Genomic DNA, 57,671 nt, shown 5'->3' on the forward strand with positions numbered 1-57,671 from the left:
CCTCGTCGATGGTGCCCTCGACATCGGCGGTCAGCTGGGAGACGGCACTCGCCAGCTCGCGCAGATCGCTGCCGATGGAATCCACGAGCGCCTGGCACGCCTCGGGGGTCGCGGAGCGCCCGAGCGTCCGGAATTCCGACCTGACGAAGGAGAGCCGCTCCGCCGGCTTGGTCGTCTTCGGGCAGGCGACCTCACGCGCCCCCGCCTTCCGGACGGCGTCCAGCAGGCCCTTGCCCTTGGCCCCGCCGGCGTGGAGGAGCACGAGGGTGATCTCCTCGGCCGGTGCGGCGAGGTACGCCTTGACGTCCTTGACCGTGTCTGCGGAGAGGTCGTGTGCGTTGCGCACGATCACGACCTTGCGCTCGGCGAAGAGTGACGGGCTGGTCAGTTCGGCGAGCGTGCCGGGCTGCAGCTGGTCCGAGGAGAGGTCGCGGACGTCCGTGTCGGCGTCGGAGGCACGGGCCGCTGCCACCACGTGCTGCACGGCGCGGTCCAGGAGCAGGTCCTCCTGGCCCACGGCAAGTGTCACGGGGGCGAGCGGATTGTCGGTGGAACTACTTCTGGTGGCCATCGCGGTCCAGCATCCCACGCCCCTGTGACAGGGCGCCGGAGCTGCCCGCCCGGACGTACCGGAGAATGACGGGGTGAGCGATGTGAGACATGTACTGGTGCTGCCCGACCGCGACGCGGCCCAGGACGCGGCCGAGGAACTCGCCGACCGGTTCGGCGTCACGGAGGAGCCACAGCTCGTACGGGACGCCTTGGCGGGCGAGGACGACGCCGAGGACGCCCAGTGGCTCGTGGTCGTGGAGGATCCGGCCGGGCGGCTGGAGGCCTCCGCCCTCGACGCCTTCGCCGCGGAGTACGAAGGGTGGCTGGAGGCCCCGTAAGGGGGGGTGGGCGCACGAGGCCGGTTCCCGGGCGGCCGGATCCGGGCACCGTCGCCGCCCGGTTCGGCCTGCGCGGACGGGCGGGGAGCCGGCCTGCGGATTCAGCCTCGGGGTCGGCCTCCGGACCCCGCACCCGGGCTCAGCCCCTGGGTCCGGCTCCCCGGGCTGAACTCTTGGGTTCAGCCCGGTTCAGCCCTTGGGAACGATCTGGATGTCCATGTCGATCTCGATGCTGGAGCCGACCACCGCGATACCGCGGGCCAGCATCGTCTGCCAGGTGAGGGTGAAGTCCTGGCGGTGCAGCTCGGTGGTGGCCCGGCAGGCGGCGCGGGTCTCACCTTCCAGGCCGTTGCCCAGACCGAGGTACTGGGTGTCGAGCATGACGGTGCGGCTCACACCGTGCAGGGTGAGCGCACCACTGACGCCCCAGCGGCTGCCCCCTCGGTGGACGAAGCGCTCGCTGTAGAACTCGAGGGTGGGGTAGCGGTCGACGTCGAGGAAGTCTCCGGAGCGCAGGTGGTCGTCGCGCATCCGGACGTTCGTGTCGATCGACGAGGCGTCGATGATGACGTGCATGGCGGAGTCCTCCATGCGGTCGGCGATCCGGACGGCGCCGGCGAAGCTGTTGAACCGGCCGTGGATGCGGGCCATACCGATATGCCGTGCCGTGAAGCCGATCTGAGAGTGCATCGGCTCGATCTCCCAGTCCCCCGGATCGGGGAGCTGCGGAGGCTGCACCACCTGGAGCACCACGTCGCCGAGGCTCGCGTGACCGCTTTCCGCGACGGCGACCGGGCCGTGGAACGGCGTGAATCCCTCGGCTGTGACGGCCACTCGGTAGTCGCCTGCCGGGACAGTGGCGACGAGGCTTCCGAAGAGGTCCGTCTCCCCGCCGACGACCTTGCGTCCGGCAGTGTCGGTCACGACGAACTCGGCCTGCCGCACCGGTTCACTGAGGGGATTCACCACTCGGCAGCTGACCAGGCCGGCGGTACGCGGTACCAGTAGCCCCGCGACAGCACTGCTGGGTTCGATGCCGGACTTCGCCTTGTTGCCTAGCCAACGGCCGAACATGCGCACGCACTCCCAGGGGTGGTTCTCATCTCGGACCCCTGACAGCTGAACGTCATTGTCGGAGCAGTGGTCCGCCGACGAGTACACATTCGATCACCATTGCAACGTTCGAGGCAAACACAGCAGATCGGCAGGGGTTGCCCCGGGGAGCTACCGAAGGTCCGAATTAGTGGTTCCGCGGGTGCGTGCCGCGTGTGACTCCTTCCGGGATCCGCCGTACCTCGGGCAGCTCGTCGAGGCGCAGCCCGAAGTGGTCCCGGTAGGCGGCGAGGACCTCGGCGTCGGTACCGATCTCCGCCTTCTGCCGCTCGCCCCGCACTGTCGTGACCAGGGTGCGGCCACTGAGCGTCACACGCCCCGTCGCGGTGCGCCGTGAACAGACGAGGGACTGCGTGAAGTGGGAATCCGGCGATGTCCGGTGGTACCAGGAACCGGCCCGGAAGTCCGCGAGCACCCGTGGCCGCAGGTCGAGGCGGAACTGCCGGGACCCGCCGCGCAGCAGATCCAGGTCCCCCTGCGGCGCCCCCCGGAAGCGGAACACGCCGCACGGGTCGTCCTGCTCGGTACGGTCGTCCAGCGCGAGCGGGTGGAGGGCATGGTCGCCGAACCCGACATCGGCCAGCCACGGCCCCGTACCGTCGTCCGTCTCCACGCGCAGTGCCACGTGGTCGTACGGGATACCGAGCCGTCCGCCGTCGCCGAAGGCCCGTGCCTGAAGCAGGGTGACGCGGAAACCGAGCTCTCGCAGCAGTGCGGCGAAGGCACCGTTGAGTTCGTAGCAGAAGCCGCCCCGGCGAGCTGTCACGATCTTGTCGAGGAGCTTTTCCTCTTCCAGGACGATGTCCTCGCCGAGGTGGACCGAGAGGTTCTCGAAAGGCACCGCCATCAGGTGCCGGAGCTGGAGTTCGCGCAGGGCCGCCGCATCGGCACGCGCGGGCCGGGCGGCACCGATTCGCTCCAGATAGGCGTCCGCCACGCCCCGGCGGCCCTCTGCGCCCTGCGCGCGCGACCCGCCCTTCCCGTGCATGCTCCCGGTCTCTTCCACACCGTCCATACCGTCCACGCCGTTCGTCGGGTTCATGGCGGAAGTCTGTCCCGGCACGGCGCGCTGCGCCATGAGCCGCAGGTCCCAGGTCCAGGTCCGCCGATGGGGGCCCGGGAAGGCGCGAGTGCGCAGCCACCGGGCCATGACGGAACACGACCCGGCACGCGGCCCGGAACAGCGCAGACAGGACGTCACAGACCGATTCGAGCAGGAGCACGATGCCTGGGTGACCACCGCCTCCGCCGACGACCTCCCGCGCCTGGCGCCGTTGTCGTTCGTCCGGGGCCGGGGCCGGGGCCGGGACACGCTGCTGCCGGCCACCCGGCGCACCAACCCGACCGCGGTCGACGTGACACCGTCCGGGCAGGTCCGGGTCGCCCTTGGTCACACTCGTGATGTGGTGCTGGTCGAGGCAACGGCCGAGATCGTGGAAGGGGCGGGACCGCCCGCCGATTCGGGGGACGCCCTCGCCGTGAAGCTCGGCCGGGACCCGCGCGACCGTCCCGCACGGGTGTACCTCGGGATCGCTCCGTCCGCGGTCGGGGCGTGGCGGGAGGAGAACGAGCTCGCCGGCCGTGAGGTGATGGTCGACGGCACCTGGCCGGTCCGACGGCCGACTCCCGCGCCGCACCGCCGCCCGGCCGCTCATGAGCGGCCTTCCGCACGCAGTCCCGCACCGGCGCCCGTCACTGCGATGGCACCGTCGGTGTCCGTACGGAGAACCTCGGCGCCCCCTGCCCTGAGCGTCTCGAGGGTTGTGGCCGCCGGATGCCCGTAGGGGTTGTCCGTGCCACAGCTGACGAGCGCCAGCCGTGGGCGAACACTGCGCAGGAGAGCGGCGTCCTGGTACGCGGATCCGTGGTGCGCCACCTTGAGCACGTCCACCCGAGGCAGCGCCGGATAGCTGCGCAGCATCCCCCGCTGGGCCGGTGGTTCGAGATCGCCGAGGAGCAGCAGGGTCAACCCGCCCGATCGCACGAAGAGGGTGACGCTGGAATCGTTCGGCTCCTCCGTCACGAAGGCCGGCACCGCACCTCCCGTACCGGCCGTCGGCCAGAGGACCCGCCAGTCGAGGGGGCCGATCCGCCGGCGCTCCCCCGGGACGGCCGGGACCACCGGGACGTGCGCCGTCGCCGCCGTTCTCCTCACGAAGGCCGCCTGGTCGGCGGGTTCGCCGAGGCTCGTCGTCTGGATCGTGGCAACGTCCCTGCCCCGCAGCGCACCCGGCAGACCACGCACATGATCGGCGTGGAAGTGGGTGAGCAGCAGGAGCGGTACCCGGGTGATGCCCAGCTCTCGCAGGCACCCGTCGATGAGACGCGGGTCGGGTCCGGTGTCGACGACCACGCCTGTGCCCTCCCCCGCGGCGAGCACCATGGCATCGCCCTGGCCCACGTCGCACAGGGCGAACGCCCAGTCCGGCGGCGGCCATCCGGTCATGATCCTGGTGAGCGGCACCGGTCTCAGCACCGCGAGCACCAGCAGGAGCGCGGCTGCGGAACAGACCCAGGGGTGTCGGGCGAGACGGCGCGCGGACAGCACGAGCACAGTCGTGAGGACGGCCAACAGGGCCGCGCCCTCCCAGCCACCGGGCCAGTCGGCCTCCGCTCCGGGGAGGGCAGCTCCGGTGCGTGCCACGGACGCGATCCACCCGACCGGCCAGCCGGCGACCAGGGCCAGGGCTTCGGCCGCCGGCATCGACACCGGAGCCACGGCGAGTGCCGCGAATCCCAGCACCGTGGCAGGCGCCACCGCGAATTCGGCCAGCAGATTGCAGGGGATCGCCACCAGGCTGACCCGCGAGGCGAGGACCACGACGATCGGCGCGCAGACCGCCTGCGCGGCACCCGCCGCGGCCAGCACCTCGGCGAGCCTCGGCGGCACCCGGTGCCGCTGCAGTGCGCCGGCCCACCGTGGCGCGAGAGTCAGCAGCGCCCCGGTGGCCAGCACGGACAGCAGGAAGCCGTAACTGCGGGCCAGCCACGGGTCGTACAGCACCAGCAGCAGGACGGCAGCGGCGAGTGCCGGGATCAGCGATCTGCGCCGGCCCGTGCCGATGGCGAGAAGCGTGATCAGGCCGCAGGCAGCCGCTCGCAGAACACTTGGTTCCGGGCGGCAGACGATCACGAAGGCGAGCGCGATCCCGCCGCCGATCAGTGCGGTCATGCGCAGGGAGATGCCCAGCCGTGGTGCCAGGCCCCGGCGTTCGCTGCGCAGGGCCGTTCCCGGTGGCCCGATGAGGAGGAAGAGAAGGATCGACAGGTTGGCACCTGAAACGGCCAGCAAATGAGTGAGGTCGGTGGCTTTGAAGGCGTCGTGCAGTTCGGGTGTGACCCTGGAGGTGTCGCCGACCACCAGCCCCGGCAGGAGCGCCCGGGCGTCCGGGTCAAGCCCGTCGGTGGCCTTCCGCAGTCCGGAGCGCAGGTCTCCCGCGGTCCGCTGGAGGAGGGTCGGCGCAGCGATGACCTGCGGCGGACCGTCCGCGTCCGTGCCGAGGACGGCGGCGATGCGCTCCCCCTCATGACGCGGTGGTGACAGCCGGCCGCTGACCCGCAGCCCGGTCGAGGGCAGCAGCCGCTGCCACTCCGCTGCGGCGGCGCCCGGCGAGACCATGACGAGGACCGGGGTGCGCAGCCTGCTGACCGTACCGTCGGGGCCGGTCAGCCGGTCGACCTCGGCGTCCAGCAGCAGGGACACGGGGGTGCTGTGGTCGCCCCGCACTCGCGGCCTGGTCTTCCGGGGGTCGGACGTGACGGTCACCTCCGCCTCGACCCGGGTGTATTCCTCAGCCAGTCCGGGGACGGGTCCGCTCCGGGTATCCGCGCCGTGGAGCCCGGCGACGGTGGCCCCGGCCGCCGCGCAGAGCAGCACACCGGCGGCGGCGGTGGTGCGCAGCCGGGCGTGCGGCTGCCCTCCGGGGGCGCGCCCGGCAACCCCTGTACGTCTCGCGCGGGCCGCTGCCACCACGCGGGGTCCTGCGAGGAGCGCCAGGGCTGCGCACGCGCAGAGCACCGCTCCTGCTGCCGCCCACCGGCCGGACACGCCCAGCGTGAGCCCGGCGGCGGCCCACGTCGCGAGGGCGGGCGGCACGAGCCGGAGGTCGACCGGGCCCTCCTGCCGGGGATCGGCCGAGCCGAGCCGCCGTCCCGAGGCCGCGTGGACGTCGGGGCCCGTCACGGCCGGACCAGTGGCCGGAGGTCCGCGAACCGCCTGTCGCCGATCCCGTCGACCTCACGAAGTTCGTCGACGGACCGGTAACCCCCGTGCTCGGTGCGGTAGTCGATGATGTGCTGGGCAAGGACCGGTCCGACTCCGGGCAGGGTGTCGAGCTGTTCAACGGTGGCCGTGCTGAGACTCACCGGGGCTGCGGGGCCGGCCTGGGCAGTGCCGGAGCCGCCGTTTCCCTCCGCGCCTGCTGCGGCGGACTGGGCGGCGGGCAGGCCCACCAGGACCTGTTCGCCGTCGGTCAGCACACGCGCCTGGTTGAGCCCGGTGACATCCGCGCCCTCACGCGCTCCCCCCGCGGCGCGCAGGGCGTCGGCGACGCGCGAACCGGACGGCAGATGCTGGATTCCCGGCCGGCGCACCTTGCCGCTCACGTCGACGACGATCCGCCCCGTGGATGCGAGGGAGGCCGGAGATCCGGCGGACGCGCCGGGAAAGAGATCCGGACCCTGAGTACCTGAGGACGCCGGTGCTGCCGGGTGAGCGGCTGCCGCCTCCTTCACCTGCTCGGGGGCCGGTACCGGCTGGGGGCGGCCCGACCAATAGTGTGTCGCGGCGAGGACGGCTGCCCCAACCAGGACGACAGCGAGCGCGGCAAGCGATTTCGGCGCCAGCCCGCATCTCAGGTGCACCCACAGCGGTAACCGCTCCCGCAGAGCCGGGCCGGCCGTACGCCACCACGGCAAGCGCACAGCGGGAGCCTGCGAAGCCACGGTGGCCGCGGGCGCAGTGGGGGCCGGTACAGGAGCACCGGCCGCGGAGCAGCCGCGTGGCGAGCCGTTTCCATCCGGGTCCTCCCGGGCCGAGCTGCCCCGCTCCGGAGCGTCGGACCCGCGGGCCGAGGCCCAGGAGGGTGTCTCACGGGTACGTCCCGCCCGCGGCCCCGGTGCGGGACGGCCGCCGGCCAGCAGCGCATCCGCCCTGAGCCGCGAAGCCGCGGCGGCCTCGGCGTCGCGCCCACGCACATCCCGTCGTCGGCGCCCGCGGCGGGCGCCCGGGCCGGTGCCCGCCGCTCCCCCGGGCCCGACCCCGGCTCCGGGACCGGCTCCGGGACCCGGCCCGTGGCGGAGACCCGGCTCCGCGCGGTCGGTCGGTCCACCGCGCGCGGCGCGCCGGACAGCACGGTGGGATGCGGCGCGGTGCGTGGAGCAGCCGCTCGGCCGCACGGTGGCGCGGACCGGTGCACGAGGTGATCGGAAGGTCATGCCTCACGACGCTAGACACTTCAGCGAAAACCCGCTGAGCAGCCCCGATTACGGTGGATAACTTGCCAGTTGTGGATATCTTGGCCACCCGCGGGAGTGAACTTCAGCGCGGCGAGACCACCGCGCCCAACAGCCCTGGGCCGGTGTGCGCCCCGATCACCGCGCCCACTTCACTCACGTGCAGTTCGACGAGCCCGGGAACCCGCTCGCGCAGCCGCTCAGCCAGTCGCTCCGCGCGGTCCGGCGCGGCCAGATGATGCACGGCGATGTCCACCGCCCCCGATCCGGCCTGCCCGGCGACGATCTCCTCGAGCCGTGCGATCGCCTTCGACGCCGTCCGCACCTTCTCCAGCAGTTCGATGCGTCCGCCGTCCAGTTGAAGCAGGGGCTTGACCGCGAGGGCGGACCCGAGCAGCGCCTGGGCGGCACCTATGCGCCCGCCGCGGCGCAGATAGTCCAGGGTGTCGACGTAGAAGTACGCGGAGGTGCCCGAGGCCCGCTTCTCCGCCGCGGCCACCGCATCGTCCGGTCCGCCGCCCGCCTCTACGGCCTCGGCGGCGGCCAGTGCGCAGAATCCCAGGGCCATGGCGACCATGCCGGTGTCGACCACGTGCACCGGCACCGGCGCGTCCTTCGCGGCGAGCAGTGCGGCGTCGTACGTGCCCGAGAATTCGGCCGAAAGGTGCAGCGAGACGATGCCCGTGGCCCCATTCCGGGCGGCGGCACGATACGCGGCCGCGAAGACTTCGGGGCTGGGGCGGGACGTGGTCACGGAGCGGCGCTTCTGCAGCGCCACGGCCAGCGACCGGGCCGAGATCTCCGTGCCCTCCTCCAGTGCCTGATCACCCAGGACGACGGTCAGCGGCACCGCGGTGATGCCGTGCCGTTCCATCGTCTGGCGCGGCAGGTAGGCCGTTGAATCGGTGACGATAGCGACATGGCGGGACATGAGCCGGAGGTTACCTTCCGGCGCGGGAACACGGCAGCCCGGCCCCGGCCTGCTGATCATTTCTGATCGGTGCGAGACGCATCCTGCCGGTCTCGCACACAGCCGTTCGGAGTCAGTTCGTGGTCTCGGGCCGCGCGGCCTTCTGCCACGGGTAGCCGGTCTGCAGCCGGGGATCCGGAGGGGTCAGCGCCTGCGGAGCCTCGTCGCCGGCCGGTCCGCTCCGGCTCCGCTCCTCAGCGGCGCCCCGGTCCGACGGCTCTTCCGTCGTCCAGTGGCGCAGGGCACCGGCCTCGACGTCGATCTGCGCGTTCAGTGCCGCCAGATCGTCGTCGGCGAACTGCTGTGCCCTGTCGCGCGCCGCCCAGCGCAGCGACTCGGCCGAGTGCGTGATGCGTTCCGTGCGCTCCTTCAGAGCGGGCAGCAGTGTGGCGACCGTGGCCCGGTCCGGCTCGCGCTCCAGCCGCTTGAGGTCGTTGTCGAGCTCACGCCCGTGCACGCTCAGCCGCTGGAAGAGCCCCAGGGACTCCGACAGCGAGGCGTCGTCCGCCGCTCCGGCCTCCAACGCGTCCTGAGTGGCCCGCATCGAGGTGCGCAGGGCCAGCCGCAGCTGTGCGAGCTCCCCCGGTACACCCGCCTGGCCGTAGCTCTTGGCCCGCAGCGTGGTGTCCTCCACGGAGCGGCGAGCCTGCGTGATCGTCCGGTCCACACCGCGCTTGGCCGCGCGTACGGCCTTGACACCGGCGTACACCCCGAGCGCCATGAACGCGACGAACAGCAGCGTCAGGATCAGGATGACGGCTTCCATGAACGCCCCTCGATGATCGAATCGGCCCCGGGTGTGGGTGCCCCCTCCTACCGTAAACGGAACAGGCAGGCCAGGGGTTCCACCGGAACCCCCAACCTGCCCTTAGGGGAAAGCCCTGGCCTCGGCCGGCCTGCCGTCGCTCGACCGGCCTGCCACCCTCAACCGGGCCGTGCCACTCGGCCGGCCCGCATCACTCGGCCGGCCCGCGCGACTCGGCCCGACCCGCGGCCCGGCATCGTCCCGCGCCCCCGGCCGTTACGCGGGGACGATGTTGACCAGCTTCGGCGCCCGCACGATGACCTTGCGGATGCCGGCCCCGCCCAGCGCGGCGACGACGCCCTCGTCGGCCAGTGCCAGCGCCTCCAGCTCCTCGTCCGTGATGGACGGGGAGATCTCCAGACGCGCCCTGACCTTGCCCTTGACCTGCACCACGCAGGTCACGGTCTCGTCCACGAGGTACGCCGGATCGGCGACCGGGAAGTCCTGGTGGACGACGGACTCGGTGTGGCCCAGGCGGCGCCACAGCTCCTCCGCCACGTGCGGCGCCAGCGGCGCGATCAGCAGCACCAGCTGCTCGGCGACCGACCGCGCCAGCGGGCCGCCCGCCTTCGTCAGGTGGTTGTTCAGCTCGGTGACCTTGGCGATGGCGGTGTTGAAGCGCATCCCGGCCATGTCCTGGCCGACACCGTCGATGGCCTTGTGCAGTGCCCGCAGCGTGTCCACGCCGGGCTCCGCGTCGGCGACGGTGACCTCACCGGTCTCCTCGTCGACGACGTTGCGCCACAGCCGCTGCAGCAGCCTGTACTGGCCCACCACGGCCCGGGTGTCCCAGGGCCGCGACACGTCCAGCGGGCCCATGGCCATCTCGTACAGCCGCAGCGTGTCGGCTCCGTACTCACCGCAGATCTCGTCCGGCGTCACGGCGTTCTTCAGGGACTTGCCCATCTTGCCCAGGACCCGGCTGACCTTCTCGCCCTGGTGGTAGTACCCGCCGTCGCGCTCCTCGACCTCGGTGGCCGGGACCGCGATCCCGCGGTTGTCCCGGTACACGAAGGCCTGGATCATGCCCTGGTTGTACAGCTTGTGGAACGGCTCGGCGGAGGAGATGTGCCCCAGGTCGTGCAGCACCTTGGACCAGAAGCGCGCGTACAGCAGGTGCAGCACGGCGTGCTCGGCGCCGCCGACGTACAGGTCGACGCCACCGGTGGGCTGCCCCTCGCGCGGCCCCATCCAGTACTGCTCGACCGCCGGGTCGACCAACCGCTGGTCGTTGTTCGGGTCCAGGTAGCGCAGCTCGTACCAGCAGGAACCGGCCCAGTTGGGCATGGTGTTGGTCTCGCGGCGGTACTTCTTCGGTCCGTCGCCCAGGTCCAGGGTGACGTTGACCCAGTCGGCGTTCCGGGACAGCGGGGTCTCGGGCTGCGTGTCGGCGTCCTCCGGGTCGAAGGTGCGAGGTGAGTAGTCCTCGACCTCCGGCAGCTCCAACGGCAGCATCGACTCGGGCAGCGGGTGGGCGATGCCCTCCTCGTCGTACACGATCGGGAAGGGTTCGCCCCAGTAGCGCTGCCGGCTGAACAGCCAGTCGCGCAGTCGGAAGTTGACCGTGCCCTCGCCGACTCCGTGCGCCTTCAGCCACTCGGTGATCTTCACCTTGGCGTCGGCGACGCCCAAGCCGTCCAGCGAGATCTCGTCGTTCGCGGAGTTGACCAGCTTCGCGTCGTACGAGCCGAAGGCGTCCTCCCAGGTGGAGGCGTCCGTGCCGCGGTCGTCCGAGGGCTCGACGACGCAGCGCACCGGCAGCTCGAAGGCGCGCGCGAAGGCGAAGTCGCGCGGGTCGTGCGCCGGAACGGCCATGATCGCGCCGGTCCCGTAGCCCATCAGGACGTAGTCGGCGATGAAGACCGGGACCTTCTCGCCGCTGACCGGGTTGGTCGCGTACGCGCCGGTGAAGACACCCGTCTTGTCCTTGGCCTCGGCCTGCCGCTCCACGTCGGACTTGGCCGCGGCCTGCTTGCGGTAGGCGGTGACGGCCTCGGCCGGGCTCGCGTGCCCGCCGGTCCATACGGGGTGGGTGCCCTCCGGCCAGGCGGCCGGGATGATCCGCTCGACCAGGTCGTGCTCGGGCGCCAGCACCATGTACGTGGCGCCGAACAGGGTGTCCTGGCGGGTCGTGAAGACGGTGACGGCACCGGCGCCGTCGACCGGGAAGTCGACGCGCGCGCCCTCGGAGCGGCCGATCCAGTTGCGCTGCTGCAGCTTGATGGCCTCGGGCCAGTCCAGACCGTCCAAGTCGTTCAGCAGCCGGTCGGCGTAAGCGGTGATGCGCATGTTCCACTGGCGCAGCTTGGCCTTGAAAACGGGGAAGTTACCCCGCTCGGAGCGGCCGTCGGCCGTCACCTCTTCGTTCGCCAGCACGGTGCCCAGCCCGGGCGACCAGTTGACGGGTGCTTCGGAGGCGTACGCCAGGCGGTACTGCCCCAGGACGTCGGCGCGTTCGGCGGCGTTCAGCGCACCCCACTCGCGGCCGTCGGGGGTGCGGCGCTCACCGCCCTCGAACAGGGCGACCAGTTCGGCGATCGGCCGGGCCCTGTCGGCCTCGGTGTCGTACCAGGAATTGAAGATCTGCAGGAAGATCCACTGGGTCCACTTGTAGTAGTCCGCGTCGATCGTCGCGAAGGAGCGGCGCTTGTCGTGCCCCAGGCCCAGCCGGCGCAGCTGGACCTTCATGTTCTCCATGTTGGCCTCGGTGGAGGCCCGCGGGTGGGTACCCGTCTGCACGGCGTACTGCTCGGCCGGCAGGCCGAAGGCGTCGAAGCCCAGGGTGTGCAGGACGTTGTGTCCGGTCATCCGCTGGTGGCGGGCGTACACGTCGGTGGCGATGTAGCCCAGCGGGTGGCCGACGTGCAGGCCCGACCCGGAGGGGTAGGGAAACATGTCCATGATGAACTTCTTGGGCTTGGCGGCCAGTTCGGGGTCGCCCGCCAGGTCACCGGTCGGGTTGGGCGCCTCGTACGTCCCTTCGGCGTCCCAGAAGTCCTGCCAGCGTGCCTCGATGTCGGCGGCCATCGCCGCCGTGTAGCGGTGCGGCGCGGCCGCCTCGGCCGCGGTGTTCGTCTCGCTCATGATCCTCAAAGCTCCATCGATCGTCATCTGCCGGGCGCCCACGTCCACGGACACACGTCTACGGACATACGTCTACGGAAACGAAAAATCCCCTCGCACAGGAGGGGACGCCGCGCCGAGTCCGACCAGGCGTTCTCACCGGTCGGGAGTGATCAGCGCGGCTCGCTAAGCAGAAGGCCTACGGCACGCATGGCGCCAGGGTACCGCACGGGCCCTGGGCCCCATCCGGGACGTACCCGCGGAGCCGTCCCGGCGGACCCTCCACGCATGGACCCGGAAGCCCACCACATCGACACGAGCTCTGCGCAGGACCCACACACTCCGGGGGTTACTCCGCGTACTGCCCTCTATCGGGGCAACAACTCAAACCTCGTACCGGCCGGTATGCGGCGACCTAGCATGCGGCAACGGGACCGCTTTGCCGAACCATTCGGAGTCGCCCCCATGAAGCCTCATCGCAGGATCCGCTCGTCCCCCTCCATGAGCCGCAGTCCAGGAATGAGCCGCCCGGTGCAGGGCGGACTGACCGTGGCCGTGCTGGTCCTCATACCTCTGCTCGCCGTCGCAGGGAGCGACGGCTTGCGCGCGGCACTGGACTTCACGACCGGCGTCCTCACGCTGGTATCGCTCACCGCAGCGGTCGCCTGGGGCCTGCTGGCCACCGACCGCCTGTTCCTCTCGACCCGCCATCGTCTGATCGCCCAGGGGATCCACCGAGCCGCCGCCGTCACCTCGCTCGGCTTCCTCCTGCTGCACGGCACCGTGAAGGTCGCACTCGGGCACGTCGAACTGCTCGGCGCCCTGGTGCCGTTCGGCCTGGGGATGAGCGGCACCTCCGGCCTCATCGGCTTCGGCTCGCTCGCCGGGCTGCTGATGATCGTCACCGCGGCGACGGGCGCCCTGCGCAGCGCCTTCGCCGCCCCGGGCAAGATCGCCGGCCGCTGGCGTGCGCTGCACGCGCTGGCCTACCCGGCCTGGTGCTCCGCACTGGTGCACGGCCTGTACGCCGGCCGGCAGCCCGCGACCTGGGTCGTCGTGATGTACATCCTCTGCCTGCTCGCCGTCGCGGCTGCGCTGAGCCTCCGGTTGCTCCCGCAGCCGACCAAGCGCCTGATCACCGATCTGGTCACCACCCTGATCAGCCCCGACGCACCACCGGCCGATTCGGCCCAGGTGCTCCGCACGTCCCCGCTTCCCGGCGCGGAGAACGTGCCCCCGCAGCCGCGCCAGGGCCTGCCCCCGGAGGCACCGGGCTGGGGGGACGGCGGCCGTGACCTGCGCGGCACCCCGGTCCGCCCCCGGACGCTCGCCGCCCCCTCACCCCCCTTGTACGAGGCGCCGCCGTTCGGAGCGTCACTGTCCGGATCCCCGCAGTACGAAGCACCGCGGTACGAACCCCCGCCCTCCGGGCCCCCGCTGTACGAACCCCCACCGCGGAGCTCCGAGCGCCTGGGCCCGGACCAGGTTGCGGCCGCTGCTCCGGTCACAGGGCCGGGGCAGGGCATCTCGGCGGCCTACCGGGCCGTCTCGCGTCCCCCTACCCGGCCGCCCGAGCAGACGGAGGACCTCTGGCCCTCACCCACTCCTGCGCCCCCTGGGCAGGCGTACAGGCCCGCGTACGACCCGGACCCGCTGTACGACCCCGAGCACGCGTACGCACGCCCCCAGGAGCCGTCCGCGTACGGGGCACCCGGGAGTGCGTCCTCCCCATACGCACCCCCCGCCCCCGCGGCCGACCGGACCGGATACAGGGGCGGTACCGCCAGGGGCGACGCGGAGACCGAACAGATGCCGGGGCCGCTCTACCCGCCCCCCGCCGGAGAACCCTGGCACGCACCCGCAGGAGAACGACCTTGAACGTCCCCCTCCCCGATGTACCCGAGGTCCGCGTCGTCGGCCTTCCCCAGCTGACCACCGGATTCGACCTGGTGGAGCGCCTCGACCTCGCCATGCATCTGAAGGTGCACGGCCCGCTCGAACCCATGACCGGCGAGCGCCTCGCCGAACTGGCCGAGGCCATCTCACTGCGCGGCCGCGGCGGCGCGGGTTTCCCGTTCGGGAAGAAGCTGCGCGCGGTCGCGAAGGCCTCCATACGCCGTGGGGTGCGGCCCGTCGTCGTGATCAACGGCAGTGAGGGCGAGCCCGCCTGCCGCAAGGACACCGTGCTGCTCAACCGCGCCCCGCACCTGATTCTCGACGGCGCGCTGCTCGCGGCGGAAGCGCTCGGCGCACGCACCCTCGTCGTCGCCGTCACCCGCAACTCCACGGAGATATCCGTCCGCAACGCCCTGGCGGAGCGTGGGCTGTCCGACCGGCGCGGACAACACCTGCGCGCCCGGGTGGTGCGCACCCCCGAGCGCATGGTCTCCGGGGAGGCCTCGGCGGTCATCCGGGCGGTGAACGGCGGCCCCGCCCTGCCGCCGGGCCGCCGGGAGCGGGCGGCGGAGTCCGGCGTGGGCGGCGCCCCGACGCTCCTGTCGAACGCGGAGACGTACGCCCAGCTCGCGGTCGCCGCGCGGATCGGATCCCGTCGCTACGGGCACACCGGCCTGCCCGACGAGCCCGGCACGGTCCTCCTCACCGTCTCCGGCGCTGTGGCGCGTCCCATGGTCGTCGAAGTACCCACGGGGGTTCCCCTCCGGTACGTCCTGCAGCTGGCCGGTGCCCCGCCGTTGCCCCAGGGCGTACTCACCGGCGGCTACCACGGCAACTGGATCGATGCGATCGCCGCGCACGACGCCGTGGTCTCCAGGGCCTCCCTGGCTGCAGCCGGGGGTGCGCTCGGTGCGGGCGCCATCCTGCCGATCGGGCCGGAGACCTGCCCGATCGGGGAGTCGCTGAGGATCGCCAACTGGCTGGCCGCGGAGACCGCGGGCCAGTGCGGTCCGTGCAAGCTGGGGCTGCCCGCAGCGGCGGGCGGGCTGTCCGACGTACTGAACGGCGGCGGGCCGGCCGCTCTGGAGGCGCTGCGCGAGGTGACCCAGGCCGTCAAGGGCCGGGGGGCGTGCAAGCATCCGGACGGCTCGGCGCGTTTCCTGGCGTCCACGCTGTCCGCGTTCACGGACGACCTCGCCGCGCATGTCCTGGACGGCGGCTGCGGCCGGGAGACCCTCGGCGTACTGCCGCTGCCCTCCCCGGGCTACGAGGATCTGGAGGAGTCCATCCCGAGTGGCGAGAAGCTGGCGGTGGACTGGACGCTGTGCCAGGGCCACGGCCTGTGCGCGGACCTCGTTCCCGAGCTGATCAGGCTGGGTCCGGACGGTTACCCGGCGCTCGCGGACGCCGCCGTGCCCATGCATCTGCGCGGCCGTGCCCAGCGTGCCGTACGGCGGTGCCCGGCGCTGGCACTCCGTATCGAGCAGGCTCCCGCCGAGCGCCCGGCGCTCCCGACCGCCCAGCGCAAGGCCTTGGGCAGCGGACGCGGTTGACCCTCGCCCACCGGGCACAACGAGAAGCGGGCCATCCGATTCGGATGGCCCGCTTCTTCACTGTGGAGCTAAGGAGAATTGAACTCCTGACCTCCTGCATGCCATGCAGGCGCTCTACCAACTGAGCTATAGCCCCTCGTTGCTCACCGCCCGGTTTCCCCGGCGACATCGAGAACATTACACGGTCCCCCCGGCCCATCAAAAATCGTTTCCACTCCCACCCGACCTGCCCGCCCCGCAAGGCCCTGACCAGCGAGGGGTCCGGCCGCCCGACGTCTCTCAGGCGGTGGCGAAGGAGTAGAACCGCTTGAGGGTGCAGTGCTCCTCCAGGAGCCTTCCGTAGATGGGTTCCCCCTCCAGCTCGCGGTACGTCTCGATGGGGTCGCCTTTTATGATCAGCGCCCGCGCGCACTCCTCGCACCAGTACTGGAAATCCGCGTTGACCGGGTCCATGTCCCTGACGATGGGCGTACCGCTGCCGCACCAGTCGCACTTCCGCCTGTGTGCACCCATCCGGTCAGCTCCGACTGCGGCCGCAGGCCATGCACACGAAGGAGTCCTCTTGCGGGGTGGCGGAGCCGGCGTTCGTGGTGGGGGTAAGGAGCAGGTCCGGGACCTGTACGCGGCTCGCAGGCATCGCGCTCCCTCCCGATCGGTACGTCGCCCCCTCCGGCGGTCCGATTCTGCCATGACCCCGCAAGGGGGGAAGCCCGCCGACGGTCCGGCCGTCCGCCTTTGACGCAAAGGGGCCGCACGGGGCCGGCAGCGGGACCGGCACGGAAGGCGCCCGAGCACCCCGCCGGCCCTTGTCCCCGGCGGGCCGGGGCAGTTGGGCGGGCGGTGAAAGCCGATGTGCCGGCTCCGGGCCGACCCGCGAAAAAAGATCCCGCCCCCTGCCGGGGACGGGATCTTTACTGTGGAGCTAAGGAGAATTGAACTCCTGACCTCCTGCATGCCATGCAGGCGCTCTACCAACTGAGCTATAGCCCCGCTGTTCGCTGTGTTTCCCTGCGTTTCCGCGCTGCGAACAAGAAGAACTTTAGCCTGCGACCGGCCGGAAAGTGAAATCCGGCCCCCGCCGCCCGGAGACGCCCTCCGGGCACCCGCTAATCGTCGTCCCCGAGGACCGGCTCGGGGAGTGTCCCGGCGTTGTGCTCCAGCAGGCGCCAGCCGCGCGCGCCCTCGCCCAGGACGGACCAGCAGCAGTTGGAGAGCCCACCGAGTCCCTCCCAGTGGTGTGATTCCAGCCCGAGCAGACGGCCGATGGTCGTCCGGATCGTGCCGCCGTGGCTCACCACGACGAGCGTGCCCGCGTCGGGAAGTCCGGCGGCGTGCTCCAGGACCACCGGGGCCGCCCGGTCGGCGACCTCGGTCTCCAGCTCGCCGCCGCCCCTGCGTACGGGCTCGCCACGCTTCCACGAGGCGTACTGGTCGCCGTACTGCTCGACGATCTCCTCGTGCGTGAGCCCTTGCCAGGCACCCGCGTACGTCTCCCGCAGTGCGGGATCGTGTGCGACGTCGAGGCCGGTGACCGCGGCGAGCTCACCGGCCGTGGCCGCCGCCCGCCGCAGGTCGGAGGCGACGATCGCGTCCGGCTTCAGCGAGGCGAGCAGCCGGGCGGCCCTGTGGGCCTGCCCGACGCCGGTCTCGGTCAGCTCGATGTCCGTGGACCCCTGGAAACGGCGCTCCAGATTCCACGCCGTCTGGCCGTGCCGCCAGAGGACGATCCTGCGGCCTCTGCCGCTGCTGCTGCCGTTCAGCTCTGCTCACCTTCCGTGACACCGTGGAGCTGTGCGTGCTCCTCGGCCTTGCCCCGGGTCTTGAGGGCGTCCTCGGGAAGCGCGATCTCCGGGCAGTCCTTCCACAGGCGCTCGAGCGCGTAGAAGACACGCTCCTCGCTGTGCTGGACGTGGATCACGATGTCGACGTAGTCGAGGAGGATCCAGCGGGCGTCCCGGTCGCCCTCGCGGCGTACCGGCTTGGCGCCGAGCTCCTTCTGGAGCCGCTCCTCGATCTCGTCGACGATCGACTTGACCTGGCGGTCGTTGGGAGCCGAGGCCAGCAGGAAGGCGTCGGTGATCGACAGCACATCGCTGACGTCGTAGGCGATGATGTCGTGCGCGAGCCGGTCGGCTGCCGCCTGGGCGGCAGCGTTGATGAGCTCGATGGAGCGGTCCGTGGCGGTCACATGCAGGCTTTCGTCGGCGGTCAGATCAACCTCTAGGGTCTCACGGACCGCCGACAGCCCTTACGACGTCTGTTCCGGCATCTTGTAGTTCTGTCCCAGGAGGACGGACACGTCGGCGTTCGCGGCGGGCTCGCCCTTCTTCACCGCACCCTCGGGCAGGCCCAGGGTCTTGGCGACCTCGACCGCCTTCGCCTTGTCCTCAGCGGTCCTGTAGAGCACCTCGGACGATGCCGCGGGGTCCGCCTTGCCACTGTCGACGAAGGCGTAGCCACCGTTGACCAGCTGGACCCTGGCGTACTCCGACCCCTTCGTGTCGCCCGTGGCGTTCTTGATGCCGACACGCACGGCCGCGTCCGGGTCCGGGGCCTTCACCGCGCCGCCCAGGACGTCCTTGACGACGCTCGCGGTGGCTTCCTCGGTGAGTGTTCCGTCGTCCTGGACCGGAAGCAGCGCCGTCTCGTAGTCGCCGACCTTGGCGTGCCCGGCGAGTTTCGCCAGGGAAGCCCCCAGGTCCTGCTCGGGCAGCGACGGGTCGAGGATCTGCGCCAGCGTCTCGATGGTGACCGTCGCGGCCTTGGGGTCCTCGGACATCTTGCGCAGCGTGCTGCGCAGGACCTGGCCGAAGCGCAGCAGCTGCTTGGCCTGCGGCTCGCCCGGGGCCTGGTAGGTGGCGTACGCGACGGCCATCTGGCCGCTCAGCGTCTGCGCCTCCCCCTTGTCCACGAGCGGCGACGCGCCCTTCTTGGTGTCGGGCACCTCGGTGTCGGTGTCGACCTCGATGTTGCCCACGAGCTCGACGAGGTTCTCCAGGTACGGGGTGTCGAGCCGCCAGGTGCCGCTGATCCTGGTGCCGAGCAGCGTGTCGACGGCCTCGCGCGTGCCGGTGGACCCGTCGTCGTCGACGGACTTGCCGAGCGTGGTGGTGGAGCCGTCGTCGGTGGCCACGGCGAGTGAGTTGGGGAGCAGGACGGTGGTGCCCTGTCCGGTCGTCACGTTGTCGACGAGCAGCGCCGTGGAGGTGCCGCCCTTCTTGGTGTTGTGCAGGTGGACGACGATCATGTCCCGCTTCTGCGGGCCCGTCGCCGCGGCCTCCTGCCCGTCCTGGCCCGAGACACCGGGGATCTTGCCGGCGAACCAGAGGTAGCCCGCGCCGCCGACCACGACGAGGGCCACCACGACTATCAGCGCGACCATCCGGTTGCGCCCGCGGCGTCGTGCCTCCTCGCGCCGCTCGCTGCGGCTCTCGGTGAATTTCAGCCAGTCGATGACGTCTTCGGAGTCCTCGTCGGGCTCCTCGATGAACGAGAACTGCTCGGTGCGGTAGTCGCGGTCGGCGCGGCGCTGCTCGGGGACGACGGCGTCGGGCCCGGGTTCGGGTTCCCTCTGCGGGTCCGGCTCCGGCGGGGCGTCCACCTGGTTCTGCGGGGTGTTCCACTGCTGCGTCGAGTCGTCCACGGCCGGCTGCGCGCCCGTGTCGTGCCCGTACGTGCCGTAGGAGCTGTCGTACCCGTAGTCCTGCTGGGCGGACTGCGCCTGCTGGGGCTGCTGGGGCTGCTGTTGAGCGGCGTACGGGTCGTACTGCTGCTGCGTGCCGGCGTACGGGTCGTAGGCGTACCCCTGGTCCGCGTAGCCCGACTGCGTCTGCCCGTCCTGCTGGAAGTACTGCTGCTGCGACTGCTGCTGCGACTGCTGCTGCTGCGCGTACGGGTCGTACTCCTGTTGCCCCTGCTGCTGATAGACCGGCTGCCCGTACTCGTCGTAGCCGATGATCTGCGGCTGCTGCTGGTAGTACGGGTCGTACGGGTTCTGTCGGTCGTTCACCGGTGCCCCTCTACGTGGCTCATTCGCCGCGGTACAGCTGGCGCTTGTCGATGTAGCGGACCACACCGTCCGGCACCAGGTACCAGACCGGCTCCCCCTGGGCGACCCTCGCACGGCAGTCCGTGGACGAGATCGCCAGCGCGGGGACCTCGACGAGCGAGACGCCGCCTTCGGGCAGCCCGTCGTCCGTCAGTACGTGACCCGGCCGGGTCACACCGATGAAGTGGGAGAGCGAGAAGAGCTCCTCGGCGTCCCGCCAGGTGAGGATCTGGGACAGCGCGTCGGCGCCGGTGATGAAGAAGAGGTCCGCGTCGCCGTGGACCGTACGCAGATCCCGCAGCGTATCGATGGTGTACGTCGGTCCGCCGCGGTCGATGTCGCTGCGGCTGACCGAGAACTGCGGGTTGGACGCCGTGGCGATGACCGTCATCAGATAGCGGTCCTCGGCGGGCGACACCTGCTTGTGGCTCTTCTGCCACGGCTGCCCGGTCGGGACGAAGACGACCTCGTCGAGGTGGAAGTGGGCGGCCACTTCGCTGGCCGCCACCAGGTGTCCGTGGTGGATGGGGTCGAACGTCCCGCCCATCACGCCGAGTCGGCGCTTGCCGCGTCCGGTAGGCACTTCCTGCTCTCCCATGCGTGCAGACCCTACTGGCACAACTGTTCGCCTGCGCCTCAGCGGTCTCGGTTGAAGCGGGTGGTGATCCACAGCAGAATCAGCAGCACGACGAGCGCGCCGCCACCGGTGAGGTACGGGCTGAGGCTTTCGTGGTTGCCGCTGTGCTCGCCGCCCTCGGAGGCGAGGGTGACCATCTGGTGCGCGGTGCTCGTGAGGCTCATCTTCTGCAGGACCTATCGATCGGGAGTCGGAAGGAAGACGTCGCGCACATCGTATGCGGGCGTCACGGGCACGCTCACGCCGACTCAGTCGTTGTTGTCATCGTTGCGGTATCCGCGCAGCAGGAACCAGGCGAGCAGGACGGCTCCGAGGAGCGACACGACGAGCACGACGCGGAGCGTACTGCCAGGCCCCTGATCCTCGGACACGGCGGCGAGCAGTGCGGCGGTGTGCGGCATTTCGGGCGCTCCTCAAAGTTATCCACAGCCCCCCGCACACCGTAGCGCCAGCACCTACGCTGGCATGTGTCAGGGGGACGAGCTACGTCTCGTACGAACAGGGGGCCATCCATGACCGACAGCAGTCACGAGAACGTGCCGAGCAGGCAGCGCATGCGATTCCCGGGCATCTCCTCGCGTGCCTACGAGCATCCGGCGGACCGCTCCGCCTTGGTGGCCCTGCGCAAGCTGAGCGGTTTCGACACCGTGTTCAAGGCGCTCAGCGGGCTGCTCCCCGAGCGCAGTCTGCGGCTGCTCTTCCTGTCCGACTCCGTCCGGGTGAGCGACGCCCAGTTCGCGCACCTCAACGACATGCTGAGGGACGCGTGTTACATCCTGGACCTCAAGAAGGTCCCGCCGATGTACGTCACCCAGGACCCGAAGCCCAACGCCATGTGCATCGGTATCGACGAGCCGATCATCGTGGTGACGACCGGGCTGGTCGAGCTGCTCGACGAGGAGGAGATGCGCGCCGTCGTCGGTCACGAGGTCGGACACGCGCTCTCCGGTCACGCGGTGTACCGCACGATATTGCTCTTCCTCACCGGCCTCGCGGTCAAGGTGGCGTGGATCCCGCTCGGCAACGTCGCGATCATGGCCATCGTGACCGCGCTGCGCGAGTGGTTCCGCAAGTCGGAGCTGTCCGCAGACCGGGCCGGGCTGCTGGTCGGGCAGGACCTGCAGGCCTCGATGCGCGGTCTGATGAAGATCGCGGGCGGCAATCACCTCCACGAGATGAACGTGGACGCCTTCCTCGCCCAGGCGGACGAGTACGAGAAGGGCGGCGACCTCCGCGACTCCGTTCTCAAGATCCTCAACGTGCTGCCGAGGTCGCACCCCTTCACCACGGTGCGTGCCGCTGAGCTGAAGAAGTGGTCGGAGACCCGGGACTACCAGCGCGTCATGGACGGCCACTACCCCCGGCGCGACGAGGACAAGGACACGTCGGTGACGGACTCCTTCCGGGAGTCCGCTTCGCACTACGCGGACACGGTGCGCACCAGCAAGGACCCGCTGATGAAGCTCGTGGGTGACATCGCGGGCGGTGCGGGCGACCTGGGCGGGAAGCTCCGCGACAGGTTCACCGGCGGGAGCGGCGCGGCCGGTGGGAGCGCCGGAAAGGGCGACGCCCCGGCCGGGGACGCTACGGGCGGCTCCGAGGGGACTTGGCGGCGTCCGGACCCGGAGGAGGGCCCGGGGACGGGGAGCTGACTTCCAGCGTCCCGCAAAGGGCCACCATGGGCAGGCCCCTGGTGTACGGGTCGGTGCCGGCCGGCCCCCGTAGGTCCGCCTGCTCGCCGGCGAGCAGCGGACGCAGGGCGCCTGCCGCGTCGGCCGAGCAGGACTGCGGTCCGGCCTGGACCTGGGCGCTGCGCATCTCCAGTCGGCGCAGCCGGAGATCCTCGCGGTCGACGAGGAAGTGCAGCACGCGCCGCACGGTGAACAGTGAGGCGTCGTCCGTCCGGTGAGGGCCCGGTACGGCGGACCGCAGCGTGTACGTGAAGGTGTGGTCGGACACCACCTCCAAGGTGTCGGATCCCGCCTCCGCGTAGGCGAGGGTCCCCTGCACCCGGATCTCGGGGTCGGCCAGTTCGACTTCGGCCGGGTCGAAGCGCACCAGCCAGCCCGTGGCCATGTGCTCGCCGTCGTCGGCCGGTGCGTTCACACTCCGGTCGAACTGGGCCGTCTGCTCCGGGTCGAGCAGTCTCCCCACCGGCCGGACGACCCCGCCGGTGAGCACGTCGGGGTCGAGGGATGACTCCACCAGGTAGTCCTTCACCGTGGTCAGGGCAATGGTCACCTGAGTGTCCGAGAAGTTCTTGGTCCGCCGGACGGCCGGCAGGTTGATTCCCGCGGCGCCCGTCCGGAATTCCGCCGCCGGGCCTTCGTCGAGCAGGACGTCAGGTGTTCCGCCGGGCACCTCGCCCCGCGGAGCGAGGGGGATCACGGTCGTCCGCAGCGGCTCGGCGTGCCGGCCGACGGGCGTGGGATAGGGGTTGCGGAAGCCGATGTACACGGCGGTGGCGAACGCCAGCGCGATCAGCACGACGAGGGCGATGGCGGCCCGGGAACGCCGACGGGGGCCACCGCGGGGCAGGGAGCGTACGGCGCGTGCGGGTTCACCCATTCGTTCCCGTGCGGAGAATTCCTGCAGCCGTGCGGCACGGACGAACGATTCGTCGAAGACGAGGGAGCGGTACTCGTCCTCGCCGCCCGAGGGGTTCTCGGGCGGACCTTCCGGCGGTTCTCCGCGGCCTGTCATGACGTCTCCCGATCTCCGCGCCGCCGACGAGGGCGGGCGCCGGGGTCCGCCTCGGCTGACGCTTCGGGCGGACCTGTCCGTCACGGGTTCGATGGACACAGGAACAGATGAGTGGCCCTCTCCCCGGGGACGGGGGCGGGAGGAGGGACCGGGGTCCTACCTTCAGATTGGGTCGATCGTCATCAAGGTAAACGCGCCGCAGGTGGGAGCGCAGGCGGGAATGCGGGACAGGAGCGTGAGCGGGAGCGCCGGAGACGCCGTGGTCACTCGCGCCGGTGGAGGCACCGTCGGTCGCACGAGAGGTCAGGGCGCCTGATCGCGCGGGCACACCTGCCCCCTGGGGACGGTCATCGGCGACGGCGCCGCGCCGCCCGACGTCTCCGTACGGCCCGCATGGGGGCGGTGGGCCATCCGTGTGGGCCGCGGGGCCACACGGGCAGGAGCCGGAGCCGGCCGAGGGCTGTCCCGGGGCCTTCCGTCCGGCCTGATTCTCCGCCCCACCTGGAGCCTCCGCCCCGCCCGCGGCGGCCCTGAGCCGCGCGGGAGACGCAGCACGCCGAGGCGCCGGACCCAGCGCCCGGCTGCGCGCACCGCCCTCCGCGCCCCGGAGCCCTCCGCACCCGCCTCCCGTGCCCCGGAGCCCGCCGCAGTGCCGCCTGCCGCCCTGCCGCGCGCCTGACGCTTCGTGCCGGCCGACCGACCGGGCACCCGTCCCGTTACGTGCACCGCCCCGTCCGGTACACCAGCCCTGCCGCGCTCCTGCGCCCCGCGCGGCGGTCGGAGCTCACGGCGTGCGCGGGACCGCGGAGACCGCCGGGCGTGAGTAGTCGGCCGATGCGGACGGGGCCGCGCCCGGTGCGTCGACGCCGCTCGTGGCCGGGGGTGGCACCTGCTCCTGGCGGCTGCCCCCGGACCCTCGGTAGACGGCGCTGAAGGCCAGCGCGACCATGCCGATCCCCATCAGCAGGGCGAGCAGCCAGGCGACCGGCCGGTGCCAGCGTGCGGAGCCCCGGTAGGGGCGCAGTGCGCCGCCGTGGCGCCCGTACGGGCCTCGGTCGCCCTCGTCGTCGTAATAGGACCCGTCGGGGTCACAGGCATCCCCGAAGGGCCTCTCGCGGCCGTACACGGCATCCGGCCCGTAGCCGTCGTAGAGGTCGTCGTCCTTCGCGCCGCCGCCGGCGCGTGCCCGGCCGGCCTCGGCCTCGGCGCGGGCCTGCGCGGCGGCGAGCAGACGCTCCACCGCGGTGGGTTCGTGCATCTCGGCCGACTGTACGAAGTCCTCGTCGAACACCACGGCGGCGAAGTCCTCGTCCGCGCCCCCGCGGTCGTCGTCGGGCTCCCCGCCGTCCGGGAACGGCCTGCCCCCCACGTCGTCCGGCACGGCTTCAGCGTAGCCCCGGCGGGGCGATTTGGGCAGAGAGCCCGCAGACTCCCCGCCGTGGCCGCACCGGCGCACCGGGCCCACCCTGCTAGCGGATGTGACCGTCGCCCGTGACGATGTACTTCGTCGACGTGAGCTCCGGCAGCCCCATCGGGCCGCGGGCGTGCAGCTTCTGCGTGGAGATGCCGATCTCGGCGCCGAATCCGAACTGCCCGCCGTCCGTGAAGCGCGTGGACGCGTTCACGGCGACGGTCGTGGAATCGACCAACTGGGTGAACCGGCGGGCCGCGGCCTGCGAGGTGGTGACGATCGCTTCGGTGTGGCCGGACGACCAGAGGCGGATGTGCGCCACGGCGGCCTCGAGCGACTCGACGACCGCGGCCGCGATGTCGTACGAGAGGTACTCGGTCTCCCAGTCCTCCGCCGTCGCCGCGACGACGGTGGCCTCGGAGTCCTCGGCGTACTCCAGCACCCGCTCGTCACCGTGCACGGTCACCCCGGCACCGGCCAGTGCCTCCAGGGCCCGCGGCAGGAAGTCCGCGGCGACGTCCTTGTGCACCAGGAGCGTCTCGGCGGCGTTGCAGACGCTCGGGCGCTGCGCCTTGGAGTTGATCAGGATGTCGACGGCCATGTCGAGGTCGGTCTGCGCGTCCACGTACACGTGGCAGTTGCCGGTCCCGGTCTCGATGACCGGGACCGTGGACTCCTCCACGACCGTGCGGATCAGGGAGGCGCCGCCGCGCGGGATCAGTACGTCGACCAGGCCGCGGGCGCGCATCAGTTCGCGGACCGAGTCGCGGTTCTCCCCCGGGACGAGCTGCACCGCGTCGGCCGGGAGACCTGACCCGCCCACCGCGTCGCGGAGCACCCGTACGAGGGCGCTGTTGGAGGCGTACGCCGATGAGGATCCGCGCAGCAGTACGGCGTTGCCGGACTTCAGGCAGAGGGCGGCGGCGTCCACCGTCACGTTGGGCCGGGCCTCGTAGATGATGCCGACCACCCCGAGCGGCACCCGCACCTGGCGCAGGTCGATGCCGTTGGGGAGGGTGGAACCGCGGACCACTTCGCCGACCGGGTCGGGCAGCGCCGCCACCTCGCGCACATCGGCGGCGATCGCGCGGATCCGCTCGGGGGTGAGCGTGAGGCGGTCGACGACCGACTCGCTCGTCCCGGCCTCGCGGGCGCGCGCCACGTCCTCGGCGTTGGCCTCGATGATCTCGCCGGTGCGCACTTCGAGCGCGTCCGCGATCGCCAGAAGCGCGTCGTCCTTCGCCGCGCGCGGGAGTGGCGCGATGTCGGCGGCGGCTGCACGTGCCCGGTAGGCGGCCTGGACGACCGGGGACATGTTGTCGTACGGCGAGAGCGTGGTCATGTGCGCAGGGTAGTGCGCACACTGCGGGCATCCGTCACGTATCCCGTGATGCGAGACGGGCGTCGCCGTCAGTACGGGTGCACACCGATCGGGGCCGCCGGCGGCGGACCGTAGCCCTCGGCGACGCGCTGATGGTAGGTCTCGCGGTCGATGACCTCCAGGCCGACGATCTCCCAGGGCGGAAGTCCGGCGCTGGAGCGGTGCTCCCCCCACAGCCGCAGCGCCACGGCCGCCGCGTCGTGGAGGTCCCGCGCCTCTTCCCAGTAGCGGACCTCCGCGTGGTCGTTGGCATACCGACTGGTCAGCAGGAACGGGTGGTCGTGCGCCAGCTGTTCGAGCCCGCGCCTGACCTCCTTCAGCGGGGTTTCGCCGCCGGAGACGCTGAGGGTGATGTGCCACAGCTTGGACCGGGTCCGTTCCTCGCTCGTCACCACCGGCTCCTGCTCGAGGTTCCGGTCGGTGGACGGGCCGCCGAAGTCGGCCCCTGCCCCGACACTGGTCAGGGCACGGCTGCCCGTGCCGCGGGGCGGCGCCCCCGGGCGCGCTCGTCTCACCGGCGGCCTCCTGTGAATGCGTAGCTGTGCTGACCCGTGTGTCCCCGTGACAAAGTTGACCAGCCCGGGGCGGGGCTTGGGGCGGTTTTGGTGAAGGTCTCCGCCCGAAGGCTGGACTTTCAGCCGATTCAGGGGGCCGGGCGGGGCACGAGGACGACGAGATCGTCCCTGTGTACGACCTCGCGCTCGTAGGCGGGGCCCAGTTCGCGTGCCAGGTCACGGGTGGAGCGGCCCAGCAGCTGGGGGATCTCCTTGGCGTCGAAGTTGACGAGTCCGCGGGCGACGGCCCGCCCCGCGGGGTCACGCAGTTCCACCGGGTCGCCCGCGGAGAATTCGCCCTCGACCGCGCTGATCCCGGCCGGGAGCAGCGAGGTGCGGCGCTCGACGACGGCCTTCACGGCCCCGTCGTCGAGCGTGAGCGCGCCCTGCGGGGTCGAGGCGTGGGCCAGCCAGAGCAGCCGGTCCGCCGAGCGGCGTCCGGTGCGGTGGAAGTACGTACCGGTGTCACGGCCCGCGAGGGCGTCGGCGACCCGGCCGGCGGAGGTGAGGACGACCGGGACTCCGGCCGCGGTGGCAATCCGCGCGGCCTCGACCTTGGTGACCATGCCTCCGGTGCCCACGCCCGCCTTGCCTGTGCTGCCGATCGTGACGCCCTCCAGGTCCGCCGGTCCGCCCACCTCGGCGATGCGGGAGGTACCGGGCGTGCTGGGGTCGCCGTCGTAGAGGCCGTCGACGTCGGAGAGGAGGACGAGGAGGTCGGCGTGGACGAGATGGGCGACGAGCGCGGCAAGCCGGTCGTTGTCGCCGAACCGGATCTCGTCCGTGGCCACGGTGTCGTTCTCGTTGACGACGGGGACCGCGCCCATCTCCAGGAGCTGGTCGAGGGTGCTGTACGCGTTGCGGTAGTGGGCTCGCCGACTGGTGTCGTCGGCGGTGAGGAGCACCTGGCCGACACGTACGCCGTAACGGGCGAAGGAGGCGGTGTACCGGGCGACGAGCAGTCCCTGGCCGACGCTGGCCGCGGCCTGCTGGCGGGCCAGGTCCTTGGGCCTGCGGACGAGCCCGAGCGGGGCGAGGCCGGCCGCGATGGCGCCGCTGGAGACGAGGACGATCTCGCACTCACCGCCGCTCCTGGCCTTGGCGAGCACGTCGACGAGGGCGTCGACACGGTCGGCGTCCAGGCCTCCGGACGCTGTGGTGAGCGAGGAGGATCCGACCTTGACCACGATCCTGCGGGCGTCGGTCACGCCCGGCCTCCGCGCCGCCCCCTCCGTGGAGGAGGTGCCGAGTACGCCTTCGGTTTCCCTTGCCCCTGACACGTACGCCCGTCCCCATCACGTCGTCCTGCTCGGTTGCCCCAATCTACGCGAGGCGACGACGCACCCGCCGAACCGTCTCAGCGCCCGAACGGGCCCGGGTCACGGCGTCCGCCCCGCCCGGCTTCCACCCCTGTCCCTACCCGGTTTCCGCCCCGCCTGCGGCACACCGTCCTGCACTTACCGCACCGCGCGCCTCGGGAGCGACTCGGGGCATGCCGCAGAAATGAGCCATTTACGTAATCTCCACCGGTCATTCATCGGGCTACGCTTTACGCGTGACTGATGAACCTACCCGCAAAAAGCGCATTCTTCTCAGATCGGGCAAGAGCCCCTTCGATGTGGACTCACTCGAACAATCCCTCCACAGAGACGTCTTCGCGACGAACGCGGGCAACCTGATCTTCAGCGACGCGGCGCACAAGCTTCTGATGACTCCGCGGGCAGAGGTCTCCTCCAACGGCATCCGCACGGTCGCGTCCGAGGCCGCGCGGATCAACGAGGAGTACGACGCGTTCGTCGTGCCCCTGGCGAACGCCTTCCGTCCGACGTTCGAGCGTCCACTGCAGCGGATGACGCAGCTGATCAAGAAGCTGCGCATCCCGGTGGTGGTCCTGGGGGTCGGCGCTCAGGCCGACCTGCAGTACAACGCGTCGCGGCTGAAGCCGATGGAGCCGACCGTCAGGGAATTCGTCACGGAGGTGCTCAACCGCAGCGCGTCCATCGGCGTACGGGGCGAATTCACGGAGCAGTACCTCAAGGACATGGGCTTCCGGGACGTCGAGGTCATCGGCTGCCCCTCCATGTTCATGAACGGTGACACGTTCCAAATCGAGAAGGGGGCCGAGGCGCTCACCGCCGAGTCCCGCATCTCGGTGAACGGCTCGCACAGCGCCGTCCGTTCGCACGGCCTCGACGCCATCATCCGGCAGGCCCACGAGCGCTATCCGCATCTGCGGTTCGTCGGGCAGAACCTCCTCGAGGCCGAGCTGCTGCACTGGCGGGAGACGTCGAACCCGATCGGCGCACTGACCTCGATGCCCACCCACCCGTCCCACCCCATGTACCGCGAGGGCAAGGTCCGGATCTACGTCGACCCGGCCACCTGGATCAGCGACCTGCGGGAATTCGACTTCTCGTTCGGCTCGCGCATCCACGGCAACATCGCGGCACTGCTGGCCGGCGTTCCGAGCACCGTGCTCTGCAGCGACTCCCGGACCCTGGAGCTGTGCCGGTACTTCGGCATCCCCCACCGCAAGATCTCCGAGACCCCCAAGAACATCGACCCCGCGGAGCTGTACGCGGCGGCCGACTTCGGCGACCTCGTGAACGGTCACAAGGAACGCTTCCTCCGCTTCACCGGCTTCATGGAGCGGAACGGCCTGGAGAACACCTTCACCCACGGGGACGGCGGCGCCGCCTTCGACGCGCAGCTGAGCAAGCTCACCCTTCCGCCGGCCGTCAGCCCGTGGATCGACAGCGACCCCGCGTCGCTGGCCGGCCGCTTCAGCTGGATGCGGGGCCGGATGGAGGAACTGACCGAGCAGAACAGCAAGTTGCGGAGCCAGCTCGCCAAGAAGGCCTCCCCGGTCAGCATCAAGGTGCAGGCGGGCGACGGAGCCGCCGCGTGGCCGTCGGCCTACCGGCGTGCCCGGCGTGTGGTGGGTCGCCCCGTCCGGAGGCTCCTGCGCCCCGAACAGTGAGGAAGCACGTCCACTGCCGCCGCCCCGCGCGGGGTCTCAGACCTTGTGCGCCCTCCGCGGCACGTGCAGGACCGCCCGGGCCGTCCTGCGCACCTTGCGTGCCAGGCGCCGCAGGAAGGCGGCAGTGGACTGACGCTCCGGCACATCGATCCTCCGGCCGCCGATCCGTTCGGTGACGGTCACCTCGTAGGCGGCGTCGGGAAGGACGGTCCCCTCGCCGAAGTGCGGGTAGGCCAGGTACAGCCGGCCCCGGGCGCCCTTGCGGACGGCCTTGGGTTCCTCCTTGTCCCGCATGAACTGCAGGACGTCCAGGAGCAGGTCGAGCCGGCCCTTCGACACACAGGCGAGCCGCAGCCGCTCGTGGACCTTCAGCCGGCGGGCCAGGCCCGCCGACCAGTAGGCGTCCAGCAGCGGTGCGGCCAGCTGCATCTTCTTCTCCCGTACGGCCTCGGACTGCCTCAGCAGGGCCGGCCCGAACTGCGGGAGCAGTGTGATGACGAACGGCCGCACCATCAGCGCGTCCCGCCGGGGCCCCGGCGGGACATGGGCGGCGATGAGCCCCATGAGCGCCCGGGCCGAGTCGAAGCGCAGCAGATAGCTGCCGCTCTTCGTCACGTGTTTGCCGTCGTCGCGGCCCACCAGGTAGTAGCAGGTGTAGTCGGCGACGACGGAGACCCCGCTGCCCCGCAGATACGCCTCCATGGTGAAGAGGGCGTCCTCGCCCGTCTTCAGCCCTTCGTCGAAGGTCATCCCGAGCCGCACGAGGAGTTCCCGCCGGAACAGCTTCTGGGCGCTCAGCGTGAATTTGATGTTGGAGGAATAGAGGTCCGCCCGTTCGACGGTCTCCTTCCACATCGACTTGGCCGCGCCGCGGTTGACGCCGACGACCTTTCCGAGCACCACGTCCGTGCCGGCCCGGTCGCCCATGGAGACCATGCGCTCCAGGGCCTCCTCACCGAAGTAGTCGTCCGCGTCGAGGAAGAAGACATACCTGCCCCGGGCGAGGCCGAGACCGACGTTGCGGGGGCCGCTGGGCCCGCCCGAGTTCTCCTGGCGGACGACGCGCATCGGGACGGCGGTCCGGGCGGCGAATTCCTCGAGGTACTCCCCGGTTCCGTCCGTCGAACCGTCGTCCACGGCGATGATCTCCATGCGCCCGGCGGGAAGCGTCTGCGCCTCGACCGACTCCAGGCATCGGATCAGATAGGGCATCGCCTCGTAGGCCCCTATGACGATGCTGACATCTGGCTTGCTGGTGGTCATCGCTCCCCGGTTCGCACATATCCGTATCAATCAGGAGAAACGATAGAACGATGCCTCATCGTGCGCTCTGTCCCCAGACACGCCGAACGGCCCGTACGTTCCCCTCCCGCAGGAGGAGACGGACGGGCCGTCGAGAAGGTTGCGTCGCGATCCGGACGTCTTTCGAACATCTGGATGACGGCTGGATCACCCCTGAGGGTCAGTGAGCCACCGTGGGCCCGGCGCCGACTCCCGCGTCGGCATCCGGATCGGCCGCGGCCTCGGCCTCGGCGACCGCCTCCGCCCTTCCGTCCCCCGCACCGCTGGACGCGGCCTCCGGGTCGGGCAGGGGTGCCGCCTGCACACCGATCCGCTGGGCGACGCCCGCGTTGCGCGCCTCGGCCTTGGCGGCCAGCGCCCGCACAGCGGCGTTGAACTGTTCCATCGACGTCGGCTCGTCCGGGCCCAGCAGGTAGCTCTTGAGCTCGTGGCGGGCTTCCTTCAGCGGGTCCGCCGACGCGTCGGAGACGGCGTCCAGCAGCCCGTCGATCTCCTCGGCGCTGTTGGAGAGGATCACGGCGGCCCGTACGGCGGTGTTCTGACGCTTGAACTCCTCCTCGCCGAGCTCGCCCGAGTCCGTCACCGCGTACGGCTTGCCGCTCGCGATGAAGTCGGAGACCACGCTGGAGATGTCCGAGACCATGGCGTCGGACTGGTTGAAGCAGTCGTACAGCTTCGGCTGCGCGCCGGACACCGTCCGGTGCTCCCACCAGCCGAAGGAGCGCCAGTAGGCGTCGTTCCATTCGGCCCGCAGCGTGGCGATCTCGGCTTGGCGCGCGGGGTCGGCGAGCGAGACCCGCGACTCCTCCGACTCGTCGCCGCCGGACCGGCCGGGCTGCGCCAACGCGGCCAGCCCGGACTCGATCCGGGCGAGCTCGGCCCGGGCCGCGCTCTGTCCGGCCGCGGCCGCGGAGGCCTCCTTCGCCCAGCGCGGGTCGGCGGCGCGTTCCTGGGCAGCCCTGGCGATGCGGGCCTTGATCCGGCCGTGGACGGCCTTGGCCTTGGCACTGCGGATACCGGTGAAGGGGTGCGGCTTGTAGATGACCCGGACGGGCTTGTCCGCCTCCAGCAGGCGGCGGACGATGTTCTCACCGGCGAGCAGCAGCGAGGTGTTGCCCGGGTTGTCGTCCCAGCCCTCCCAGGTGGGGGCGTACAGCACCGTGGGGATGGGGTTCCTCGCCGCGCCGGTCCAGGTCTCGATGGGCGCCAGCTGCGGGCGTCCGACCTCGACGATGTCCTCGTCCCGGATGCCCACGTCGGCCAGCGCGTACCGGTCGCGGCCCGCACGGCCGGCCGTCCACACCTCGTCGTACACCTTGGAGTAGGGGTTGACGCTGGCCAGCTTGTCGCTGTCGCCGTGCCCGATGAAGACGTGCTTCATCGTCGGGACGCGCAGCATGTGGATGTTCTTGCCGACGTTGGCGGGGTACAGGCAGACCCGGACGGTGGACAGGTCCAGGTTCATCAGGTGCGTCCCGGCGGGGACGCAGAGCACGGGGACCGCGGTGTCGGCGAGCTGGGAGACCAGGTTGCGCTCGCGCATGACGATGAGCGGGCGTCCCTCGACGGCGGCCATCGTGTCCAGCCACATGTTGCCCTGGTACGCGGACTCGTTGGAACCGGAGAAGTAGAGCACGACGGTCGGCTGGTACTCGCCGAGCCAGGTGTCCAGGGCCTTGAGCACGGCGGGGGCCGCCGGCACCCGGCGGGACCGGCGCAGGTACGGGACGAGCAGGGCGGTGTAGACGACGGCCAGCAGCACGGTGACCCCGGCGCCGATGTACCCCAGGAGATACTCGCCCGTGCCGGCGGCGACCACGATGCCGGCCACGGCCGGGACGTCGAGGTGGAGCATCTTCTCGGCGGAGCGGTGCAGAAGGGTGCGCGGCGGCGCGTCGGGGATGCGGACGGCGTGCAGGTCGATGTTGCGGGTGACGATCGGCATCGTGCGGCGCAGCCGGATCAGGGTCGTCAGCGCACCCTGCGGGGCCTGCAGGCCGTAGAAGACGAGGAAACCGGCGACCGCCACGAAGAACAGCGGTTCCTCAGCGAGGTCCAGGCGGGCCAGCAGCAGGATGATCATCAGCTGACGGAGCAGGAAGCGGATGGAGAGCCCCGCCCGCACCTTTCCGAGCCTGTTGATCAGGTAGCTGCCCCGGTGGTGCAGGTACCAGTCCGCGGCGTACGTGACAGCCGCGGCCGCCGCGAAGAACCAGATATCGGGGAGAAGCGCGGCGATCATGACGCAGGGGTAACCCAGCGTCATCAGTATCGCTGCCGCCAGTTCTGACCGGCTGCCCACACGGGCCAGACGAATGGCTGTCGAAATCACGAAGGACCTGCTCCAGGGGTGCCGGTTGTTTCACGTATTGAGGGAAATGTGAAGATGCGGCTTCACGCACTCGGGCCTCTGTGATCGCATCCTTGCGATCACAGAGGCCCGAAAAAGTACATTTGTCAAGAATTATTACACATCTTCTTGACGGTCCAACACCGAAGCCAGCGCCTGCTCGAACCCGGAGGATCCTGCGGCGTCACGCGTCGGGTCCTGCTGTCGTACGTCGATGACGTGGCCGGTCATCGCGGAGAGGAGCACGTCGAGCGAGGTGCGCGCGACGGCCTCGGACGAGAGCAGCGAGCCGTCCGGCTCCTGGCCGAAGGCCTTGGTGCGCATGGGGGTCGCGGTGCGCTCGGGGTTCACGCAGTTGACCCGGATCCCCTCGCCCGCCCACTCGTCCGCCAGTGCCTGCGTGAGGTTCACCATGGCGGCCTTGGTGGAGGAGTAGAGGCTGTACTCGGCGCGGCCCCGGGTGTAGCTGCTGGAGGTGTAGAGCAGCAACTGGCCCTGGGTCTCCGCCAGGTACTTGTAGGAGGCGCGGGCGATCTGGACGGGCGCCAGGTAGTTGACGTTCAGCGCTTCCTGGATCGTCGTGTTGTCCGTCTCGGCCAGCTTGCCGATGCGCAGCACACCCGCCGTGTTGATGACGTAGTCGATGCGACCGGTCTCGGCGTACGCCTTGGACAGTGCGTCGTCGACGTGCTCCGGGTTCTCGACGTGCGTTCCGGTCGTGGAGCGGCCCAGGGCGTACACGCTGGCGCCGTACTGCTCGGCCAGCGTGGCGATGTCGGCACCGATGCCGTACGAACCCCCGAAGACGACCAGGGTCTTGCCCGAGAGCAGCTCGCGGTAGGCGGCCTCGTCGGCCTGGCGGGGGGCCGCCGTGGAAGCCAGCTGGAAGAGCTTGTCGGTGATGAAGACGTCGACCGGCTGGGTCACCTTCATGTTGTACTCGTCGCCCGCGACCACGTAGATCGGTACGTCGGGGAGGTATCGCAGCACGACCGAACAGTCGTCGGTCGCCTGGAAGTTGGGGTCGCCGCCCGCGATCGCGTACGCCTTGCGGATCGTGGAGAGCTTGAACGCCTGCGGGGTCTGGCCGCGGCGCAGCCGGGACCTGTCCGGGACCTCGGTGATGAATTCGCCGTCCTCGCCGTGGGTGCGGGTCACGATGATCGTGTCCGCGGACGGGATGGCCACATCCACCGCCTGGTAGCGGTCGAGGGCGTCGACGCAGTCCTTGATGACCCGCTGCGACAGGAGAGGACGGACCGCGTCGTGGAAGAGGACGTTGCGGTCCTCGCCCTCCGCGAGACCTTCGCCGAGGGCCTCGATGGCGCGCTCGGTGGTCTCGTTGCGCGTACTGCCGCCTTCGATGATCCTGGCGACCTTGGTCAGGCCGGCCTTGGCGACGATCTTCTCGACGTCGGGTACGAAGCCGGGCGCCATCAGGACGATGACGTCGTCGATGTCCTCGGCGTTCTCGAAGATGGTCAGCGTGTGCTCGATGACTGCCTTACCGGCGATCTTCAGCAGCTGCTTGGGGATCGACAGGCCCACGCGCTGACCGGTACCACCGGCGAGCACGACCGCTGTGGTCCGGGGCTTGGCTTCATGCGGCACAGACACAGACGACCTACCTTGCGACGACAGGGGGAGACAGTGTGATGGTCGCACTCTCCGTGACCGTCCCGCAAGGCGGACGTTTACCAATGCTTCCCTTGGGGAAACCCGCAGTTCACTGCCTGGCCAGGCAGGTTGGGCCCGGCGGGCCCGCAACTGGAGTGACGGACTCCACAGACGTGTTACGCAATTCGCACATCGTCGCCCCCGCACCGCCCCTACCTGGCAGTTCCCTGTGAATCCGGGTGCCCCGCGGCGGGGGCACCCGGCACCTCGTCTAGAAGGGGTCGAACTCGTCGTACTCGCGCTGCGAGTCGTCGCGCTCGGACTCCTTGTCGCGACGGCGCTGCGCGGCGGGGCGGGGAGCCTCGAGGCGGTGGTCCTCGCCTCGCCGGCCCAGCATCTCCGCACCGGCGGCCATGGTCGGCTCCCAGTCGAAGACGACCGCGTTCTCCTCGGCACCGATGGCCACGCCGTCGCCGGCCTGGGCACCCGCCTTGCGGAGCGCGTCCTCGACACCGAGCCGGTTGAGCCGGTCCGCGAGGTAGCCGACGGCCTCGTCGTTGTTGAAGTCGGTCTGGCGGATCCAGCGCTCGGGCTTCTCGCCGCGCACGCGATAGATGCCGTCCTCCTCCAGGGTCACGGCGAAGCCGGTGTCGTCGACGGCCTTGGGGCGGATGACGACACGGGTCGACTCCTCCTTCGGCTTGCTGGCACGCGCCTCGGCGATGATCCCGGCGAGGGCGTACGAGAGGTCGTTGAGGCCCTTGTGCGCGATGGCCGAGACCTCGAAGACGCGGTAGCCGCGTGCCTCCAGGTCGGGGCGGATCATGTCGGCGAGGTCCTGGCCGTCCGGGATGTCGACCTTGTTGAGGGCGACGATGCGCGGCCGGTTCTCGAGGCCGCCGTACAGCCGCAGCTCCTCCTCGATCATGTCGAGGTCGGAGACCGGGTCACGGTCCGACTCCAGCGTCGCGGTGTCCAGGACGTGCACGAGGACGGAGCAGCGCTCGACGTGCCGCAGGAACTCCAGGCCGAGGCCCTTGCCCTGGCTGGCGCCCGGGATGAGCCCCGGGACGTCGGCGATGGTGTAGACGGTCGAGCCCGCCGTGACGACGCCCAGGTTGGGGACGAGGGTCGTGAACGGGTAGTCCGCGATCTTCGGCTTGGCTGCGGAGAGCACCGAGATCAGCGAGGACTTGCCGGCACTCGGGTAGCCCACGAGCGCGACGTCGGCGACGGTCTTGAGCTCCAGGACGATGTCCCGGCTCTCCCCCGGCTCGCCGAGCAGCGCGAAGCCGGGCGCCTTGCGGCGGGCGGAGGCGAGCGCTGCGTTGCCGAGGCCGCCGCGGCCGCCCTGGCCGGCGACGAAGGTGGTGCCCTGACCGACCAGGTCGGCGAGGACGTTACCGGCCTTGTCGAGGACGACGGTGCCGTCCGGGACGGGCAGCACGAGGTCCTGGCCGTCCTTGCCGGAACGGTTGTCTCCGGCGCCGGGCTGGCCGTTCGTCGCCTTGCGGTGGGGGTGGTGGTGGTAGTCGAGCAGCGTGGTGACGGCCTGCTCGACGACCAGGATCACGTCGCCGCCGCGGCCGCCGTTGCCCCCGTCGGGGCCGCCCAGCGGCTTGAACTTCTCACGGTGCACGGAGGCCACGCCGTGGCCTCCGTTACCCGCGGCGGCATGCAGCTCGACGCGGTCCACGAAGGTGGTCATGGTGGGTGCCCTCCAGGTACTGCCGAAAAATACGGGATTGTCTCTTGACGTAACGCGCCGAGGGCGGACCCGCTTCCCCGATTACCGGGAAAGCTGAGATCCGCCCTCGGAAGGTGCTGTGTCGTTCAGTCGTTGCCTGACTCAGGCAGCGACGGGAACGATGTTCACGACCTTGCGGCCGCGGTGGGTACCGAACTCCACCGCACCGGCGGTCAGCGCGAACAGCGTGTCGTCGCCGCCACGGCCGACGCCCGTGCCCGGGTGGAAGTGGGTGCCGCGCTGGCGGACCAGGATCTCACCGGCGTTCACGGCCTGACCGCCGAAGCGCTTCACGCCGAGCCGCTGGGAATTGGAATCGCGCCCGTTCCGAGTGGACGATGCGCCCTTCTTATGTGCCATGTCTCCTCAGTCCCTTACTTCGCAGCCGCGGGAATGCCGGTGACCTTGATCGCCGTGTACTGCTGGCGGTGGCCCTGGCGACGGCGGTAGCCCGTCTTGTTCTTGTAGCGAAGGATGTCGATCTTCGCGCCCTTGTGGTGGTCCACGATCTCGGCCTGGACCTTGATGCCGTCCAGGACCCAGGGGTCGCTGGTCACGGCGTCGCCGTCGACAACGAGCAGGGTCGAGAGCTCGACCGTGTCGCCAACCTTGGCGGTGGGAATCTTGTCAACCTCAACGATGTCGCCGACAGCAACCTTGTGCTGGCGACCACCGCTGCGCACGATGGCGTACACGCGGATCTCTCTCTCACTCGGAACGGATCCCCTGATGCCAGCCGTTCGCGCAGGCCGAGGCCCGCGACGGTCCGGAAGGATGAGCGGCCTCCCCCGGGGACGGATCCACCGGGAGGGATGTGCTCAGGGGTAGGCGCATGGAAACACGCCGAAGGTCAAGGCTACGGGGCGGGGGTACGGGGGGTCAAACCGGGTCCCGGCACCGGTCCGGAGCGGCCGAGGCACCCGGCAACCGGGCGGGACGCGTCGCCCGACCTATCTCCGTTCCGGCGAAATACGGAACAGCCGCCTCAGAAGATCCCATTTTGACTGACGTGCACTTCGGCGTTCCCACTCGATTCCCGCGGTGGGCCGCGGCACCGCGGAACTCGCCCCTGCCGCGTCGTACCCGATTTCAGACACATTGCCACAGCACTCGCAAATGAGACGTTACGGCACACTCTCGGCCGAGGGGAATAGCTCCGTCGCCGAGCCGCGGATGCGACAGGCTGTCCCGGTCTCGTCTTCCGTGACTTTCCGACCACCACTACTCAATGCAGAACCATCCGAATATGCGAATTCGGTAACTGCGCGTATGCGCAGGATTCGCAGCGGGTGGGCCTCGGCTTGGTGCCGACCAGCACCGAGACCACCCGCCTGAGCCCTTCGTTCGCCTCTCCATCACCCCTGCGACTGACGTGGAGGACAGACCCACAACCGCTGCTCCGGGCTGCCTCAGGTGTCGGATCAGCCGCACCACGCGCTGCCACGACGCGTCGTCGAACGCTCGGAAGTCGTAATCACGGAGGACTCGCGTGCCTCTGTGCATTCCAGGGGAAGAAGCGATTCGGTCATCGGCGAGCAGCGACGCGCACCGCCTACCGGGCCTCTCAGGCTGTGCGTGCGTGACATGCTCGGGGCTTTCGAAGATGAGTGGCCGGCTCACGGAATCGCCCGGTGCGAGTGGGCAGGAGAGTCCTGTCCACTCGGCGCCCGCGAGGCCCAGTACTCTGCTCCTTGGAGCGTCCAGGGGTATCCGACCACCACGCATCCCTTTCACGAATGCGTACGGCACGTCGAAGGGACTTCCCAGACTCGAAGATGGTGACCAAATGCCGGGCGGCCTGATATCTGCGCGAGTCACGCGTGACCGGCTTCCTTCCCTGACCGGACTGCGCTTCTGGGCAGCTCTGGTGGTCGTCTGCTACCACCTGTCGAGGCAGGCAGGAAAATTACCCTGGATCAGCGACCTGACCTGGTACGGGCGCAGCGGTGTGACGTTCTTCTTCGTCCTGTCCGGCTTCGTGCTGGCTTGGACGTACGACGGGAAGAGCGTGCCTGCCGTCACCTTCTTCTGGAGACGCTTCGCTCGGATCTGGCCCTTGCTGACTGTTTCCGTCATCGCCTCCGTCGCCGTATGGCGTGCCATGGGAACCGACGTATCCCTCCGCGGTGTCGCGGCCACACTGGGGCTCGTCAACGCCTGGACGCCCGTGCGCCACTACCGCGTGGGCGGCAATCCCGCCGCCTGGTCGCTCAGCAACGAAGCCTGGTTCTATCTTCTGTTCCCCTTGCTGCTGATGCTGCCACTCCTGCGCTCGGCCCGCGGGAGAACGTGGTGCGCCATCGCACTGTGCGCTGTCCCTGTGGCGATCTGGACCTCCGGCGCACTGTTCGACGACCCGGCTCTCCGACTCTGGACGCTCGACTACTTCCCGCCGACTCGCACCCTCCAGTTCGTCCTCGGCGTGGTCGCTGGTCTGGCAGTCAAACGCGGATGGCGGCCACCGGTGGGGCTCCCGGTCGCCATCGCTCTCGTCGTAGCCGGGCACATCGCGCTCATCCCCTGGTCGCGGGCGGTCCCCGACAGCTTCTGGTACAGCCCCTACAGCGCCTCGCACCTGCTGTCCGCACCGGTCTTCGCCCTTCTCGTCGCCGCAGCTGCCACGGTTGACCTGGGAGGCCGCAGGACAGGTCTGGACGCCCCCTGGATGATCCGGCTCGGGCACTGGTCCTTCGCTTGGTACCTGTTCCACGAGATCGTGATCAGAGCGCTCCTCCGGCACCTGGGGCGACCCGAATCGCAGGCCGAGATCCTGAGGTTCTGGCTGCTGACGATGGCAATCAGTCTGGTCGTCGCGGCAATGGCCTACCAGTGGGTGGAGCGCCCCCTGGAACGCCTGCTCCGTCGGGCGGGGCCGGGCGGGGGCACCGCGACCTCTCGCCGTTCCGCCAGTGCGTCGCAAGGCGACTCGGCCCAGCCCGCTGCGCCGAGTCCAGCCACGTCTCCCTTCGAGAAGTAGGGTCTTCCACGGACTCGGGTGGAGGGCCGTCACCACACGTGCCTTCCGGGCGGACGTACCCCCGGCGGGAACGCCCGGTGGCCTCGTCGCCGCAACTGCCGAGGCTCGTATGCTCTCGGGAAGTCCGCTCACTGGAAGGTATGACACGTGAACTACAGAGTTCAGCCCACCGCTCAGGTCGACGACAGCGCCGTGATCGGCGCCGGCAGCAGCGTCTGGGAGCTCGCTCAGATCCGTGAGGGGGCCAGGCTCGGCGAGGGCTGTGTGGTGGGCCGTGGCGCCTACGTCGGCACCGGGGTGCAGATCGGCAACAACGTCAAGCTGCAGAACTACGCCCTGGTGTATGAGCCGGCCGAGCTCGGCGACGGGGTCTTCATCGGTCCCGCCGTGGTCCTCACCAACGACCACAACCCGCGCTCCGTCGACCCCGAGGGCAAGCAGAAGCGCGGCGGCGACTGGGAGGCCGTGGGCGTGCAGGTCGCCGAGGGCGCCTCCCTCGGGGCTCGGTCCGTCTGCGTCGCGCCGGTCCGGATCGGGCGCTGGGCCATGGTCGCGGCGGGCGCCGTCGTGACGAAGGACGTGCCGGACTTCGGCTTGGTCGTGGGCGTGCCGGCCCGCCGGATCGGCTGGGTGGGCAGGTCCGGGGTGAAGCTTGTCGAGCGTTCGGGCGAACCGGGCGTCTGGGAGTGCCCGCAGACGGGCACTCTGCACGACGCGACCGACGGCGTCCTCACGGAACGCACCGCCGGGACGCTCTGACCCCGGGGCACCGCTGGATTCCAGGCCGACCGGCTCGGGCCCGAACACCGACAACCGGCCCCTGGGGCTCCCCCGGAGTTCACTGGGCCCGGTGTGTGGTCCCGGCACGCCAGAGGGAAGGCCCCGCCCGCATGGCGGGCGGGGCCTTCCCTCTGTCAGTGGTCAGCCGCCGATGACGACGCGGCGGACACCCGCCCAGTTGGCCGGGTCCGTCGTACGCCGGCCGTCGACCAGGACGCGGACGTCCGGCAGGTCGGCGGCGGCGAGCTCGCGGTACTCGGCGTGGTCCGCCTGGAGGATCGCCGCGGTGACCGTCTGGCCCTCGTGCGGCACGAGGCCGTGCGCGGTCAGCTCGTCGGCCGTGTACATCGGGTCCGACACGAACGCCACGGCGCCGCGGGCCTTGAGCGCCTCCACGACTCCGAAGACACCGGAGAAGGCGGTCTCCTTGACGCCACCGCGGTAGGCGGCGCCCAGCACCAGCACACCGACGCCGTCCAGGTCGCCGTAGGCGGCGGCCAGCAGGTCGACGGCGTACTCGGGCATCGCGGCGTTGGCCTCACGGGCCGAGCGCACGACGGTGGCCTCCGGGTCGTTCCACAGGTACATCCGCGGGTAGATCGGGATGCAGTGGCCGCCGACGGCGATGCCGGGCTGGTGGATGTGGCTGTACGGCTGGCTGTTGCAGGCCTCGATGACCTTCTTGACGTCGATGTCGTTCTTGTCGGCGAACCGGGCGAACTGGTTGGCCAGACCGATGTTGACGTCGCGGTAGGTGGTCTCGGCGAGCTTGGCGAGCTCGGAGGCCTCCGCCGTGCCGAGGTCCCAGACACCGTTCGGGCGGGGCAGGTCCTCGCGGTCGTCGAAGTCGAGCACGGCCTCGTAGAACTCCACACCGCGCTGGGAGGAGGCCTCGTCGATGCCGCCCACGAGCTTGGGGTAGCGGCGCAGGTCGGCGAAGACGCGGCCGGTCAGCACCCGCTCGGGGGAGAAGACGAGGTGGAAGTCCACGCCCGGGGTCAGGCCGGAGCCCTCGGCGAGCATGGGCGCCCAGCGGGTACGGGTGGTGCCGACGGGCAGGGTGGTCTCGTAGCTGACGAGGGTGCCCGGCTTGAGGCCGGCGGCGATCGCCTTCGTCGCGGAGTCCATCCAGCCGAAGTCCGGGGTGCCCTCGGCGTCCACGAACAGCGGTACGACGACCACGACGGCGTCGGACGCGGCGACCGCGGCCGTCGTGTCCGTCGTCGCGGAGAGCAGGCCCGCGCCCACGGTCTCCTTGAGCTTGACGTCCAGGTCGTGCTCGCCGGGGAACGGCTCGGTGGCCGCGTTGACCAGTTCGACGACCTTCTCGTTGACGTCCGCACCGATGACCTTGTGGCCCTTGGCTGCGAACTGCACGGCGAGCGGAAGGCCGATCTTGCCGAGCGCGACTACACAGATGTTCATCGGGATACTTTCCTCTTCAGCCTGGACAGCATGTGGCGCAGCCGCTTGCCCGCACCTGGTTTGATCTCCCACAAGGGGGCCGTCGTGATCACGAGCCGCCCCTTGGGATTCCGGTTCGCCGACACCCGGTACGGCACTGCCTGTCGCCAGCGGCGGGCCAGCGGCAGCGGCCTGCCACCGGTCGTCACAGGAATCTCGTACGTCGATCCCGCCACGTCCACGTACAACCGGACGCCGAGCTTCGACTTCGTTGCATGGACCGGGATCCGGCCACGCACGACCGTCGCCCGGCCGTCATCGGCCACGGTACGGGTGAATTCGCCCGCGAGGACGGGCGGTTCCTGCTCCGCGGACAGCCGGCGTGCGCCGGCCTTGTCCGCGCTCTTGGGCATGGCGCCCTTGGCCAGGCGCGCGGTAAGCGATCCGGTGTCCCCGAGGACTCCGGTCCGTGCCGTGAGAACCAGGTGCAGGTCTTCGCCTGTCTGGTCCCACTCCGCGGCCAGCAGCTCCGTACCCTGTGCCAAGCGTCCGGGCACGCTCTCCCCGACCAGCTCGTAGCAGCTGTCGGGAAGACCGAGGTCCTCGTCACGGAAGCCGGGGTACAGCGCGAAGGCACGGCCGTCCTCGAGGTGGAAGGGCGGGGCTCCGTGCTCCGCCTCCTCGGTGACTGCCCGGATCAGCTCGTCCACAGCACCCGTCTGTGCGAGACAGATCCTCACCCGGCGCTTGACGTCCAGGGAGTCCCGGAGCTCGTCGGTGAGGTACTCGTCGGCGAGCGCGGCGATGCCTTCGCACACCTCACGCCGAGTGGCGGCGTCGAGAGCGGGAAAGTCGTCCTGGACGAGCTTCGCAAGCTCCCAGGTGAAGTGCCGCTTGAACAGGGCGTCCCGATCCGGGCCCGCTTCCACGAGGGATGCGGTGTGCTTCATGATCGCGGTCGTGCAGCGCAGCCGGGCCAGATGGTTGGCCCGGTAGGTGATGTTGCTCGCGTCGCCGCGCTTCACCGCGTAGTAGAAGGTGTAGTCGGAGAGCACCGAGATCTTCCGGGCTCTGACACACGCTTCGATGGTGAAGGGCTGGTCGCTTCCAACCGGCAGGTCCTCGGGGAACCGCAGCCCGTGCTCCTCGATCAGAGAGCGACGAAAGAGCTTGGTGTTCGCCAGGGTGAACGGCAGGCTCGAACGGTAGAGGCTGACGTCCGGGTCATTCTTCTTGTACAGCTTCTGGTGCACGTAGCGGCCATTGGTTCCGACCATCTTGCCGACGACCACGTCGGACCCGTGCTCGTCCGCGTAGGCCACCATCCGCTCCAGGGCTTCCTCGCCCAGGTAGTCGTCGGAACCGATGAAGTAGACGAAACGGCCGGTCGCCACGTCCAGGGCCCTGTTGCTGGGCGCCGCGGGGCCGCCCGAGTTGGCCTGGTGGATGACCTTGACCGTGCCGGGGTAACGCTCGGCGAACCGGTCGAGCTCGGCGCTGCTGCCGTCCGTCGAGCCGTCGTCGACCGCCACGATCTCCATGTGGTCGAGGCCGATGCTCTGGCCGACGAGGGAGTTCAGGCACTCCGTCAGGTAAGGCATCGTGTTGTAGACGGCTACGACGACGGTGGCATCAGGTCTTCCGCTCATGCCACCACCTGGGCAACCGGCACGGCGGCCTTGCTGCGGGTGCCGCCACCGAGCACGCGGGTGTAGACGGCGTCGAGCACCTCCGCCTGTGCCTCCCAGGTCCACTCGTCGAGCAGGCCCTGGGAGTCGTAGACGTCGCGGTACTTCTTGGGATCGGCGAGCACGGCCTCGACAGCTCGGACGTAGTCCGCGACGTCCTCCGCCATGAACACCTCGCCCTGGCCGGTCTGCGCGACCATGTCGCCCATCGTCTTGACGTCGCTGACGACGAAGGGGAGGCGGGCGTGCGAGTACTCGAAGAACTTGGTGATCAGGGCGATCTCGTGGTTCGGCCAGTGGTGGATCGGGATCACACCCACGTCCGCCGAGGCCAGGAACGGGACGACCTGGTAATGCGGTACGTACGGAAGGATGTGCAGCCGGTCCGACACACCGAGCTCCACGGCCCGAGCGGTCAGCTGGTTCATGTAGTCCGACGTGGGCCGCAGGACGACGAACGCGACGTGCGTCCCGGGCAGCTGCGGCAGCGACTCGACCATGATGTCGAGCCCGCGCTGCGGGGCGGCAGCACCGCTGTAGACGGTGAGCGGCACATCCGGCCCGATCCCGCACAGCTCGCGCAGGTCGGGTACGGGTTCGGCTGCCTGCTCCGGGGAGATCTCCGCGTCGGGCGCGTTCAGCACGACTTCCGGCTTGGTCTTGATGCCGTGCCGTTCGGCCAGCATCTCGGCGAGGGTCTCGGATACCGTCGTCACGGCGTCGGCGTACTGAGAGAACTCACGCTCGTAGGCGCACTGCGCAACGTGCCATCGCGGGTGGGAGTTCCACGGCTTGATGCCCGGCAGGAACTCGTGGGCGTCCCAGACGAGCTTGACGGAGCGGCCCCTGGCCTCGGCCCGCAGCTTGGCCCGTGCGCCGACACCCAGCATGCGGAAGTCATTGGCGTGGATCAGGTCGGGCTCGAGGGAGTCGATGACCTTGCCGTAAGCGAGCTCCATGTCCCACAGCGCCGGGTCGAGCCGGCGCCAGGCGCGGTCACCCATGGTGCGCAGCCAGAACGCCGTGGTGAAACGGTCCAGCGGGGACTGCATGTCCTTGCGGCGCTGCTCCAGGGCAGTCGTCTGCTTCACGCGCAGTCCGACCCACTTGCTCATGACCCGCGAGACGAACCGCGGCGGCATCAGCTTGAGCTTGCCGAGGGCCGATCCCTGCCGTCCGGCCTGGATGAGCCGGATGTTCAGCTCGGTCCGCCACGCCTTCATCCGCTGCTTGCGGTACGCGGCCAGCGGTCCGGGCTTGTAGGCGAGCGGCGACCTCAGCACGGCACGGCGATACTCGTGCCGCCTGCGGTGCATCGGGGTCGGGACGTGCAGCAGTCGCACCTCGGCGTCACCGAGCCGCCAGGACTGCTCCCTCTTCGTCGGAGACTTGCCCAGCAGGACCACGTCCCAGCCGGCCGCAGCCGCGGAACGCGCCTCCTTCTGTACACGCGAGTCACCGTTCACGCCGTTGTCGACCAGCATGACGATCTTGCCACGGGTGCTGCGCTGCGCTCCCGCCACCGAACTATCAACCGCCATGATGAGCGGGCTCTCCTGTCTCAAGAACGATCGTTCGGCCGCTCCGGGCCGATTCCAGAACCGAAGCCGCCACCTCCACGGTACGCAGCCCCTGCCGCAATGTGCAGATGTCCGCCGCCTCGCCCCGCACCGCGTCCCGGAAGAGCTCGTGCTCGACGAGCAGCGGCTCGCGCTTCGGGATCGCGTAGCGGACCATGTCGCCCTCGGACACACCGCGGAACGCGCGCAGCGCCTCCCATTCGGTGGTCACCGCCGCGTTCGAGTGGAACGTGAGGTCGGCGGTCAGCGTGTCGGCGATGTAGCAGCCGCGCTCGCCGGTGACCGAGGTGAAGCGCTCCTTGAGCGGGCTCAGCCAGTTGACCAGGTGGTTGACCATGGTGCCGTCGGAGAGCTGGCCCACGGCGGAGACCATGTCCTCGTGCGGGCGGCCGGACTTCGACACGGTGTGGGCCGCGATCGAGGTGTACGTCTGGCCGGTCACCCAGCCCGTCAGGTCGATGTCGTGCGTGGCGAGGTCCTTGACCACGCCGACGTCCGCGATCCGGTGCGGGAACGGGCCCTGACGGCGCGTGACGACCTGGAAGACGTCGCCGAGTTCGCCGGCCTCCAGGCGGCTGCGCAGCGAGCGCAGGGCCGGGTTGCAGCGCTCGATGTGGCCGACACCGGCCACCAGGTCACGTGACTCGAAGGCTTCGACGAGGCGGCGGGCGCCCTCGACGGTGTCGGCCAGCGGCTTCTCGATCAGGGCGCAGACACCGGCGTCGGCCAGTTGCAGGCCGACCTCCTCGTGCAGTGCGGTCGGGCACGCCACGACGGCGTAGTCGACGCCGAGGGCGATGAGCTCCTCGACGGTCGACAGGACGGGGGCGCCCTGCGCCCAGCCGTTCTTGTCCCCCATCGGGTCGACGACACCGACCAGCGTCACGCCGTCGAGCCCGGCGAGCACACGGGCGTGGTGACGCCCCATGGAACCGAGGCCGACGAGCCCGGCCCGCAGTACGGCGGCGGTCACAGGTTCTCCCCCAGTGCGTTCACGGCGTCGGCGATGCGCGCCAGCTCGCCCTCGCTGAGCGAGGGGTGGACGGGGAGCGAGACGACCTCGGCGGCCGCACGCTCGGTCTCGGGCAGGTCCCAGGTGCGGCCGGCCTTCTGGTCCGGCTCCCAGTACGGCTTGAGGCGGTGGATCGGGGTCGGGTAGTAGACGGCGTTGCCGACGCCGGCCTCGGTGAGCTTCGCCATCACGGCGTCGCGGTCGCCCCGCACCCGGATCGTGTACTGGTGGTAGACGTGGCGGGCGCCCTCGGCGACCGGCGGCGTCGTGACGCTCGGCGCGGTGATGTGCGCGTCGAGGTACGCGGCGTTGGCGCGGCGCTGCTCGGTCCAGCCACCGACCTTGGTCAGCTGTACGCGGCCGACGGCGGCGGCCACGTCCGTCATGCGCATGTTGGCGCCGACGATCTCGTTGGCGTACCGCTGCTCCATGCCCTGGTTGCGCAGGAGGCGCAGGGTGCGGGCGAGCTCGGCGTCGGCCGTGGTGACCATGCCGCCCTCGAGGGAGTGCATGTTCTTGGTGGGGTAGAAGCTGAACGTTCCTCCAGCGCCGAACGCGCCGACGGGGGTGCCGTTCAGGGCCGCCGCGTGGGCCTGGCAGGCGTCCTCGACCACGGCCAGCTTGTGCTTCTCGGCGATGGGCATGAGCTTGTCCATCGCCGCCGGGTGACCGTAGAGGTGCACCGGCATGATCGCGGCGGTGCGCGGCGTGACGGCCGCCTCCACGGCGGCCGGGTCCAGGCCGTAGCTGCCGGGCTCGATGTCGGCGAACACGACGTCGGCGCCGACGAGGCGGACCGCGTTGGCGGAGGCCGCGAAGGAGAACGAGGGGACGATCACCTCGTCGCCCGGGCCGATACCGAGGGCGAGGAGCAGCAGATGCAGCGCAGAGGTACCTGAGTTGACGGCGACGCAGTGGCGGCCGTCGACCAGGTCCGAGAAGCCCTCCTCGAAGGCCGCGACCTCCGGCCCCTGCACCACGCGACCGCTGCGCAGCACACGTACCGCGGCCTCGATCTCCTCTTCACCGATGACCGGGCGGGCAGCAGGAATCGGCTGCTCGTTGATGCTCGTCATGGACGTCCTCCTTGAACACCGCAAGAGCTCTTAACAGGCAGAGGTCAGGGGTGCGGGACGTCTCACGAGGCCGCGCATAACCCCACCGGCACAATGCCGACGCCCTACCGGGGAAACTGGGCCCGGTCTGTCCTGAACCGGGTTGGTCACCAACCGTAGTTCCCACCCAGGAACCTCACAGCCAGCGACCGCCGTCACATTATCAGGGATTTCTCAGCTGATTTCGGGCCTGTTAACCCACAAGTGCATCAGTTCTGAAACAAAGCACGTGTCCCGCTCCGACAGCTTCGGAGCGGGACACGAATCGATGAACAACCGGTGACGAAAGGCTCAGCCGGTCGACGGCTCCGAAGCGTCGGCCGAAGCCGGAACCGTCACGGAAGGCGACGACTGCTCAGCCGCGACGGTCTTCTTCGCCGCTGCCTTCTTCGTGGTCGTCTTCTTCGCGGCGGTCTTCTTGGCGACCGTCTTGGCGGCGGTCTTCTTGGTGGCCGCCTTCTTCGCCGTGGCCTTCTTCGCGGTCTTGCGGGCCGCCGTCTTCTTGGCCGGTGCGTCCGCCGCCGTGGCCTCGCCGTCCGCCGGAGCGTCCGCCGATGCGCCGGGCGTGTCGGAGGCGGGGGCCGACTCGGTCGCGGGGGTGCCCGTGACCACGACGGTCTCCGTCTCGTCCGTGCCTGCCGGCGAACCCGCCGGAGCGGTGGCCTTGCGGGTCGCGCGGCGCCGGGCCCGCGGCGGTGCGGCCGGAGCCGGCTCCTCCGCCGCCGGGGCCGGAGCCTCGGCCGCGGGGGCCTCCACGACCGGGTCCTCGACCGCGACGGGCTCCGCCGCGGGCTCGGTCGGCCGGACCGGCGGTGTCACGTCGGCAGCCTTGGGCGAGCCCGCCGGGGCGGTCGCCTTACGGGTGGCCCTGCGGCGCGTGCGTGCCGGGGGTGCGGCCTCGGCCTCGGGCGCCTGCGTGGCGGCCGGGGTCTCGACGACCGGCTCCGGCTGCGGCTCCTCGGCGACCGGGGCGGGCTCGGCAACCGGCTCCGCCTCGGCGACCGGAGCGGACTCGGCGGCCGGAGCGGGTGCGGTAGCAGCTGCGGCGGCCTGCGGTGCGCCGGCCGGAGCCGTCACCTTGCGGGTCGCGCGCCGACGGCCACGGCCGCGCGTCGCGGCCGCCTCGGCCTCGGCAGCGCTGCTGTACAGCTCCTCGTCCACGGCGAACTCCGGCTCGGGCAGCGCGACCGGGGCGGCGGCCTCGGCAGCCACCTCGGCCTCGCTCTCCACGTGCTCGGCGTGCTCGTGGTCCTGGACGTGCTGCTCGTGCTCGTGCTCGTGGTCCTGGCCGGAGCCGCCGCGCCCGCGCTTCTTGGCACGCTTGCCGCCGCCACCACCGGTGGTCGTCGGCTGCTCCATGTGCACGATGACGCCGCGCCCGTTGCAGTGGACACAGGTCTCGGAGAAGGACTCCAGCAGACCCTGGCCCACCCTCTTCCGGGTCATCTGGACCAGACCCAGCGAGGTGACCTCGGCCACCTGGTGCTTCGTACGGTCCCGGCCCAGGCACTCCAGCAGTCGCCGCAGCACCAGATCCCGGTTGGACTCCAGCACCATGTCGATGAAGTCGACGACGACGATGCCGCCGAGGTCGCGCAGCCGGAGCTGGCGCACGATCTCCTCGGCCGCCTCCAGGTTGTTCTTGGTGACGGTCTCCTCGAGGTTGCCGCCCTGACCGGTGAACTTGCCGGTGTTGACGTCGACGACGACCATCGCCTCGGTCTTGTCGATCACCAGCGAGCCGCCACTGGGCAGGTAGACCTTCCGGTCCAGCGCCTTCATCAGCTGCTCGTCGATGCGGTACGTCGCGAAGACGTCGACCTCGGAGGTCCAGCGCGACAGACGGTCCGTGAGGTCCGGTGCCACGTGCGACACATAGCCGTAGATGGTCTCCCAGGCGTCGTCACCGCTGACGATGACCTTCGAGAAGTCCTCGTTGAAGATGTCGCGGACGACCCGGACGGTCATGTCCGGCTCGCCGTAGAGCAGCGTCGGCGCGTTGGAACTGCCGCTGTTCCTGGACTTCTTCTGGATCTCTTCCCACTGCTGCTGCAGCCGCTCGACGTCACGGCGCAGCTCGTCCTCGCTCGCGCCCTCGGCCGCGGTGCGCACGATGACGCCCGCGTCCTCGGGAACGATCTTCTTGAGGATGGTCTTCAGCCGGGCGCGCTCGGTGTCCGGGAGCTTGCGGCTGATGCCGGTCATCGAGCCCTCGGGCACGTAGACCAGGTACCGGCCGGGCAGCGAGACCTGGCTGGTCAGGCGGGCACCCTTGTGGCCGATCGGGTCCTTCGTCACCTGGACGAGGACCGACTGACCGGACTTCAGCGCGGTCTCGATGCGGCGCGGCCCGTGGGCCATGCCGAGCGCCTCGAAGTTCACCTCACCGGCGTACAGGACGGCGTTGCGGCCCTTGCCGATGTCGACGAAGGCGGCCTCCATGGACGGCAGTACGTTCTGCACCTTGCCCAGGTAGACGTTGCCGACGTAGCTGGTGGCCTGCTCCTTGTTGACGTAGTGCTCGACGAGCACGTTGTCCTCGAGGACGCCGATCTGGGTGCGCTCGCCGCTCTGGCGGACGACCATGACCCGCTCCACGGCCTCGCGGCGCGCCAGGAACTCGGCCTCGGTGATGATCGGGACGCGGCGGCGGCCCTGCTCGCGGCCTTCGCGGCGGCGCTGCTTCTTGGCCTCCATCCGGGTCGAGCCCTTGATGGACTGGACCTCGTCGAAGCCGGTTCCGGGCTCGCGCTCGGCCTCCTTGCGCCGCGGCTCGCGCACCTTGACGACCGTACGCTCCGGGTCGTCGGTGCCGGTGGCCGCTTCCTCGCCGGAGGCGTCCCCGCTGCGACGCCGACGGCGGCGACGGCGACGGCTGCTGCTGGAACCCGAGGCGGACTCGTGGTCGTCCTCGTCCTCGTCGTCCTGGGCCTGCTCACCCTCGGAGTGGTCCTCGGAGGCGTCGTCGTGCTGCTCCACGTCGTCCGCGTCGTTGGTCTCACCGCGACGGCGGCGACGGCCACCGCGACGGCGCCGGCGGGAGGGCCGGTCCCCGTACTCGTCGGTGTCGTCGCCCTCGTGCTCGGCGTCCGTCCCGGTCTCCGCCTCCGCGTCGTGCTCGTCCTCGACGGGCTGCTCGACGGGGAGCGTGACGGGCGTCGCGGCCGGCTCGGTCTCGACTGCCTCGCCACGGCGGCGACGGCGACGGCGCGAACCGCCCTGCGGTGCCTCTGCGGCCTCCGCGGGTGCCTCGGTTTCGGCGACGGGCTCGGTCTCGGGCTCGGGCTCGGGCTCGGCGGCCTGCTTGCGCACGGCCCTGCGCGGTGCCCGCTCGGGAGCCTTCGGCTCCTCGAACTCGTCGTTCTCCTCGTGCTGCGGACCGGACGCGGCGGCAGCGGCGGCCGCCGCGGTCTCGGGGGTCTGGAACATCGGCTCGGCGAAGACCGGCGCCTGGAAGACGGCCACGGCGGGACGCGCCGCGCGGCGGCCCTTGCGGACCGGCTCCTCGACCTTGCCGGTGAACTCCGGCCTGCCTGCGGCGGCGGTGGCACGGCGGCGCTGGCGACCGCGCGGCGCGGCCTCCTCGACCTCTTCGGTCTCGGCGGCCAGTTCCTCGGCCACGGCGGCGGGGAGGTTCTCGCCGGTCTCGGCGGCCTCCTGCTCGGCGATCTCCTCGACGGGCTGCGGGGCGCCCGCCGGAGCGGTCGCCTTGCGGGTGGCACGACGACGGCCGCGGGGCGCTTCGGCGGCAGGCACCTCGGCCGCGGGCGCCTCTTCGGCCGGTGCGGCGGGCTCGGGTGCGGTCGTGGGCTCGGCCACGGACTCGGACCGCTCGGCCTGCGGCGCACCGGCCGGAGCCGAGGCACGGCGGCGTGCGCGGCCACGCGGGGCGGCGGCGGGCTCGACGGCTTCCGCGGTGACGGGGGCCTGCGCGGTCACGGGTGCGTCCACGGGCTCGGCGGCCTCGGCGGCCACCACCGGCTGCGGGGCGCCCGCCGGGGCGGTCGCCTTGCGGGTGGCACGACGGCGCGCACGGGTCGGCGGAGCGGCCTCGACGGTCTCGGCGGGCGCCTCGGCGGCCTCCACCGTCTCGTCCGGCACCTCGGCGACCGGTTCGGCCTCGGTCTCGGCGGCCTGCGGTGCACCGGCCGGAGCCGTCGCCTTACGGACGGCACGACGGCGCGCACGGGCCGGCGGAGCCGCCTCGACGGTCTCGGCGGGCGCCTCGGCGCTCTCGGCCACGGGCTCGGCGACCGGTTCGGCCGCCGCCTCGGCGGCCTGCGGCGCACCGGCCGGAGCCGTCGCCTTACGGACGGCACGACGGCGCGCACGGGCCGGCGGAGCCGCCTCGACGGCCTCGGCGGGCGCCTCGGCGCTCTCGACGGGTACGGACTGCGCGGTCTCTGCTGCGGTGGCCTCGCCGGGCGGGCCGGCGGGGCGGGAAGCCGCGCGGCGCCTGCGGCGCGGCGGCAGCTTGTCCCCAGGGGTGTTGTCGTCGGTGTTTCCGGCGGTACCGGATTCGATCGGCTCAAGCATGCGGGCGGTTCTCCCGTCACGCTCCCGGGCGCCGCGCCTGATTCCGGTCCGGCACGGTTCGCTCTGTGTGCGATACCGCCGTCCGGGGCGCGGGCGCCGCACGGGAGCTGATGTCTGGCTCGCCGGTTCCGTACGCGCTTACGCACGGCCTGGCGAAAGTCTTATGGGGCGGTGCGCGGCCCGACCCAGGTGGCTCCCGAGTCCGAGGGCTGCGCTACGACGACCGCCTTACGCGGTGCCTGCACCTTCCGGCGCCGTCGCGACGGCGGGCCGGTCGTCCGTGGAAAGAACGGCCGGGGCCGCGTCGCGGTCGGGCGCGAGCGGGTCGGTCACCGTGCCGGACTCCTCGTCGAAGAGCCCCTGCGCCAGCCTGGTCACCGCTGCGGGGACCGGCGGCGCCAGGTCGGCCACAGCTCGGAGACCGGACAGGACGTCGTCGGGTCGCACGGCAGGTGTCACGTGCCGAACAACCAGGCGCAGTATCGCACAGGGCCTGTCCCCGGACCTATCGGACTGTGGATCAAGGGCCTGAAGATCGACGACGGCCGCCCGGGAGTCGAAGCTCCGCATCCCGTTCTTCGCACGGCGCTGGACCTCGACGGTCTCGGCGGCCAGGAAGGCGGCTACGGCCTTTTCGGCCTCCTCCACGGCGACTCCGTCCAGCCGCATCTCCCATACGGAGGCGGTCAGCCGGTCGGCGAGGCCCGAGGTGCGGGCCTCCACCGCGTCGATGATGTCGAGGCCGTCCGGCATCGAGGCGTCGAGCAGTTCGCGCAGCGTTCCCGGGTCCCGCGCCTCGCTGAGGGCGATCTCCAGGTACTCGGCCTCACTGCCCGTGCCGGTGGGGGCGGCGTTGGCGTACGACACCTTCGGATGCGGGGTGAAGCCGGCCGAGTAGGCCATCGGTACTTCGGAGCGGCGCAGCGCCCGTTCGAAGGCGCGCTGGAAGTCTCTGTGACTGGTGAACCGGAGGCGGCCCCGCTTGGTGTAGCGCAGTCGGATGCGCTGCACCGCCGGTGCGGGCGGCGGGCCTTCGGGCTGTCGCTTGCCCAGTGGTTCTTCTCCTCGGTGCGGGGCGGACGCGGTGGCGTACCGCCCACGAAGTACAGGGTGCCCCGGGGTGCCGCTCCGGTTCACCCCCGCCCGGCGTTTACCGACGAGTGGGGAGATCTCGGGCGCGGGCGCCGCGCTGGGACAGTCGTTGTCCTACCCAGGGTACGCGCAGCGGACCCTCCGAGTTCCCGCGCGTCTGCGACCTGCGGCGTTCCCACCCGGCGCACTCCATGCGCTCCGGCGCGCCGTGCGCACGGCGCGTGCGGGCCGCGGGCCGACACGAACGCCCGGCCCGTGGATCCACGGGCCGGGCGTTCGTGTCGGGGCTGTCACCCGGGGGCCTACTTCACGACCGTCAACGGCAGGAGCTTCTTGCCGGTCGGGCCGATCTGGATGTCCAGGTCGAGCTGCGGGCACACGCCGCAGTCGAAGCAGGGGGTCCAGCGGCAGTCCTCGACCTCGGTCTCGTCGAGCGAGTCCTGCCAGTCGTCCCAGAGCCACTCCTTGTCGAGGCCGGAGTCCAGGTGGTCCCAGGGCAGGACCTCCTCGTACGTCCGCTCCCGGGTGGTGTACCAGTCGACGTCCACGCCGAACCCGGGCAGCGTCTTCTCGGCGCTCTTCATCCACAGGTCGTAGCTGAAGTGCTCGCGCCAGCCGTCGAAGCGGCCGCCGGCCTCGTACACCGCGCGGATGACGGAGCCGACCCGGCGGTCGCCGCGGGAGAGCAGGCCCTCGACGATGCCGGGCTTGCCGTCGTGGTAGCGGAAGCCGATGGACCGGCCGTACTTCTTGTCCCCGCGGATCTTGTCGCGGAGCTTGGCGAGCCGGGCGTCGGTCTCCTCGACGCCGAGCTGCGGGGCCCACTGGAACGGCGTGTGCGGCTTGGGCACGAAGCCGCCGATGGAGACGGTGCAGCGGATGTCGTTCTGGCCGGACACCTCGCGGCCCTTGGCGATCACGTTGACCGCCATGTCGCCGATCTGGAGGACGTCCTCGTCGGTCTCGGTGGGCAGGCCGCACATGAAGTACAGCTTCACCTGGCGCCAGCCGTTGCCGTACGCGGTGGAGACCGTGCGGATCAGGTCCTCCTCCGAGACCATCTTGTTGATGACCTTGCGCATGCGCTCGGAGCCGCCCTCGGGGGCGAAGGTGAGACCGGACCTGCGGCCGTTGCGGGTCAGCTCGTTGGCCAGGTCGACGTTGAACGCGTCGACACGGGTGGAGGGCAGCGAGAGGCCGATCTTGTCCTCGGTGTACCGGTCCGCGAGGCCCTTGGCGATGTCGCCGATCTCGGAGTGGTCCGCGGAGGAGAGCGAGAGGAGACCGACCTCCTCGAAACCGGTGGCCTTGAGGCCCTTCTCCACCATCTCGCCGATGCCGGTGATGCTTCGCTCCCGCACGGGACGCGTGATCATGCCGGCCTGGCAGAAACGGCAGCCGCGGGTGCAGCCGCGGAAGATCTCGACGGACATCCGCTCGTGGACGGTCTCGGCGAGGGGCACGAGGGGCTGCTTCGGGTACGGCCATTCGTCGAGGTCCATGACGGTGTGCTTGGACACCCGCCACGGCACGCCCGACTTCTTCGGCACGACACGTCCGATGCGGCCGTCCGGCAGGTACTCGACGTCGTAGAAGCCCGGGACGTAGACCCCGCCCGTCTTCGCCAGCCGGAAGAGCACCTCTTCGCGGCCACCGGGCCGGCCCTCCGCCTTCCAGGCACGGACGATCTCGGTGATCTCCAGGACGGCCTGCTCACCGTCGCCGATGACCGCACAGTCGATGAAGTCCGCGATCGGCTCGGGGTTGAAGGCGGCATGGCCGCCCGCGAGCACGATCGGGTGGTCGACGGTGCGGTCCTTGGACTCGAGCGGGATCCCCGCGAGGTCCAGGGCGGTGAGCATGTTGGTGTAGCCCAGCTCGGTGGAGAAGCTCAGCCCGAACACGTCGAACGCGCCGACGGGGCGGTGGCTGTCCACGGTGAACTGGGGCACCTCGTGCTCGCGCATCAGCTCTTCGAGGTCCGGCCACACGCTGTACGTGCGCTCGGCGAGAACGCCTTCGCGCTCGTTGAGCACCTCGTAAAGGATCATGACGCCCTGGTTGGGGAGTCCGACCTCGTAGGCGTCCGGGTACATGAGTGCCCAGCGGACGTCGCATTCGTCCCACGGCTTGACGGTGGAGTTCAGCTCACCGCCGACGTACTGGATGGGCTTCTGCACATGCGGGAGCAGAGCTTCGAGCTGTGGGAAGACCGACTCGGCAGACATCTGGGGACCTATCTGAGCTGGCAGGGGTGACCATCCAGCGTACCCCGGTGCTCAGTCCTTCAGTGCCGCGCGCAGTCCCGGCTCCGACGCCCGCGCCCAGATCCCGGGCAGCTCGCGCTCCCGGTCGGCCGCCGCGGCTTCCTCCTGCCCGTAGAGCAGACCCCAGGTGAAGGCGGACTCCCCCGCCCCGTGGGCCCGGGCGGCCAGGGTGCGGAGCGCGTCGCGGGCGACGACGCTGTCCTGGTGGTCGCCGAGGATCTTCTGGACGGCCTTGACGCGCTTGGCGAACGTCCTGGCCGGCCTGCCCAGCGCGGGCCGGGCGGCCTCTGCCGCGTACCGCGTCCGCTTGGCGGCCTTGCGGGCCTCGTGCAGGGCGAGGTCGCGGCCCTCGCCCGGGGGCTGTTCCAGGGCGCGGGCGACCCGGGTGGCCAGGCGTGCGTAGTCCCTGGTCACGGCACGGGGCAGGACCTCGGCAGGCTTCCGGGCGGCGCGGGACCGGAGAGGGGGGTCGGCGAGGAGTGCGTTGAGGGACTCCAGGAGGTCCAGGTAACGCTTCCCGTCGAGCACGGAGACGACCCGGCGCCGCGACCCGGCGCGCCGCACGGTGGACGAGACGGTCAGCCGTGCGCTCACGGGGCCGAGGACCAGCGTGCCGGGCAGGGCGTCGATCCGGGCGCGCAGCCTCTCGTCCAGCACCTCCTGGTCACGGTCGACTCCGAGCTCGGCGGCGAGCCACTTCAGCTCGGCGCCGATCGGATCGGTGACGGTGCGGTCGAGGACCTTGCGGTACGTCTTGAAGGCACTGCGCAGCCGGCGGGTGGCGACCCGCATGCGGTGCACGGAATCGGGCAGACCGCGGCGCACGGCGGGGTCGAGGTCGATGACCGTCGCGATCTGGTGGCGGACGTAGGCGAGCACGTGGTCGCCCGCGGTGCGCGGGGAAGCCGGCTCCTTCGTCCGCCGCGGCTTCTCCGGGGCGGTCTCGGCCAGGGCTCTGGCCAGCTTGGAGGGCGAGGCCGCGGGCCGGACGCCGGCCTTGCGCAGCCGGCGTTCGACGGCGTCGAGCACGGCGGGGTCCCGGTCGTCGGCCAGTTCGACCTCGATCTCGGTCCAGGCCGCGGTGGAACCGCGGCCGTCCTCGGTGAGCCGTTCGGCGTGGACCTCGTCGGTGCTCAGCTCGGCGAGCAGGACGCCCTTGCCGTCGAGGAGGTGACAGACGTCCCGGGCGGAACGCAGCCGCATCACGGGTGCCACCTCCGCGTCCCGCACCCGGGAGCGGATCAGCCCGGCCAGATCGTCCGGCAGCGTGTCGGCGAGCGGGGCGCGGATCTCGTCGCGGATGCCGGTGGAGACGGGGAACTTGAGGTGCCATCCGGCGTCGTCGCCGCCGGTTCTGCGCCGGAGCGTGAGGGATCCGGCGGCCAGCCGGAGGTCCGCGGTGTCGTAGTAGACCGCGTCCAGCTCGGTGAGGCCGCGGTGCTCGACCGCCGAGACCCCGGCTGCGCGGGTCAGGTCGGGCAGCCGGGTTTCGGGAGTCGCTTCGTACTTGCGCTCGATCTCACGCTTCGAGTCCGCCATATGACGAATCTATCCGCGATGGGCGCGATCATGCGGCCGGTCGCCGTGCTCAGGCGGTTATCGGCCGTTGCACCCGGATCGACTGCAGGAGTCCGATGGCCACCCACACGGCGAACATCGACGATCCCCCGTACGACACGAAGGGCAGCGGGAGGCCTGCCACCGGCATGATGCCGAGCGTCATCCCGATGTTCTCGAAGGACTGGAACGCGAACCAGGCGATGATCCCGGCGGCCACGACCGTCCCGTAGAGCTCCGTCGTCTCGCGGGCGATCCGGCAGGCGCGCCACAGGACGACCCCGAGCAGGACGATGATCAGCCCGGCGCCGAGGAAGCCGAGCTCCTCACCGGCGACGGTGAAGACGAAGTCCGTCTGCTGCTCGGGCACGAACTGGCCGGTGGTCTGGGAGCCCTCGAAGAGTCCCGTCCCGGTGAGTCCGCCGGAGCCGATCGCGATACGGGCCTGGTTGGTGTTGTAGCCGACGCCCGCCGGGTCCAGCGCCGGGTTGGCGAAGGCGGCGAAGCGGGCGATCTGGTAGTCGTCGAGCAGCCCGAGCTGCCAGATGGCGACGGCCCCCGTCGTGCCCGCCCCCAGCAGTCCGAAGACCCAGCGGTTGGACGCACCGGAGGCCAGGAGCACGCCGAGCACGATGACGGCCATGACCATGACGGAGCCGAGGTCGGGCATCAGCATGACGACCGCCATCGGCACGATCGCCAGGCCGAGCGCCTTGGCGACGGTCCGGTGGTCCGGGTGCAGCTGGTCGCCCGCGTCGACGCGGGCGGCGAGCAGCATCGCCATGCCCAGGATGATCGTGATCTTGGTGAACTCGGAGGGCTGGAGGGAGAAGCCGCCGCCGATGATGATCCAGGCGTGCGCCCCGTTGACGGTGGCGCCGAGCGGCGTGAGCACCGCCAGGACGAGCAGGACCGAGAGGCCGTACAGGACCGGGACCGCTCCCCGCAGGGTGCGGTGCCCGAGCCAGATGGTGCCGATCATCAGCGCGAGGCCGATGCCGGTGTTGAGTGCGTGCCGGAACAGGAAGTAGTACGGGTCGCCGTGGGTGAGCGAGTCACGGCCGCGGGTCGCCGACCAGACCAGGAGCGAGCCGATGAAGGACAGGGCGAGCGCCGAGCCGAGCAGCGGCCAGTCGAGCCGCCGCACGACGGAGTCGCGGGCGGTGAGCTTGGCCCACGAGGAGCGTTC

General features: G+C 70.7%; 43 protein-coding genes, 2 tRNA genes and 1 pseudogene (2 of these 46 only partly in view). 8 read left to right on the forward strand and 38 right to left on the reverse strand.

Features of this window, described 5'->3' with window-relative positions; translation table 11 throughout:
- On the reverse strand, positions 1-571 hold the 5' portion of the coding sequence (gene holA, locus OG927_RS10645) for a DNA polymerase III subunit delta (RefSeq protein WP_056785405.1). The gene continues 419 nt to the left of window position 1, outside the view; only the first 571 of its 990 coding nucleotides appear in the window; its start codon is at positions 569-571; its stop codon lies off the left edge, out of view.
- A gap of 73 nt (positions 572-644) precedes the next feature.
- Between holA and OG927_RS10650 the strand changes: the two genes are divergently transcribed.
- Positions 645-890 carry a hypothetical protein gene (locus OG927_RS10650; RefSeq protein WP_330320050.1) on the forward strand — a complete coding sequence of 82 codons (246 nt, stop codon included), beginning with the start codon at positions 645-647 and terminating at the stop codon, positions 888-890.
- Between the two features lie 189 nt (positions 891-1,079).
- Here OG927_RS10650 and OG927_RS10655 read toward each other — a convergent pair whose 3' ends face one another.
- Positions 1,080-1,964, reverse strand: a complete 885-nt coding sequence (locus OG927_RS10655; protein ID WP_330320051.1) for a YceI family protein — start codon at positions 1,962-1,964, stop codon at positions 1,080-1,082.
- Positions 1,965-2,130: 166 nt separating this feature from the next.
- Positions 2,131-2,991, reverse strand: coding sequence for an arylamine N-acetyltransferase family protein (locus tag OG927_RS10660; protein WP_330321311.1), 861 nt, complete (start codon positions 2,989-2,991; stop codon positions 2,131-2,133).
- Between the two features lie 160 nt (positions 2,992-3,151).
- On the opposite strand from OG927_RS10660, the pseudogene OG927_RS35985 reads away from it, so the two are divergent.
- A pseudogene (locus OG927_RS35985) lies at positions 3,152-3,616 on the forward strand (pyridoxamine 5'-phosphate oxidase family protein); the annotation flags it as partial.
- Between the two features lie 38 nt (positions 3,617-3,654).
- Here the strand turns inward: OG927_RS35985 and OG927_RS10665 are convergent.
- The 5 genes from OG927_RS10665 to leuS all read right to left on the reverse strand — a co-directional run bounded on the left by OG927_RS10665 (position 3,655) and on the right by leuS (position 12,316).
- Positions 3,655-6,186 (reverse strand): ComEC/Rec2 family competence protein, encoded by a 2,532-nt coding sequence (locus OG927_RS10665; protein ID WP_330320052.1) that lies wholly within the window; start codon positions 6,184-6,186, stop codon positions 3,655-3,657.
- Positions 6,183-6,608 carry a ComEA family DNA-binding protein gene (locus OG927_RS10670; protein ID WP_330320053.1) on the reverse strand — a complete coding sequence of 142 codons (426 nt, stop codon included), beginning with the start codon at positions 6,606-6,608 and terminating at the stop codon, positions 6,183-6,185. Before OG927_RS10670 ends, OG927_RS10665 begins: the two co-directional genes overlap by 4 nt.
- 934 nt (positions 6,609-7,542) lie before the next feature.
- Positions 7,543-8,388 carry a DegV family protein gene (locus OG927_RS10675; protein WP_056785422.1) on the reverse strand — a complete coding sequence of 282 codons (846 nt, stop codon included), beginning with the start codon at positions 8,386-8,388 and terminating at the stop codon, positions 7,543-7,545.
- A gap of 112 nt (positions 8,389-8,500) precedes the next feature.
- Positions 8,501-9,193, reverse strand: a complete 693-nt coding sequence (locus OG927_RS10680; protein WP_330320054.1) for a hypothetical protein — start codon at positions 9,191-9,193, stop codon at positions 8,501-8,503.
- 255 nt (positions 9,194-9,448) lie between these two features.
- On the reverse strand, positions 9,449-12,316 hold the full coding sequence (gene leuS, locus OG927_RS10685; RefSeq protein WP_330320055.1) for a leucine--tRNA ligase: 2,868 nt from the start codon (positions 12,314-12,316) through the stop codon (positions 9,449-9,451).
- A gap of 498 nt (positions 12,317-12,814) precedes the next feature.
- Between leuS and OG927_RS10690 the strand changes: the two genes are divergently transcribed.
- Both OG927_RS10690 and OG927_RS10695 read left to right on the forward strand, forming a co-directional pair.
- On the forward strand, positions 12,815-14,173 hold the full coding sequence (locus OG927_RS10690) for a hypothetical protein (protein WP_330320056.1): 1,359 nt from the start codon (positions 12,815-12,817) through the stop codon (positions 14,171-14,173).
- Complete coding sequence (locus OG927_RS10695) at positions 14,170-15,744, forward strand: NADH-quinone oxidoreductase subunit NuoF family protein (RefSeq protein ID WP_056785438.1); 1,575 nt, start codon at positions 14,170-14,172, stop codon at positions 15,742-15,744. Before OG927_RS10690 ends, OG927_RS10695 begins: the two co-directional genes overlap by 4 nt.
- Before the next feature lie 63 nt (positions 15,745-15,807).
- Here OG927_RS10695 and OG927_RS10700 read toward each other — a convergent pair.
- The 9 genes from OG927_RS10700 to OG927_RS10740 form a co-directional block, all read right to left on the reverse strand.
- Positions 15,808-15,880 (reverse strand) — tRNA-Ala (locus OG927_RS10700).
- A 143-nt stretch (positions 15,881-16,023) separates the two neighbouring features.
- Entirely contained in the window at positions 16,024-16,197 is a 174-nt protein-coding gene (locus OG927_RS10705) for a hypothetical protein (RefSeq protein ID WP_157866808.1), read from the reverse strand.
- A gap of 464 nt (positions 16,198-16,661) precedes the next feature.
- Positions 16,662-16,734, reverse strand: a tRNA-Ala gene (locus OG927_RS10710).
- 116 nt (positions 16,735-16,850) lie between these two features.
- Positions 16,851-17,504 (reverse strand): histidine phosphatase family protein, encoded by a 654-nt coding sequence (locus OG927_RS10715; RefSeq protein ID WP_056785444.1) that lies wholly within the window; start codon positions 17,502-17,504, stop codon positions 16,851-16,853.
- Positions 17,501-17,932: a ribosome silencing factor gene (rsfS, locus tag OG927_RS10720; RefSeq protein WP_056785448.1), complete on the reverse strand. Its 432-nt coding sequence runs from the start codon at positions 17,930-17,932 to the stop codon at positions 17,501-17,503. Before rsfS ends, OG927_RS10715 begins: the two co-directional genes overlap by 4 nt.
- 60 nt (positions 17,933-17,992) lie before the next feature.
- Positions 17,993-19,753, reverse strand: coding sequence for an LCP family protein (locus OG927_RS10725; protein WP_056785453.1), 1,761 nt, complete (start codon positions 19,751-19,753; stop codon positions 17,993-17,995).
- A gap of 19 nt (positions 19,754-19,772) precedes the next feature.
- Positions 19,773-20,390: a nicotinate-nucleotide adenylyltransferase gene (gene nadD / locus OG927_RS10730; protein ID WP_031091884.1), complete on the reverse strand. Its 618-nt coding sequence runs from the start codon at positions 20,388-20,390 to the stop codon at positions 19,773-19,775.
- Between the two features lie 38 nt (positions 20,391-20,428).
- Positions 20,429-20,593, reverse strand: coding sequence for a hypothetical protein (locus OG927_RS10735; RefSeq protein ID WP_164494187.1), 165 nt, complete (start codon positions 20,591-20,593; stop codon positions 20,429-20,431).
- An 84-nt stretch (positions 20,594-20,677) separates the two neighbouring features.
- Positions 20,678-20,830 (reverse strand): hypothetical protein, encoded by a 153-nt coding sequence (locus OG927_RS10740; protein WP_164494186.1) that lies wholly within the window; start codon positions 20,828-20,830, stop codon positions 20,678-20,680.
- A gap of 111 nt (positions 20,831-20,941) precedes the next feature.
- On the opposite strand from OG927_RS10740, the gene OG927_RS10745 reads away from it, so the two are divergent.
- The gene (locus OG927_RS10745) at positions 20,942-22,081 is read left to right on the forward strand and encodes a M48 family metallopeptidase (RefSeq protein WP_056785456.1); all 1,140 of its coding nucleotides are present in this window, start codon (positions 20,942-20,944) and stop codon (positions 22,079-22,081) included.
- Here the strand turns inward: OG927_RS10745 and OG927_RS10750 are convergent.
- The 5 genes from OG927_RS10750 to proB all read right to left on the reverse strand — a co-directional run bounded on the left by OG927_RS10750 (position 22,014) and on the right by proB (position 27,686).
- On the reverse strand, positions 22,014-23,132 hold the full coding sequence (locus OG927_RS10750) for an SCO2583 family membrane protein (RefSeq protein WP_056785460.1): 1,119 nt from the start codon (positions 23,130-23,132) through the stop codon (positions 22,014-22,016). The genes OG927_RS10745 and OG927_RS10750 overlap by 68 nt on opposite strands.
- Before the next feature lie 784 nt (positions 23,133-23,916).
- Positions 23,917-24,513 (reverse strand): SCO2584 family spore wall biosynthesis protein, encoded by a 597-nt coding sequence (locus tag OG927_RS10755; RefSeq protein ID WP_056785465.1) that lies wholly within the window; start codon positions 24,511-24,513, stop codon positions 23,917-23,919.
- A gap of 88 nt (positions 24,514-24,601) precedes the next feature.
- Positions 24,602-25,885 (reverse strand): glutamate-5-semialdehyde dehydrogenase, encoded by a 1,284-nt coding sequence (locus OG927_RS10760; RefSeq protein ID WP_124282398.1) that lies wholly within the window; start codon positions 25,883-25,885, stop codon positions 24,602-24,604.
- Positions 25,886-25,953: 68 nt separating this feature from the next.
- A complete protein-coding gene (locus OG927_RS10765) occupies positions 25,954-26,439 on the reverse strand; it encodes a hypothetical protein (protein WP_056785469.1) in 486 nt (161 codons plus the stop codon).
- A gap of 128 nt (positions 26,440-26,567) precedes the next feature.
- Entirely contained in the window at positions 26,568-27,686 is a 1,119-nt protein-coding gene (gene proB, locus OG927_RS10770; RefSeq protein WP_056785470.1) for a glutamate 5-kinase, read from the reverse strand.
- A 347-nt stretch (positions 27,687-28,033) separates the two neighbouring features.
- Here proB and OG927_RS10775 point away from each other — a divergent pair, with 347 nt between their 5' ends.
- The gene (locus OG927_RS10775; protein ID WP_124282397.1) at positions 28,034-29,458 is read left to right on the forward strand and encodes a polysaccharide pyruvyl transferase family protein; all 1,425 of its coding nucleotides are present in this window, start codon (positions 28,034-28,036) and stop codon (positions 29,456-29,458) included.
- Between the two features lie 36 nt (positions 29,459-29,494).
- Here the strand turns inward: OG927_RS10775 and OG927_RS10780 are convergent, their stop codons facing one another.
- The 6 genes from OG927_RS10780 to rplU all read right to left on the reverse strand — a co-directional run bounded on the left by OG927_RS10780 (position 29,495) and on the right by rplU (position 37,169).
- Positions 29,495-30,721: a glycosyltransferase family 2 protein gene (locus OG927_RS10780; RefSeq protein ID WP_330320057.1), complete on the reverse strand. Its 1,227-nt coding sequence runs from the start codon at positions 30,719-30,721 to the stop codon at positions 29,495-29,497.
- A 199-nt stretch (positions 30,722-30,920) separates the two neighbouring features.
- A complete protein-coding gene (locus tag OG927_RS10785) occupies positions 30,921-33,002 on the reverse strand; it encodes a hypothetical protein (protein ID WP_330320058.1) in 2,082 nt (693 codons plus the stop codon).
- A 225-nt stretch (positions 33,003-33,227) separates the two neighbouring features.
- Positions 33,228-34,727: a bifunctional cytidylyltransferase/SDR family oxidoreductase gene (locus tag OG927_RS10790; protein WP_056785484.1), complete on the reverse strand. Its 1,500-nt coding sequence runs from the start codon at positions 34,725-34,727 to the stop codon at positions 33,228-33,230.
- Positions 34,728-34,998: 271 nt separating this feature from the next.
- Positions 34,999-36,435 carry a GTPase ObgE gene (obgE, locus tag OG927_RS10795; protein ID WP_056785487.1) on the reverse strand — a complete coding sequence of 479 codons (1,437 nt, stop codon included), beginning with the start codon at positions 36,433-36,435 and terminating at the stop codon, positions 34,999-35,001.
- 141 nt (positions 36,436-36,576) lie between these two features.
- Positions 36,577-36,834 carry a 50S ribosomal protein L27 gene (rpmA, locus tag OG927_RS10800; RefSeq protein ID WP_056785490.1) on the reverse strand — a complete coding sequence of 86 codons (258 nt, stop codon included), beginning with the start codon at positions 36,832-36,834 and terminating at the stop codon, positions 36,577-36,579.
- A 14-nt stretch (positions 36,835-36,848) separates the two neighbouring features.
- Entirely contained in the window at positions 36,849-37,169 is a 321-nt protein-coding gene (gene rplU / locus OG927_RS10805) for a 50S ribosomal protein L21 (RefSeq protein ID WP_018551604.1), read from the reverse strand.
- A 1,091-nt stretch (positions 37,170-38,260) separates the two neighbouring features.
- Between rplU and OG927_RS10810 the strand changes: the two genes are divergently transcribed.
- Complete coding sequence (locus OG927_RS10810) at positions 38,261-39,451, forward strand: acyltransferase family protein (RefSeq protein ID WP_209470545.1); 1,191 nt, start codon at positions 38,261-38,263, stop codon at positions 39,449-39,451.
- Positions 39,452-39,598: 147 nt separating this feature from the next.
- Positions 39,599-40,210, forward strand: a complete 612-nt coding sequence (locus OG927_RS10815; protein WP_056785496.1) for an acyltransferase — start codon at positions 39,599-39,601, stop codon at positions 40,208-40,210.
- A 162-nt stretch (positions 40,211-40,372) separates the two neighbouring features.
- On the opposite strand, the gene OG927_RS10820 is transcribed toward OG927_RS10815, so the two are convergent.
- The 10 genes from OG927_RS10820 to rodA all read right to left on the reverse strand — a co-directional run.
- On the reverse strand, positions 40,373-41,656 hold the full coding sequence (locus OG927_RS10820) for a nucleotide sugar dehydrogenase (protein ID WP_056785501.1): 1,284 nt from the start codon (positions 41,654-41,656) through the stop codon (positions 40,373-40,375).
- A complete protein-coding gene (locus OG927_RS10825) occupies positions 41,653-43,284 on the reverse strand; it encodes a glycosyltransferase family 2 protein (RefSeq protein WP_330320059.1) in 1,632 nt (543 codons plus the stop codon). Before OG927_RS10825 ends, OG927_RS10820 begins: the two co-directional genes overlap by 4 nt.
- Positions 43,281-44,864 (reverse strand): glycosyltransferase family 4 protein, encoded by a 1,584-nt coding sequence (locus tag OG927_RS10830; RefSeq protein WP_056785507.1) that lies wholly within the window; start codon positions 44,862-44,864, stop codon positions 43,281-43,283. Before OG927_RS10830 ends, OG927_RS10825 begins: the two co-directional genes overlap by 4 nt.
- Positions 44,854-45,876, reverse strand: coding sequence for a Gfo/Idh/MocA family protein (locus OG927_RS10835; protein WP_056785511.1), 1,023 nt, complete (start codon positions 45,874-45,876; stop codon positions 44,854-44,856). Before OG927_RS10835 ends, OG927_RS10830 begins: the two co-directional genes overlap by 11 nt.
- Positions 45,873-46,991, reverse strand: coding sequence for a DegT/DnrJ/EryC1/StrS family aminotransferase (locus OG927_RS10840; protein ID WP_330320060.1), 1,119 nt, complete (start codon positions 46,989-46,991; stop codon positions 45,873-45,875). The genes OG927_RS10835 and OG927_RS10840 overlap by 4 nt, the downstream gene beginning before the upstream one ends.
- A 330-nt stretch (positions 46,992-47,321) precedes the next feature.
- The gene (locus OG927_RS10845) at positions 47,322-51,566 is read right to left on the reverse strand and encodes an Rne/Rng family ribonuclease (protein ID WP_330320061.1); all 4,245 of its coding nucleotides are present in this window, start codon (positions 51,564-51,566) and stop codon (positions 47,322-47,324) included.
- Positions 51,567-51,794: 228 nt separating this feature from the next.
- Positions 51,795-52,577: a TIGR03936 family radical SAM-associated protein gene (locus OG927_RS10850; RefSeq protein WP_056785524.1), complete on the reverse strand. Its 783-nt coding sequence runs from the start codon at positions 52,575-52,577 to the stop codon at positions 51,795-51,797.
- 383 nt (positions 52,578-52,960) lie between these two features.
- Positions 52,961-54,886, reverse strand: coding sequence for a TIGR03960 family B12-binding radical SAM protein (locus OG927_RS10855; protein WP_056785528.1), 1,926 nt, complete (start codon positions 54,884-54,886; stop codon positions 52,961-52,963).
- Positions 54,887-54,937: 51 nt separating this feature from the next.
- A complete protein-coding gene (locus OG927_RS10860) occupies positions 54,938-56,464 on the reverse strand; it encodes a CYTH and CHAD domain-containing protein (RefSeq protein ID WP_330320062.1) in 1,527 nt (508 codons plus the stop codon).
- A 49-nt stretch (positions 56,465-56,513) separates the two neighbouring features.
- On the reverse strand, positions 56,514-57,671 hold the 3' portion of the coding sequence (gene rodA / locus OG927_RS10865; RefSeq protein ID WP_056785536.1) for a rod shape-determining protein RodA. The gene runs 33 nt beyond the window's last position; 1,158 of the gene's 1,191 nt are visible here — the last part of the coding sequence; its start codon lies beyond the right edge, outside the window — the gene reads right to left on this strand; the stop codon is at positions 56,514-56,516.

The sequence above is a fragment of the Streptomyces clavifer genome (genome assembly GCF_036345975.1).
GTDB classification, from domain to species: domain Bacteria; phylum Actinomycetota; class Actinomycetes; order Streptomycetales; family Streptomycetaceae; genus Streptomyces; species Streptomyces clavifer.

What these genes read in the sequence shown, in the direction of transcription:
- OG927_RS10655 (WP_330320051.1), bottom strand. Translation starts at nt 1,964, where the DNA reads ATGTTCGGCCGTTGGCTAGGCAACAAGGCGAAGTCCGGCATCGAACCC.
- OG927_RS10660 (WP_330321311.1), bottom strand. Translation starts at nt 2,991, where the DNA reads ATGCACGGGAAGGGCGGGTCGCGCGCGCAGGGCGCAGAGGGCCGCCGG.
- OG927_RS10675 (WP_056785422.1), bottom strand. Translation starts at nt 8,388, where the DNA reads ATGTCCCGCCATGTCGCTATCGTCACCGATTCAACGGCCTACCTGCCG.
- OG927_RS10680 (WP_330320054.1), bottom strand. Translation starts at nt 9,193, where the DNA reads ATGGAAGCCGTCATCCTGATCCTGACGCTGCTGTTCGTCGCGTTCATG.
- leuS (WP_330320055.1), bottom strand. Translation starts at nt 12,316, where the DNA reads ATGAGCGAGACGAACACCGCGGCCGAGGCGGCCGCGCCGCACCGCTAC.
- OG927_RS10690 (WP_330320056.1), top strand. Translation starts at nt 12,815, where the DNA reads ATGAGCCGCCCGGTGCAGGGCGGACTGACCGTGGCCGTGCTGGTCCTC.
- OG927_RS10705 (WP_157866808.1), bottom strand. Translation starts at nt 16,197, where the DNA reads ATGGACCCGGTCAACGCGGATTTCCAGTACTGGTGCGAGGAGTGCGCG.
- nadD (WP_031091884.1), bottom strand. Translation starts at nt 20,390, where the DNA reads ATGGGAGAGCAGGAAGTGCCTACCGGACGCGGCAAGCGCCGACTCGGC.
- OG927_RS10735 (WP_164494187.1), bottom strand. Translation starts at nt 20,593, where the DNA reads ATGAGCCTCACGAGCACCGCGCACCAGATGGTCACCCTCGCCTCCGAG.
- OG927_RS10740 (WP_164494186.1), bottom strand. Translation starts at nt 20,830, where the DNA reads ATGCCGCACACCGCCGCACTGCTCGCCGCCGTGTCCGAGGATCAGGGG.
- OG927_RS10745 (WP_056785456.1), top strand. Translation starts at nt 20,942, where the DNA reads ATGACCGACAGCAGTCACGAGAACGTGCCGAGCAGGCAGCGCATGCGA.
- OG927_RS10750 (WP_056785460.1), bottom strand. Translation starts at nt 23,132, where the DNA reads ATGACAGGCCGCGGAGAACCGCCGGAAGGTCCGCCCGAGAACCCCTCG.
- OG927_RS10760 (WP_124282398.1), bottom strand. Translation starts at nt 25,885, where the DNA reads ATGACCACGCTCTCGCCGTACGACAACATGTCCCCGGTCGTCCAGGCC.
- OG927_RS10780 (WP_330320057.1), bottom strand. Translation starts at nt 30,721, where the DNA reads ATGACCACCAGCAAGCCAGATGTCAGCATCGTCATAGGGGCCTACGAG.
- OG927_RS10785 (WP_330320058.1), bottom strand. Translation starts at nt 33,002, where the DNA reads ATGATCGCCGCGCTTCTCCCCGATATCTGGTTCTTCGCGGCGGCCGCG.
- obgE (WP_056785487.1), bottom strand. Translation starts at nt 36,435, where the DNA reads ATGACCACCTTCGTGGACCGCGTCGAGCTGCATGCCGCCGCGGGTAAC.
- rpmA (WP_056785490.1), bottom strand. Translation starts at nt 36,834, where the DNA reads ATGGCACATAAGAAGGGCGCATCGTCCACTCGGAACGGGCGCGATTCC.
- OG927_RS10810 (WP_209470545.1), top strand. Translation starts at nt 38,261, where the DNA reads ATGCCGGGCGGCCTGATATCTGCGCGAGTCACGCGTGACCGGCTTCCT.
- OG927_RS10820 (WP_056785501.1), bottom strand. Translation starts at nt 41,656, where the DNA reads ATGAACATCTGTGTAGTCGCGCTCGGCAAGATCGGCCTTCCGCTCGCC.
- OG927_RS10825 (WP_330320059.1), bottom strand. Translation starts at nt 43,284, where the DNA reads ATGAGCGGAAGACCTGATGCCACCGTCGTCGTAGCCGTCTACAACACG.
- OG927_RS10830 (WP_056785507.1), bottom strand. Translation starts at nt 44,864, where the DNA reads ATGGCGGTTGATAGTTCGGTGGCGGGAGCGCAGCGCAGCACCCGTGGC.
- OG927_RS10840 (WP_330320060.1), bottom strand. Translation starts at nt 46,991, where the DNA reads ATGACGAGCATCAACGAGCAGCCGATTCCTGCTGCCCGCCCGGTCATC.
- OG927_RS10845 (WP_330320061.1), bottom strand. Translation starts at nt 51,566, where the DNA reads ATGCTTGAGCCGATCGAATCCGGTACCGCCGGAAACACCGACGACAAC.
- OG927_RS10855 (WP_056785528.1), bottom strand. Translation starts at nt 54,886, where the DNA reads ATGTCTGCCGAGTCGGTCTTCCCACAGCTCGAAGCTCTGCTCCCGCAT.
- OG927_RS10860 (WP_330320062.1), bottom strand. Translation starts at nt 56,464, where the DNA reads ATGGCGGACTCGAAGCGTGAGATCGAGCGCAAGTACGAAGCGACTCCC.